At 69.9% G+C, this 56,919-nt stretch carries 48 protein-coding genes, 1 tRNA gene and 1 pseudogene (2 of these 50 running past the window's edge); 17 read left to right on the top strand and 33 right to left on the bottom strand.

Annotated elements, in window-relative coordinates:
* On the bottom strand, positions 1 to 74 hold the beginning of the coding sequence (locus OG758_RS24955; RefSeq protein ID WP_326712013.1) for a ParB/RepB/Spo0J family partition protein. It extends 745 nt beyond the left edge of the window; 74 of the gene's 819 nt are visible here — the first part of the coding sequence; the start codon lies at positions 72 to 74; its stop codon lies off the left edge, out of view.
* Complete coding sequence (locus tag OG758_RS24950) at positions 74 to 919, bottom strand: ParA family protein (protein ID WP_326712012.1); 846 nt, start codon at positions 917 to 919, stop codon at positions 74 to 76. Before OG758_RS24950 ends, OG758_RS24955 begins: the two co-directional genes overlap by 1 nt.
* Before the next feature lie 421 nt (positions 920 to 1,340).
* On the opposite strand from OG758_RS24950, the gene OG758_RS24945 reads away from it, so the two are divergent.
* Complete coding sequence (locus OG758_RS24945; RefSeq protein ID WP_326712011.1) at positions 1,341 to 2,120, top strand: mechanosensitive ion channel family protein; 780 nt, start codon at positions 1,341 to 1,343, stop codon at positions 2,118 to 2,120.
* A 20-nt stretch (positions 2,121 to 2,140) separates the two neighbouring features.
* On the opposite strand, the gene OG758_RS24940 is transcribed toward OG758_RS24945, so the two are convergent.
* The 3 genes from OG758_RS24940 to OG758_RS24930 form a co-directional block, all read right to left on the bottom strand.
* Positions 2,141 to 2,437 carry a DUF6401 family natural product biosynthesis protein gene (locus OG758_RS24940; RefSeq protein ID WP_326712010.1) on the bottom strand — a complete coding sequence of 99 codons (297 nt, stop codon included), beginning with the start codon at positions 2,435 to 2,437 and terminating at the stop codon, positions 2,141 to 2,143.
* A gap of 109 nt (positions 2,438 to 2,546) precedes the next feature.
* Positions 2,547 to 3,344, bottom strand: coding sequence for a DUF4389 domain-containing protein (locus OG758_RS24935; protein ID WP_326712009.1), 798 nt, complete (start codon positions 3,342 to 3,344; stop codon positions 2,547 to 2,549).
* A gap of 88 nt (positions 3,345 to 3,432) precedes the next feature.
* On the bottom strand, positions 3,433 to 4,968 hold the full coding sequence (locus OG758_RS24930; protein ID WP_326712008.1) for an AMP-binding protein: 1,536 nt from the start codon (positions 4,966 to 4,968) through the stop codon (positions 3,433 to 3,435).
* A gap of 202 nt (positions 4,969 to 5,170) precedes the next feature.
* Here OG758_RS24930 and OG758_RS24925 point away from each other — a divergent pair, with 202 nt between their 5' ends.
* Positions 5,171 to 5,548 (top strand): nuclear transport factor 2 family protein, encoded by a 378-nt coding sequence (locus tag OG758_RS24925; RefSeq protein WP_326712007.1) that lies wholly within the window; start codon positions 5,171 to 5,173, stop codon positions 5,546 to 5,548.
* A 10-nt stretch (positions 5,549 to 5,558) separates the two neighbouring features.
* Here the strand turns inward: OG758_RS24925 and OG758_RS24920 are convergent, their stop codons facing one another.
* From OG758_RS24920 to OG758_RS24910, 3 genes are all read right to left on the bottom strand, one after another.
* A complete protein-coding gene (locus OG758_RS24920; RefSeq protein WP_326712006.1) occupies positions 5,559 to 8,141 on the bottom strand; it encodes a polysaccharide lyase family 8 super-sandwich domain-containing protein in 2,583 nt (860 codons plus the stop codon).
* Between the two features lie 132 nt (positions 8,142 to 8,273).
* A complete protein-coding gene (locus OG758_RS24915) occupies positions 8,274 to 9,110 on the bottom strand; it encodes an MBL fold metallo-hydrolase (RefSeq protein ID WP_326712005.1) in 837 nt (278 codons plus the stop codon).
* Between the two features lie 319 nt (positions 9,111 to 9,429).
* Positions 9,430 to 10,902: an MFS transporter gene (locus OG758_RS24910; protein ID WP_326712004.1), complete on the bottom strand. Its 1,473-nt coding sequence runs from the start codon at positions 10,900 to 10,902 to the stop codon at positions 9,430 to 9,432.
* A gap of 152 nt (positions 10,903 to 11,054) precedes the next feature.
* Between OG758_RS24910 and OG758_RS24905 the strand changes: the two genes are divergently transcribed.
* A complete protein-coding gene (locus OG758_RS24905; RefSeq protein ID WP_326712003.1) occupies positions 11,055 to 11,996 on the top strand; it encodes a LysR family transcriptional regulator in 942 nt (313 codons plus the stop codon).
* 39 nt (positions 11,997 to 12,035) lie between these two features.
* Here OG758_RS24905 and OG758_RS24900 read toward each other — a convergent pair whose 3' ends face one another.
* The gene (locus OG758_RS24900; protein WP_326712002.1) at positions 12,036 to 12,356 is read right to left on the bottom strand and encodes an AfsR/SARP family transcriptional regulator; all 321 of its coding nucleotides are present in this window, start codon (positions 12,354 to 12,356) and stop codon (positions 12,036 to 12,038) included.
* 29 nt (positions 12,357 to 12,385) lie between these two features.
* Positions 12,386 to 12,586: pseudogene (locus OG758_RS24895) on the bottom strand (hypothetical protein); the annotation flags it as partial.
* 166 nt (positions 12,587 to 12,752) lie between these two features.
* Between OG758_RS24895 and OG758_RS24890 the strand changes: the two are divergent.
* On the top strand, positions 12,753 to 13,709 hold the full coding sequence (locus OG758_RS24890) for an ACP S-malonyltransferase (protein ID WP_326712001.1): 957 nt from the start codon (positions 12,753 to 12,755) through the stop codon (positions 13,707 to 13,709).
* A gap of 92 nt (positions 13,710 to 13,801) precedes the next feature.
* Here the strand turns inward: OG758_RS24890 and OG758_RS24885 are convergent, their stop codons facing one another.
* From OG758_RS24885 to OG758_RS24870, 4 genes are all read right to left on the bottom strand, one after another.
* Positions 13,802 to 14,776, bottom strand: coding sequence for an SCO2400 family protein (locus tag OG758_RS24885; RefSeq protein ID WP_326712000.1), 975 nt, complete (start codon positions 14,774 to 14,776; stop codon positions 13,802 to 13,804).
* A gap of 219 nt (positions 14,777 to 14,995) precedes the next feature.
* A complete protein-coding gene (locus tag OG758_RS24880) occupies positions 14,996 to 15,970 on the bottom strand; it encodes a phage baseplate protein (protein WP_326711999.1) in 975 nt (324 codons plus the stop codon).
* 185 nt (positions 15,971 to 16,155) lie between these two features.
* Positions 16,156 to 16,440 carry an SHOCT domain-containing protein gene (locus OG758_RS24875; protein ID WP_326711998.1) on the bottom strand — a complete coding sequence of 95 codons (285 nt, stop codon included), beginning with the start codon at positions 16,438 to 16,440 and terminating at the stop codon, positions 16,156 to 16,158.
* 42 nt (positions 16,441 to 16,482) lie between these two features.
* A complete protein-coding gene (locus tag OG758_RS24870; protein WP_326711997.1) occupies positions 16,483 to 16,926 on the bottom strand; it encodes a DUF6325 family protein in 444 nt (147 codons plus the stop codon).
* Between the two features lie 467 nt (positions 16,927 to 17,393).
* Between OG758_RS24870 and OG758_RS24865 the strand changes: the two genes are divergently transcribed.
* The 3 genes from OG758_RS24865 (at position 17,394) to OG758_RS24855 (ending at position 19,792) form a co-directional block, all read left to right on the top strand.
* Positions 17,394 to 17,768 (top strand): hypothetical protein, encoded by a 375-nt coding sequence (locus tag OG758_RS24865; RefSeq protein WP_326711996.1) that lies wholly within the window; start codon positions 17,394 to 17,396, stop codon positions 17,766 to 17,768.
* A 240-nt stretch (positions 17,769 to 18,008) separates the two neighbouring features.
* Positions 18,009 to 18,446, top strand: coding sequence for a cupin domain-containing protein (locus OG758_RS24860; protein ID WP_326711995.1), 438 nt, complete (start codon positions 18,009 to 18,011; stop codon positions 18,444 to 18,446).
* Between the two features lie 479 nt (positions 18,447 to 18,925).
* Positions 18,926 to 19,792 carry a hypothetical protein gene (locus OG758_RS24855; protein ID WP_326711994.1) on the top strand — a complete coding sequence of 289 codons (867 nt, stop codon included), beginning with the start codon at positions 18,926 to 18,928 and terminating at the stop codon, positions 19,790 to 19,792.
* A gap of 139 nt (positions 19,793 to 19,931) precedes the next feature.
* Here the strand turns inward: OG758_RS24855 and OG758_RS24850 are convergent.
* Positions 19,932 to 20,005, bottom strand: a tRNA-Gly gene (locus tag OG758_RS24850).
* A gap of 525 nt (positions 20,006 to 20,530) precedes the next feature.
* Between OG758_RS24850 and dcd the strand changes: the two genes are divergently transcribed.
* Together dcd and OG758_RS24840 are read left to right on the top strand one after the other, a co-directional pair.
* Complete coding sequence (dcd, locus tag OG758_RS24845) at positions 20,531 to 21,106, top strand: dCTP deaminase (RefSeq protein WP_127827666.1); 576 nt, start codon at positions 20,531 to 20,533, stop codon at positions 21,104 to 21,106.
* Positions 21,107 to 21,114: 8 nt separating this feature from the next.
* Entirely contained in the window at positions 21,115 to 21,624 is a 510-nt protein-coding gene (locus tag OG758_RS24840) for a phosphoribosyltransferase (RefSeq protein ID WP_326711993.1), read from the top strand.
* 351 nt (positions 21,625 to 21,975) lie between these two features.
* Here the strand turns inward: OG758_RS24840 and OG758_RS24835 are convergent, their stop codons facing one another.
* The 13 genes from OG758_RS24835 to OG758_RS24775 form a co-directional block, all read right to left on the bottom strand.
* On the bottom strand, positions 21,976 to 23,424 hold the full coding sequence (locus tag OG758_RS24835; RefSeq protein ID WP_326711992.1) for an FG-GAP-like repeat-containing protein: 1,449 nt from the start codon (positions 23,422 to 23,424) through the stop codon (positions 21,976 to 21,978).
* 526 nt (positions 23,425 to 23,950) lie between these two features.
* On the bottom strand, positions 23,951 to 24,499 hold the full coding sequence (locus OG758_RS24830; protein WP_326711991.1) for a YcxB family protein: 549 nt from the start codon (positions 24,497 to 24,499) through the stop codon (positions 23,951 to 23,953).
* A 277-nt stretch (positions 24,500 to 24,776) separates the two neighbouring features.
* Positions 24,777 to 26,393 (bottom strand): MFS transporter, encoded by a 1,617-nt coding sequence (locus tag OG758_RS24825; protein ID WP_326711990.1) that lies wholly within the window; start codon positions 26,391 to 26,393, stop codon positions 24,777 to 24,779.
* 161 nt (positions 26,394 to 26,554) lie between these two features.
* A complete protein-coding gene (locus OG758_RS24820) occupies positions 26,555 to 27,556 on the bottom strand; it encodes a Yip1 family protein (RefSeq protein ID WP_326711989.1) in 1,002 nt (333 codons plus the stop codon).
* Positions 27,557 to 27,580: 24 nt separating this feature from the next.
* On the bottom strand, positions 27,581 to 27,787 hold the full coding sequence (locus tag OG758_RS24815) for a hypothetical protein (protein WP_326711988.1): 207 nt from the start codon (positions 27,785 to 27,787) through the stop codon (positions 27,581 to 27,583).
* A gap of 30 nt (positions 27,788 to 27,817) precedes the next feature.
* Complete coding sequence (locus OG758_RS24810; protein ID WP_326711987.1) at positions 27,818 to 29,254, bottom strand: FG-GAP and VCBS repeat-containing protein; 1,437 nt, start codon at positions 29,252 to 29,254, stop codon at positions 27,818 to 27,820.
* Positions 29,255 to 29,326: 72 nt separating this feature from the next.
* Positions 29,327 to 30,817, bottom strand: a complete 1,491-nt coding sequence (locus OG758_RS24805; RefSeq protein ID WP_326711986.1) for an FG-GAP repeat protein — start codon at positions 30,815 to 30,817, stop codon at positions 29,327 to 29,329.
* Between the two features lie 196 nt (positions 30,818 to 31,013).
* On the bottom strand, positions 31,014 to 32,354 hold the full coding sequence (locus tag OG758_RS24800; protein WP_326711985.1) for an FG-GAP and VCBS repeat-containing protein: 1,341 nt from the start codon (positions 32,352 to 32,354) through the stop codon (positions 31,014 to 31,016).
* A gap of 37 nt (positions 32,355 to 32,391) precedes the next feature.
* Positions 32,392 to 33,780: an FG-GAP-like repeat-containing protein gene (locus tag OG758_RS24795; RefSeq protein ID WP_326711984.1), complete on the bottom strand. Its 1,389-nt coding sequence runs from the start codon at positions 33,778 to 33,780 to the stop codon at positions 32,392 to 32,394.
* A gap of 125 nt (positions 33,781 to 33,905) precedes the next feature.
* On the bottom strand, positions 33,906 to 35,378 hold the full coding sequence (locus OG758_RS24790; protein WP_326711983.1) for an FG-GAP repeat protein: 1,473 nt from the start codon (positions 35,376 to 35,378) through the stop codon (positions 33,906 to 33,908).
* A gap of 199 nt (positions 35,379 to 35,577) precedes the next feature.
* On the bottom strand, positions 35,578 to 36,954 hold the full coding sequence (locus OG758_RS24785) for an FG-GAP repeat protein (protein ID WP_326716023.1): 1,377 nt from the start codon (positions 36,952 to 36,954) through the stop codon (positions 35,578 to 35,580).
* 131 nt (positions 36,955 to 37,085) lie between these two features.
* The gene (locus tag OG758_RS24780) at positions 37,086 to 38,375 is read right to left on the bottom strand and encodes an FG-GAP repeat domain-containing protein (protein WP_326711982.1); all 1,290 of its coding nucleotides are present in this window, start codon (positions 38,373 to 38,375) and stop codon (positions 37,086 to 37,088) included.
* A gap of 225 nt (positions 38,376 to 38,600) precedes the next feature.
* On the bottom strand, positions 38,601 to 40,883 hold the full coding sequence (locus OG758_RS24775; RefSeq protein WP_326711981.1) for a (Fe-S)-binding protein: 2,283 nt from the start codon (positions 40,881 to 40,883) through the stop codon (positions 38,601 to 38,603).
* A gap of 275 nt (positions 40,884 to 41,158) precedes the next feature.
* Between OG758_RS24775 and OG758_RS24770 the strand changes: the two genes are divergently transcribed.
* From OG758_RS24770 to OG758_RS24750, 5 genes are all read left to right on the top strand, one after another.
* Positions 41,159 to 42,187 carry an MraY family glycosyltransferase gene (locus tag OG758_RS24770; protein WP_326711980.1) on the top strand — a complete coding sequence of 343 codons (1,029 nt, stop codon included), beginning with the start codon at positions 41,159 to 41,161 and terminating at the stop codon, positions 42,185 to 42,187.
* A 163-nt stretch (positions 42,188 to 42,350) separates the two neighbouring features.
* Positions 42,351 to 44,204 (top strand): molecular chaperone DnaK, encoded by a 1,854-nt coding sequence (gene dnaK, locus OG758_RS24765; protein ID WP_116511850.1) that lies wholly within the window; start codon positions 42,351 to 42,353, stop codon positions 44,202 to 44,204.
* Positions 44,201 to 44,899: a nucleotide exchange factor GrpE gene (gene grpE, locus OG758_RS24760; protein ID WP_326711979.1), complete on the top strand. Its 699-nt coding sequence runs from the start codon at positions 44,201 to 44,203 to the stop codon at positions 44,897 to 44,899. Before dnaK ends, grpE begins: the two co-directional genes overlap by 4 nt.
* 33 nt (positions 44,900 to 44,932) lie before the next feature.
* Positions 44,933 to 46,123: a molecular chaperone DnaJ gene (dnaJ, locus tag OG758_RS24755; RefSeq protein ID WP_326711978.1), complete on the top strand. Its 1,191-nt coding sequence runs from the start codon at positions 44,933 to 44,935 to the stop codon at positions 46,121 to 46,123.
* A gap of 4 nt (positions 46,124 to 46,127) precedes the next feature.
* Positions 46,128 to 46,592 (top strand): heat shock protein transcriptional repressor HspR, encoded by a 465-nt coding sequence (locus OG758_RS24750; protein ID WP_326711977.1) that lies wholly within the window; start codon positions 46,128 to 46,130, stop codon positions 46,590 to 46,592.
* 372 nt (positions 46,593 to 46,964) lie between these two features.
* On the opposite strand, the gene OG758_RS24745 is transcribed toward OG758_RS24750, so the two are convergent.
* Entirely contained in the window at positions 46,965 to 48,923 is a 1,959-nt protein-coding gene (locus OG758_RS24745) for a PA14 domain-containing protein (RefSeq protein ID WP_326711976.1), read from the bottom strand.
* 651 nt (positions 48,924 to 49,574) lie between these two features.
* Here OG758_RS24745 and OG758_RS24740 point away from each other — a divergent pair.
* Positions 49,575 to 50,702: a sugar ABC transporter substrate-binding protein gene (locus OG758_RS24740; RefSeq protein WP_326711975.1), complete on the top strand. Its 1,128-nt coding sequence runs from the start codon at positions 49,575 to 49,577 to the stop codon at positions 50,700 to 50,702.
* A gap of 46 nt (positions 50,703 to 50,748) precedes the next feature.
* Here the strand turns inward: OG758_RS24740 and OG758_RS24735 are convergent, their stop codons facing one another.
* The 3 genes from OG758_RS24735 to OG758_RS24725 all read right to left on the bottom strand — a co-directional run bounded on the left by OG758_RS24735 (position 50,749) and on the right by OG758_RS24725 (position 54,309).
* On the bottom strand, positions 50,749 to 52,203 hold the full coding sequence (locus OG758_RS24735; RefSeq protein ID WP_326711974.1) for a hypothetical protein: 1,455 nt from the start codon (positions 52,201 to 52,203) through the stop codon (positions 50,749 to 50,751).
* A gap of 121 nt (positions 52,204 to 52,324) precedes the next feature.
* Positions 52,325 to 53,302 carry a helix-turn-helix transcriptional regulator gene (locus OG758_RS24730; protein WP_326711973.1) on the bottom strand — a complete coding sequence of 326 codons (978 nt, stop codon included), beginning with the start codon at positions 53,300 to 53,302 and terminating at the stop codon, positions 52,325 to 52,327.
* Between the two features lie 23 nt (positions 53,303 to 53,325).
* The gene (locus OG758_RS24725) at positions 53,326 to 54,309 is read right to left on the bottom strand and encodes a helix-turn-helix transcriptional regulator (protein WP_266672633.1); all 984 of its coding nucleotides are present in this window, start codon (positions 54,307 to 54,309) and stop codon (positions 53,326 to 53,328) included.
* 309 nt (positions 54,310 to 54,618) lie between these two features.
* Here OG758_RS24725 and OG758_RS24720 point away from each other — a divergent pair, with 309 nt between their 5' ends.
* Entirely contained in the window at positions 54,619 to 54,963 is a 345-nt protein-coding gene (locus OG758_RS24720) for a hypothetical protein (protein WP_326711972.1), read from the top strand.
* A gap of 101 nt (positions 54,964 to 55,064) precedes the next feature.
* Here OG758_RS24720 and OG758_RS24715 read toward each other — a convergent pair whose 3' ends face one another.
* Positions 55,065 to 55,493, bottom strand: coding sequence for a pyridoxamine 5'-phosphate oxidase family protein (locus OG758_RS24715; RefSeq protein ID WP_326711971.1), 429 nt, complete (start codon positions 55,491 to 55,493; stop codon positions 55,065 to 55,067).
* Between the two features lie 141 nt (positions 55,494 to 55,634).
* On the opposite strand from OG758_RS24715, the gene clpB reads away from it, so the two are divergent.
* On the top strand, positions 55,635 to 56,919 hold the start of the coding sequence (gene clpB, locus OG758_RS24710; RefSeq protein ID WP_326711970.1) for an ATP-dependent chaperone ClpB. It continues 1,331 nt past the right edge of the window; only the first 1,285 of its 2,616 coding nucleotides appear in the window; the start codon lies at positions 55,635 to 55,637; the stop codon falls past the right edge of the window.

Below are 56,919 nucleotides of genomic sequence, written 5' to 3'. Positions count from 1 at the left end.
TCGCCCGCTGTTTCCGTGGCCGTGGCCGGGGCGCCGGAGGACAGCAGGGAGGACAGATCGGTACGGCGCCCCATCAGACGTTCACCTTCTTGGCGTTCCCGGCGCTCCTGGCCTTGGTGCTCTTGGCCGTCGCGGCCTGCGCATCCTGCTTCTGCGCGTTCTTCCTCGCAGGTGTACGGGTGCTGCTCGCGGAGCGTTTGGCGGGGGCCGGGATCGCGGCGAGGCCCACCTCCAGGGCGAGGCGGAAGAAGTCCTCGCGGGCCTGGAGCGCGACCCGGTTCGCGCCGTACTGGGTGACGACGAGGCCGTCCGCGGAGGCGCGCGTGTGCAGCTTGTAGTGCCGTACGACCGTGCGGGCCAGCGGCCAGTCCTGGGCCTCGACGAAGGCGCGCGTCTGCTCCAGGTCGGCCTTGCCGTCGCGCGGGTCCCAGTTGTTGATGACCACGCGGTAGGGCAGGCCGCGCGGCTTCACGACGCGCTCGATGGTGCGCTGCGTGGGCTGGAAGCCGAGCGGCTCGGGCTCGATCGGCACGATCACGTCGTGGGCGTTGGACAGGACGGCGCGCAGCGCGTCCGCGGCGGCGCCCTTGCCGAGCGGGTCCTCGCCGGCGGACTCGGCGAGGTCGAGCCAGCCCGGGGTGTCGACGAAGACGTGCTGGGCGGAGGGGATGCGGGAGAGCGCGGCGAGCCCGGCCAGGTCGTCGTGGGCCTGCACGAAGTCGAAGGGGAGCCCGTCGCCGACGCGCTCCGACCACCACACGGCGGAGCCCTGCGGGTCGATGGAGACGGCGACGACGGGCGGCTGGCCGCCCTCGGCCCCCGCGCCGAGCACGTCCGCCGTCACGGCGGCGAGGTTGACGGCGAGCGTGGACTTACCCACGCCGCCCTTCTGATTGAGGATCACGTGCACGTGGGCCATGCTCACCACACTCCCTGGGAGACCGGCGTAACGCACTAAAATTATGAAACGCGCGAAACGGGTGATTCTGTACCTGGTCACTGTGGCAGTGCGGGCGGGGACGAGCGGAGCGAACACGCCGTGGACGGCGGGTGGTTACGCCCGGACATCCACGTGCCCGTACCCCACGGCCCGCCCTTCGGCGTCCAGGAGCCCCCATCAGCTTCACCGCGCGCGGTGCGACGGCGCGGTGCCGATCGGCGCGGTCCTCGCGGGGACGTCCGAGGCGGCGGAGCTGCACCTGTCACACGAATGGACGCGGCCCACGGGCCGCGTCCATTCGTGTGCTGATATCCACGAAGGAGCACATCGCTGCACCTGTGGGGGGCTTGACCGCCCGGCGCGGCGGCGCGAACGGGCCCCTGCGAGTGGAGGACCACTCATGCCCAAGCTCACCGACACCCACCCACTCGCCGTGGACTTCACGGGGGGCCTCAACGACGCCTGGTCGAAGGTCGCCCAGTTCGTGCCGAAGCTCGTGGGCTTCGTGGTCGTTCTGGCCATCGGCTGGTTCATCTCGAAGATGATCGCCCGCGTGCTCGACCGGGTCCTGCGCAAGGTCGGCTCGGAGAAACTCGCCGAGCGCGCCGGCGCGGCCCGCATGCTCGAGGGCTCCAAGTACGACATGACGACGATCGTCTGCAAGGTCGTGTACTACGCGCTGCTGCTGATCACCCTGCAGATCGCACTCGGCGTCTTCGGCCCGAACCCCGTCAGCAACATGATCAACGGCATCGTGGCCTGGCTGCCGCGCGCCATCGTCGCGATCGTCCTGGTCGTCATCGCCATGGCCATCGCCAACGTCGTGCGCGACATCGTCACCAACTCCCTGTCGGCGGTCTCGTACGGCAGGACCATCGGCACGGTCGTCTGGGCCTGCATCGTCGCGCTCGGTGTGATCGCGGCGCTCAGCCAGGCGGGCATCGCCACGTCGGTCACCCAGCCGGTCCTGATCGCGGCGCTCGCCGCCGCCGTCGGCATCGTCGTCGTCGGGGTGGGCGGCGGTCTGATCGTCCCGATGCGGCAGCGCTGGGAGCGCATGCTGAACAGCGCCGAGCAGGAGACGGCCAAGGCCCGCGGCATCTCCCCCTACCAGGCGGGCCGCGAGGACGCGCTGACGAACCAGCCCGTTCAGGAGCGCGAGCGCACCGACGATATGTGACGTGCTCCCGTCAAGCTCCCCTACGCGAGATCGTGCCGTCTCACCAGCCAGCTGATGGCGGTGAGGCGGCACACCGCGTAGTCGTGCCCGACGGGCTCGCGCCAGCCGTTCTCCGCGAGGGCGTCGAGGAAGCCGAGCGCGTAGTCCGAGAGGACCTCCCGGTCGGGGGTCTGCGGCTGAAGCGCGCCCCCGCCCGCCTCCAGCTTGTCCCGCAGCTCCGCCACATGCTGGTCGACGGCGGCCGTGAAGCCGGGCTCGAACGCGAACTCCGCGAAGCGCGGGGTGTACGAGGTACTGATGCGGGCCAGGGGAGACATGCGCTCCACCGTAAACGGGGCATAGTGCACCGGAACAGGCCTTTTGTCATGCCGTAGGTCACAGGCGCGGACACCGGCGGTCAGGCGTCCGGCGACGGTCCGCGAGTGATCAGAAGCCGGGCAGCGAGGCCTGCACGGCGGCGGAGCCGTCCGCGCCGTAGCGGGAGCTGTTCGCGGCCCCTCCGACGAGACCGAGCACCAGGAACGCTCCGACCAGCACCTTCGCCCCCGTCCCCAGGAACAGCGGCCGCGTCGCGGACGGGCCCGAGACGGTGCCGACGACGGCGTCCGGCGCCGACTGGTCGCCGAAGAGCCGCTTCGGGTACGCGGGGCTCAGCAGCAGCACGTACGCGCCGAGCCGCATCCGGTAGCGCAGGACCGCAGCCGTCGCCTCGAACAGCGGCAGCGGCATCCGGCCGAGGAGCAGCACGACGAGCCACGACAGCGCGGAGACGGCCCACCAGCCGACGGTGGCGACCAACTCGACGAGCGCCGCGGGGATCACCAGAAGCAGCCGGAGCAGCACGGCCAGCCGGTTGAGGTGCACGGACTGCTGCACGCGCACCCGCACCGGGTAACCCATCGGTTCGCCGAGCTCGAAGGGCGGATAGCGGCCGGTCAGGAGCATCGCGGAGGCGTTCACGCGGGTGTCGTAGCCGAGGAACCCCGCCAGATACCGCTCGACCGGAGCGGGCAGCCGCCCGAGCAGCAGCGCCGCGAACCAGCCGGCGACCACCGCGAAGAACGTCACCACCGACAGCACGGTCAGCATGACGAAGTGCGGCAGGAGCAGCAGGAGCCGCACCAGCACGGAGAGCCGGTTCTGCCGCCCCGGCTGCGGGATGTCCAACTCGGGCAGGGCCTCGGCGCCCGGAATCAGCGGGACCGTGCCGTAGTGGGGTTCCATGCCGGTAACTCTGCCGACGGGAGGGGGTACAGGCACCCCGGGTCGTCCGCCCGGGTGCATGCCCGTCCACCGGCCCCTCCGCGAGGTGTCAGTTCACCCCCCGGCCCCGGCCCTCCCAGTACGGCGCCCGCAGCTTGTACTTCTGGAGTTTGCCCGTTGCCGTGCGGGCCAGTTCGTCGCGGAACTCGACCGACGTGGGCGCCTTGAAGCCGGCCAGGCGTTCCTTGCAGTGGCGGATCAGTTCGTCCTCCGTGACCGTCGAGCCGGGGGACAGGACCACGAGCGCCTTGATCGTCTCGCCCCACCTCTCGTCCGGGACACCGATGACGGCGACCTCGGCGACGCCGTCGTGACTGAAGAGGGCGTCCTCCACCTCGATGGACGACACGTTCTCGCCGCCGGTGATGATCACGTCCTTCTTGCGGTCGCTGATCGTCAGATAGCCGTCCTCGTCGACCGTGCCGCCGTCGCCCGTGTGGAACCAGCCGCCCGCGAGGGCCTTCGCGCTCTCCTCGGGCTGCTCCCAGTAGCCCTCAAGGATCACGTTCGACCGGGCGAGCACCTCGCCCTCCTCGTCGGTACGCAGCGTCACGCCGAGCGCGGGCGCCCCGGCCCGTACCAGCTTCTCCGCGCGTGCCGACGTGTCCAGCTCGTCCCACTCGGCGCGGCCGCGGTTCACCGTGAGCAGCGGCGACGTCTCCGTGAGGCCGTAGATCTGGATGAACTCCCAGCCGAGTTCGGACTCGACGCGGGCCACCGTGCGGGTGGGCGGCGGCGCCCCGGCGACGATGATGCGGACCCGGTCGCGCCCCGGGATCGCGCCCTTCCAGGAACGGGCGGCGTCCAGAACGGCGTTGACGACGGCGGGCGCGGCGCACATCACGGTCACGCCGTGTTCGTCGACGCGGCGCAGGATCTCGGCGCCGTCGACCTTGCGCAGCGCGATCTGGCGCACCCCGAGCGCGGACATGGCGAACGGCATGCCCCAGCCGTTGGCGTGGAACATCGGCAGCGTGTGCAGGTAGACGTCCCGGTCGGTGACGCCCGCGTGCAGGGCGAAGGTGACGGCGTTGACCCAGATGTTGCGGTGGGTGATCTGGACGCCCTTCGGCCGGGCGGTCGTGCCGCTCGTGTAGTTGATCGTGGCGGTGGCGTTCTCGTCGGGCGTCCAGGGGCTGGGGTCCGTGCCGAAGCGGTAGAGCTCGGAGTCGGCGGCCGCCCCGATGGTGAAACGGTGCTTGGCGGGGACGTCGGCGAGACGGTCCGTCAGTTCGGGGTCCACGAGGAGGACATCGGCGCCCGAGTGGGAGACGACGTAGCTCACCTCCTCCGCGCTGAGGCGGAAGTTGACCGGTACGAGGACGCGGCCGTATCCGCTCACCCCGAAGAACGAGGTCAGCAGCCGCGCGCTGTTCGGCGACACGACCGCGACGCGCGCGCCGAGCGGCACGCCGAGCGCGTCGAGCCCGGCGGCCTGTGCGCGCGCCAGCTCGGCCACCCGGCGGTAGGTGAGGTCCTCCCAGGGTTCGGCCGGCTGGACCGGTTCGTCGACGACGCCGATCCGGTCCCCGTAGACGGTGGCGGCACGTTCCAGAAAATCAAGGGCCCCGAACGGGACGAACATCCTGGCCTCCCGAGCACAGACGATGAACAACGGATCAGGTTCTGTCCGACCACAGCATGGGTGAACCGGGCCTGCGAGGCATTACCTCCGGCGTAATCGACCTCCGTCCGCCCGCCCGGCAGGCTGAGGACATCCGGAACCCGGGCGGCGCACTCCTCCCGGGCTCCGGACCCTCGTCCGACCTGGCTGGAGGCCGATTCGTATGTCCGTCATCCCCGTTCACGAAACCGCCGTCGCCCGTTACTTCGAGGCCTGGAACGCCGAGGGCGACGACGCCCGCGCCGAGGCCGTCGCCGCCGCGTGGAGCGAGGACGGCAGCTACACCGACCCCTTGGCCGACGTGGCGGGTCACGAGGGCATCGCCGCGGTGATCGCCGCGGCCCGCGAGCAGTTCCCGGGCTTCGCGTTCCGGCAGACCGGCACCGCCGACGCGCACCACGACATCGCCCGGTTCACCTGGGAGCTGGTGTCCACCGCGGACGGCTCCGCGCCCGTCGCGGGGTCCGACGTGATCTCGCTGGCCGAGGACGGCCGGATCCGTACGGTGCACGGGTTCCTGGACCGGATCCCGGCAGCGTGACGAACTCCCGCTAGCGCAGCGTCACCGTGAGGCTCCGCCCGTACGTGTGGCGGGTGTCCACGTCCAGGCGGGTGCCGCCGTGGACGCGGGTCACCCGCACCTGCGGGTCCGCGGTGACTTCGCTCAGGGGGCGCCCGTGGAGCAGGACGGTCACGGTGTCGCGCTGCGTCGTGGGGTCCGCGACCGCGACGGTGACCGGGTCTCCGTGGCGCCGCCCGCGCCGCACGAGCACCGACGCGGGGCCCTCGACGCGCAGGCCCGCGGTCTCGTGGCGGCCGGGCGTGAAGGTGTTCGCGGCGGTCAGGCCGAGGCCCTTGTGGGTGACGGCCTGGAGGCGCGGTGTGTTCGCGTGGACCGTCAGCGGGCTGTCGTGGCGGGTGTAGGAGCGCAGGGCGGCCTCCGCCGCGTTCGGCACCAACGCGTAGGCCAGGCAGGCCGGTTGGGCACCCGCCGCGTGGTCGACCGTCACACCGAGGACCGTGCGGGTCACCGCGGTGTCCGGGTTCGCGGTGCGCACCACGCGGCGGCTGCGGCTGACCTTGTCGAGGGCGACCCGCACGCGCGGGGTGTCGAGGAAGACGTATCCGAGCGACGTGCCGCGGGTCGGGTTGGCGTAGCGCAGCCAGTGCAGGTCGCCGGTGCCCGGGCCGCTCCACGGACGGCCGTCGCGGAGCGCTCCGGTGACCGTGGCCAGGTCGTCAGGCGCTGCCGTGCGGGAGTCGACGGTCGTCGTCACGGCCCGCCCGGCCGGGTCGCCGACATCCGCCGCGAGGACCACGATCTCGTCGTCGAACAGGAACCACGACTTCGTCGATGTCGCGTTGCGGTAGACCACGAAGTCGCCGGGCAGGATGCCCTTCTGTTTGTCCCGGTAGGGGACGTCGTCCGACTGCACCATGGCGGCCGCGCCGTACGCGCCGAGCACGGCGCCGCCCGAGTGCGGGCCGGTGCCGCACGGGAAGTAGACGTACGTGTTCTGCGACTCGGACGACGACGTGAAGTTCAGCGGGTGGCCGGGGTTGTCGTAGTACGGCTTCCCGTAGAGCTCGGGGACGGTGCGGCGCTCCTCGACCGGCGCGGTGACCCCGGCCAGCGCGTACGGCGAGACCGTCGTGAAGTAGTCGACGCCGTAGGCCTGCGTCTGGTCCTGGCCGGACAGGTACAGGTAGTACGCGCCGTCGCCCTGGAACCACGGCATGAGGTTCTCGCCGCTCATGTACTCGTACTTGCTGATGCGGCTCGAACTCCGGGCGAGCGCGAAGGCGTAACCCGGCCTGCGGTGCACGGTCCGGTCCATGGCGTTGAACGCGACCGTGCGCGACGCGGGGTTGAGGTCCTCGGCGGGGACGGACGCGTCGCCGGTGATGTCGGCGTAGCGCGTGATGCTCACGGGGGAGACGAACGAGGACGGGTCGAGGGCGGCGCGCGAGGTGGCCCGGATGTGTTTGACGTAGCTCTTGAGGGCGGTGGCGTCGGCGCCGGTGGTGTCCTCGGCGAGTGACGCCAGATCCACGACCGCCTCGACGACGATCGCGACGTCGGTGTAGCCGGTGTCCGGGCGGGACACCGCCCGGCCCTTGACGATCTCCATCATCCAGCCCTCGAAGATGAGCGGCGCGAAGCCGTTCCGCACCCAGCCCACCACGGTCGGCACCAGCTCCCCGCCGTGCGCGAAGCCCGTGCCGTCGAGGATCTTGAGGGTCTGCACGACCCGCGTGAGCAGGCCCTTCCCGTACGAGCCGGTGTAGGCGACGGACGCGTGCTGGATGAAGGAGCCGTCGGCGTAGTAGCCGTCCGTGACCCCGTGGTCGAGTGCGTACGGGTCGATCGTCGCGAAGACGGTGAGCTGGTCGGTGAGGGCCTTGCGGATGCGGGCCTCGCCGTCGGGGGCGCCGCCGCCGTCCCCGATGAGGAGCGCGCCCTGGAGGATGCGGTTCGTGGTGATGTCGGCGAGGTTCGCGCCCGTGTGGAAGCGGGAGTCGAGGTTCACGTCGCCGTCGGTGCCGTTGCGCAGGTACGCGTCCATGGAGGCGACGTAGGTGCGCAGGAGGTCCGGGCGGTAGGCCTTCACCTCGTCGGCGAGGAGGACGAGGGTCTTGCTGATGAACTGGGAGAGGCCGATCTCCCAGTAGAACCAGTTGCCGTAGTAGCCCTTGGACTGGTCGCCGTAGTAGCGCTCGTGCAGCCACGCGAGGCCGTCGATGACGCGGCGTTGCACCGCCTCGTCGCCGTACAGGTCGGGGGCCGCGCCCGGCGCGCGCGTCGCGAGGGCGATCTCGTACAACTGCTTGTACGCCGTGTTGAGTCTGCCCTCGTCGGTGCCGAGGACGAGCCCGGCGAAGAGTTCGCCGGGGCCGGCCGCGTCCATCGACTTCAGGTTCGCGCGGGCGGCCTTGTCGATCGCGGCGCGCTTGGCGGCCGTCTCCGTACGGGAGTTGGAGGCCTCGGTCCCCGCGAGGACACCCACGGTGTTGGCGAGGAGCCGAGTGCTGTCCGCGGCCGCGTCGGCGGCGTTCGCCCGTCCGGTGGGGATCACCGTCAGGAGACCGGCGGCTGACAGGGCGGACAGCAGGCGTCTGCGGGTGATCTCCATGGCTTCCTCCGCCGGTGAGTTGGCGTGCTGGCGCGCGGAGTCAAGCAGATGGGCCCGAGGGCGACAAGAGGTCCACGGGCCCGGAGGGGAAAGCGCGTACTGGCCTGTCTTGCACGGGTCCCGGCGCGGCGGTCAGACGGGAAGCCAGTCGGCGCCCTCGCCCGCCCCGTCCGGGACGACCTGTCCGAAGACGACGTCCGCGAAGTGGATGCCGAAGCCGAGGGTGCCTGGCTGCTGGAGTTCGCTGATCAGCCTGCGCCGGTGGCGCTCCGACTGGGCCGGGTCGCCCTCCGGCACCGTGAACCACTCGGGGTGGCGCACCTGGAGCGGCGAGTGCAGCGCGTCCCCGAACGCGAGCAGGCGACGGCCCCGCGAGGTGATCGTGAAGCCGGTGTGGCCCGCGGTGTGGCCGGGCAGCGCCAGCGTCTGCACGCCCGGGAAGATCTCCTCGCCGGGGACGACGAGCCGCAGCCGGCGCTCCAGCGCGGCGAGCGCCTCGGCGGTCAGCCCCGGCACCTGATGGCGGTTCTCCCACTCGCTCTTCGGCACGGCGAACGCGGCCGCCGTGAACACCGGTGGATCCGTGCACGCCCAGCCGATGTGGTCCCGGTGCAGATGAGTGAAGGCCACGACCTCTATCTCGTCGGGCCGCGCCCCGAGCCGCGCCAGATTGTCGAGCAGCGAACCGCCGTGCACCGCGCCGACGTACGGGTGGTCGGGGTCCTCCGGTACGGAGTGCGGTCCGAACCCCGCGTCGATGAGCAGCGCCCGCCCGTCGGACTGGACGAGCAGGCCGCCGGTGTTGGCGACGAGATGGGCGGTGTCGTTGAGATAGGCGGCGCCGAGGCCCGCACGCGGCGGCTCCGGCGGCTTGAACAGCATGGCGCCGTCCGGTACGTAACTGACCTTCAGATCGCCCACCTGCACGGAACACACGGCAGAGGGCCTGCGCAGTCGCCTGTCGTTCACGGGTCGGTCTCCTTGGTGATGTTCCGAAGGGGCGCGGGTCCGGCCCGCGGCCCGTGGCCCGCAGAACAACAGCGCCGGCACCCCGGACGAGGGGCGCGGGGAAGTGCGCGACCGGCACGCACGTTCCCCGCGACCAAATTCCCGCACCCCGCGTGCGGCTAGGGCCTCTCGTCTGGATCATGCTGGGCTCGCGGGGTCTGGCACGCACATCTGCGGCGTTGTCGTCACTCGTCGACGCTCCGCGTCGACTCCCGCCTCCGCCTTGCAGCTGCACGCACCAGACCCCGCTCCCTGATCCGGCCTGATCCGACGAAAGGCCCTAGGCGCGCTTGCGCAGCACGGTCGCCGCAAGCCCCGCACCCACCAGGGCGACCACGCCCGCGGTGACCATGCCGGCGTGCAGCCCGCCGAGCGTGGCGGCCGCATCGGGACCCGAACCGCCCGCGAGGGCGTTCGTGCGGGCAGCGGCGATCGCGCTGAGACCGGCGACGCCGATCGCGGCGACGTACTGCGGGAGCTGCGACAGGCCGCCGACGACGCCCTGGTCCTCCTCGCTGACGCCCGTCGTCATCACGGTGATGAAGGAGACGACGCTGAAGACGTGGCCGAGGCCCATGACCGAGGACGTGATGATGAGCGGCGCGATGTTGCCGCTCTGCGGCAGGGTGAACATGGCGACGGTGCCGGCGCCCTGGATCAGCAGACCGGCCGCGAGGACGCGCTTGCCGCCGAACCGGCCGAGCAGCTTGGAGACGTACATGCCGCCGAGCGTCGCGGCCGCGCCCTCACCGAGGTAGCTCAGACCGGCCTGGAGCGGGGTGAAGCCGAGGACGTCCTGCATGTAGAGGCTGAGCAGCACGGTCGTGCCGGCGCACATGCCGAAGGTGACGACACCGAACAGGCCGGACCACTTGACGGTGGGGCGGCCCAGGACACTGAGCGGGATCAGCGGCTCGGGGTGGCGCCGCTCGACCAGGAGGAAGGCGCCGAGCAGGACGAGGCCGCCGACGACGGAGCCGAGCGAGTCCGCGCGGACCCAGCCCTTGTCGCCGCCGGTGGAGATGCCGAAGACGAGACCGAACAGGCCGAGCGTGGCGAGGACCGCGCCGGGGATGTCCATGCGCTTGGCGGCCGTGGACTCCCGCATCACGGGCAGCGCGAGCGCGCCGGCCAGGGCGACGGCGCCCATGACGCACAGCACGACCATCGTCCAGCGCCAGCTGAAGCCGCTGGTGATGACGCCGCCGCCGAGCGCGCCGAGTACGAAGCCGAGCGACATGACGGCGCCGTTGAGGCCCAGGGCGCGGGCGCGCTGCGGGCCCTCGGGGAAGTAGCCCGTCATCAGGGCGATGGCGGCGGGGGCGATCATCGCGGCGGCCGTGCCCTGGCCGACGCGGGTGGCGATCAGGAGGCCGGGGCTGCCCGCGAGGGCGGCGCCCAGCGAGAACAGGGTGAACAGGGCCACGCCGAAGGTGAAGAGCTTCTTGCGGCCCACCAGGTCGGCGACGCGCGCGAACAGCGGCAGCAGGCTCGCGGAGGGCAGCAGGCTCGCGGTGGCGACCCACTGGAGCGTGCCGGGCGAGGAGAAGCCGAGGCTGCTGCCGATGTCGGGCAGGGCGACGGTGACGATGGAGAAGTCCAGGCCGCACATGAACGTCGCGCAGCACAGGGTGATCAGGACGAGCCGGCCCCGCGTGCTGAACGAGCTGTCGGCGGGGCCCACGTCGGCGACCGGCGGTGGCGGGGCGAGGACGTCGGTCTCGGTGGGGGGAGAGGACTCGGTGACGGCCATCAGGGGTGTCCTTTCGTATGTGATCGGGCCTGACCAGCATCGAATCGGGGCACCTGCGCAACAAGAACGATCTGTGCAACGATCGATTCGCCGGGCTCATCGTTCGAGGTGAGCGGGTTGGTGGGGGGCACGAGGCCGAGGACGGGGAGGACATGGAACGCCAGGAGATCGAGATCTTTCTGACGCTGGCGGAGGAACTGCACTTCGGCCGGACCGCCGAACGCGTGGGTGTCTCGCAGAGCCGTGTCAGCCAGACCATCGCGCGCGTCGAGCGCCGCATCGGCGCGAAGCTGTTCGAGCGCAGCAGCCGCCGCGTGACGATGACGGCCATCGGGGAGCAGCTGAGGGACGGGATCGGCCCTGCGCAGCGCCGTATCGAGGAGGAGATCGCCAAAGCCGCGGCGGCCGGCCGGGGGATCACCGGCACGCTGCGGATCGGCTTCTCGGGGGCGTTCACCGGCCATCTGCTGCACACCGTCGCCGCGGTGTTCGCGCGCCGTCACCCGGGCGTGGACGTGCAGATCCGCCAGGTGCAGATATCCGACCCGTACGGGCCGCTGCGCGCCGGGGACATCGACCTTCAGGTCACCGAACTCCCGGTGGCGGAGGCCGACTTGACGACGGGGCCGGTGCTGCTGTCGCAGCCGCGGGTGCTCCTGATGCCGTCCGCGCACCCGTTCGCGCGGCGCGAGACGCTGAGCGTGGAGGATCTGGCGGAGGCGACGCTGCTGACGGTGACGAGGCCGGTGCCGGCCCACTGGCTGGACCATCACTTCCCGCGGCAGACGCCGTCGGGGCGGCCCATTCCGCACGGCCAGGCGATCACGCACTGGGAGGACGCGCTGTCGCTGGTCCTCGCGGGCAAGGGGGTGACGCCGGTCGCGGCCGCGGGTGTGCGGTACTACGCGCGCCCCGGCCTGGTGTTCCGGCCGTTCAGTGATGCCCCCCGCATCGAGTACGCGTTCATCTGGCCCACCGACCACGAGACGGGCCGGCTGCGGGCGTTCGTGGGTGCCGCGCTGGAGCAGGTGCGCTCGCTGGGCGGGCCCACCAGGGCACTGGAGACCCTGTGGGAGTCCGAGGGCGGCGCCTGAGGGACGTCAGGGGGCCGCGGACGGTGGTGCGGGGCAGGGTCAGCGGACGGCTCCCGCGGCGGACAGATAGCGCTGGTCGGGGCGGTCCTGGAGCATCGCGTGGTGCAGGGACCTGGTGGTGGGCGACGGCGTGATGCCGAGGTCGTCGCTCATGCGGCGGCGCAGCGACTGGTAGACCTCGAGCGCGGCGGCCCGGCGGCCGGACGCGTACAGGGCGCGCATCAGCTGGGCGTGCACGTTCTGGTGGTACGGGTGCTCCTCGACGAGGGCGACGGCGTCGCCCACGGCCTCCTGGAACCGCCCGGCCGACAGCAGCGCGTCGACCCGCACCTCACAGGCCGCGAGATGGGCCTCGTTCAACACCGGTGACTGGGCGGTGAGTTGGCTGCCAGTTCGATGCGTTCGCGAGCCGTCAGCTTGCCCCGGTCGTGCTGTGCCTGGGTCGCCCGCACCCCGGGTCCCGCGTGGACCTCGGTGCGCAGCCGGCGCAGCTCCTCGACGCGCACATGCACGCTGTCGGGCCGCTCCGGCTGACTCTCCCCGGAGATGTCCGGGCTTTGTGCGACGGGTTTCTCGACCACAGTGGTCATGCCATGTCCTCCCATCCGACCGGCACCCGAATGGCGCCACCCGGGGAAAAGGATTCGGGGCGGGCGGCAATGCGCGACTCAAGGCCGGGAAAAACAGCATTCCTTTTCCACGCCTTGAGCGGGCAGGCCGCACGATTCATACCGACCGCCACCGGAAGGGAAGATCATGACCACGCACCTCCACGAGTCGTCCGACTCCTCGCCGCGCTACGCCGTCCTCTTTCCCGGACAGGGAGTTCAGCGGCCCGGGACGGGTGAACCCTGGCGCGCCACCGAGTCCTGGGAACTCGTCGAGTCCGTCTCGCGCGCCTCCGGCTTCGACGTCGCCGAGCTGCTGCTCACGGCCGACCAGGAGACGCTGTCGCGCACCGACCACGCGCAGATATCGGTGTTCACGGCCTCTCTGCTCGCGTGGTCGGAGCTGCGCAGGCGCGAGTCGGACGCCCGCGTCGTGGCGGTCGCGGGCCGCAGCCTCGGCGAGTACACGGCGATGGTCGCGGCCGGTGTCCTCTCCGTCGCCGACGGCGCCTGGCTGGTGGGCGAGCGTGGCCGTGCCATGGCCGAGGTCGCCCGGCGCCGGCCGGGAGCGATGGCCGCCGTCATGGGCGCCGACGTCGACGAGGTCGCCGCCCTCGTCGACACCTTCCGGCAGGAGGGCGCGGACCTGTGGGTGGCCAACCACAACAGCCCCCAGCAGACGGTGATCGCGGGCAGCCGTACGGCGATCGACGCGGCGGCGTCACGAGCGGCGGATGCCGGCCTGCGCTACAGCGTCCTGCCGGTGACGGCCGCCTGCCACAGCCCCTACATGGAGCCCGCGAGCGCGGCCCTGCGCCGGGCCCTCGAGCTGACCCACTTCGCGGCGGGCGTGCTGCCGGTCGTCGCGAACGTGGACGCCCGCGCGCACTACGGCGGCAGCCAGTGGCAGGAACTCAGCACCCGCCAACTCGTCAGCAGGGTCCGCTGGGTCGAGTCCCTGAACACGCTCCACGAGGAACTCGACTGCACCGCGTTCCTGGACATCGGTCCCGGCGGCACGCTCGCGGGCCTGGCCCGCAGGGCGCTGCCGGGCGTACCGGCCCACAAGTTCACGGCGCCTGCGCCCCTGGCGGTGGCGGCGTAGCAGTCACGCGCGTCGGTACGCGCGTCGGTACGCGCAGAGGCCCGGCCCGGGGGTCAGAACCCCGGGCCGGGCCTCGGTCGTTGCGGCGGAACTCAGCTGATGCAGAGAAGGCCGAGCACGCAGATGGGCTCGGGTGACGCCGTGCTGGGAGCGGGCGCGGGCGTCGTCGCCTGGCCCCCGCCGGACGACCCCGAACCCGTACCCGTACCGGAGCCGGAACCCGTGCCCGTGCTTCCGCCGGACTGGCCGGCCGATGCGGGCGAAGAGGTCTGCGGGGCAGGGGCGGCGGGCTCGGCGGTGTGCGCGGCGGCGGCCGGCGCGGCGGCGGCGTGCGGCGCGGCGCTCCGGGCCGGGGCGGCGTGGCGCGGGGCGCCGGTCGGCACGGTGGACGCCGCCGGCGCAGGCGTGTTGGCCGGACGGGCGTGGCGCGGACCGGTGGACTTGTGCGAACGGTCGCTGCTGCTCCGCGAGGCCCGGTCGTCCGGCGTGTCCGTCGCGACGTCCGTGTTGGCCAGAGCCGGCGAGGTGGCCACCGGGTCCGGGGCCGCGGAGGCGTGCGTGCGGTCGGGAGAGGCGTCGTTCGGCAGCGCGGCGATGGTGAGCCCGCCACCGACGATCGCGACGGCGGTCGCGGCGACGGCCCGGCGCTTGTTCTTCTTCCACTGCGCCAGCTTCCGCCGCCGTGCGGCGCGGCCGCCCTGTGAAGCGGCCACGGGCGCCGGGACGTCCACGGAACCGCCGGCGGCCTCACCGCCGGCGCCGGCCGCGTCGAAGGCCTTGGCCGCGGAGAAGGGGTCGAAGTCGTCGAACGGGTCGGCGGAGCCGGAGGCGGCGTACGCCCCGGAGGCACCCGCGGAGCCGCCACCGTGGCCACGGTCGGCGGCGGGGGATCCCCCGAAGAACGTCGAGGAGGCCGGGGCCGACGCATGCGCCGAGGGGCCCGAGGACGAGGGGAACGACGAGAGCGACGTCGTCGCCGGCGGGGCTATGTCCGGGGCGTACGCGCCGCAACCCGGGCACACCAGCGCCCCGTTGAGGGTCCGACGGCAGGAGGAGCAGTAGTCCATTTCGATCTTTCTGTGGCTGACTGCGCCGCCGGGACGCCGGGCATTTGGTCACGTTCGCACGCGAGATCGAGCGGCCAGCAACGCTATCGACGCTTTCCGGAGGCGATGCGCACACGGTGTGATGCTCCTGCGAAGATGTGTGACCGCTGTGACGGGAGGGGCCCGGACCGCAGCAGCGATCCGGGCCCCGCACCTCACAAGCTCCTCACTTCTCCCCCCTCAGACCAGCGCGTTCTTGTAAAAGATGCTGGAACGCCGGTCGCCCTCGTCACCGGAGGCGAAGCCGAGGAAGAGACGGGACTCACCCGCGTCGGTGCGGTAGATCGCGAGCCCCTCGGGCTCCCGGTAGACGAGAGTGGAGCCCGCCTTGGTCAGGGTGGGGCCCTGGGCGATGGCACCGGTGTTGATGTTGATGCTGGTGATGTACGTGTTGCCCGGGTCGGGGTTGGACGCCGAGTAGCCGTCACCGGTGATGAAGTACATGTACGAGCCGTAGAGCGTGTATCCCTGCGGCGTGCCGGCGATGGCCGGCGGGGTGAACATGGCGACGGGCGAGCTGAAGTCGCCCTTGTCGGTGTCCGCGAGGTCGTAGACGGCGATGTGCTTGGCGCCGTCCTTGTGGTAGCGGACGATCATGCGGTTGTAGACCGGGTCGATGGAACAGGTGTACTCGGTCGCGCCGGAGATCGGCTGGAACTTCCCGAACCCCTGCGACGCGGCGTCGACGGTGGTCCCGGGGTTGTACCCGATGAAGGCGAGCTTGGTGCCGTAACCGTTGCCGTTCGCGTCGGTCTCGATCCACAGGTTGCTGGTGCTGCCGACGGGCCGCACACCGAAGGCGACGCCGTGTCCGAAGCCGTTGAGGTGCATGTACGACACGTAGTTGCCGGCGAAGTCGAGCTGGCTGATGCACAGGTCACCGGCCGACTCCGGGCTGTCCAGCCGCTTGGCGGCGACGAACAGGCGCTTGTTGACCGAGTCGAACGCGAAGCTCTGCTGGACGCGGTTGCTGTGCAGGTTCTTGTCGCGGAACAGGTCGTACGACGGCTGCGACAGATCGAACCGCGAGGTCGCGCCCACCGAGGCGGCGGCGCTCGCGGCCCCGTACCCGACCCCGAACGCGGCGAGACCCACCCCGGTGGCGGTGCGCAGCAACCCTCGACGGGTCAGTGACGTACGGGAGTTGTGCTCCATGAGGGAACTCCTGAGGAAGAGCGGAATCCGAGTCCCCAGACTTTACGCAAGGGGGATCCCGTGCTCTTCGGCCGTACGCCTACCGGTTGCCGCTTGCGCTGAGTCACTGTCACGCGGTTCGGCGGTTCAGGGTCCAGCGGTTCAGGGTCCAGCGGTTCAGCGGTTCAGTGGTCCAGCGCATCCGGTCAGGACTGGAGAAGCCTGCGCTTCTGCTCCTCGAACTCGCTCTCGGTGAGCACGCCCTGGGCCTTGAGATCGCCGAGCTGCTTGAGCTGTTCGATCTTGCTCGTCATATCGGTGGTCAGGGGAGCGGTCGAGGGCGCGGCGGGGGGCGGCGGGGGTGCCGGAGCCTCGTACTCCTGCTGGGCGGCCCAGCGCCCCTGCTGGCGGCGGCTCACACGGTTCGACACGGCGGTCGCCGTTCCGGCGACCACAGCCGTGCGTGCGACCCCACGGAGTAGACCTGGCATGGCGGATTTCCCTTCTGCTCGTCGGCGGCTGTCGGAAGCCGCTCAGTGAGCGGCTTCCGTGCTGTCGAGCGCGGCCAGGATGGCAGGCACCGGGATCCGCCCGGAGGCGACCATCCTGGCGCCGCCGCGGCTGAGAGCTGCGGCGAAGGGCGCGGCCCAGCGGTTCTCGTAGATCAGGACGCCGGCGGAACTGCCGGGCTCCAGGGCACTTGCCGCCTCCTCGATGTCGTCCTGGCCCAGGAGGCCGGACGACGCGCCTTCGAAGACGGCCAGGTCGAGCTCGCCGTCGCCGGTGAGGTCGGCGATCTCCAGGCCGCTCACGGAGCCGTCCTCCTCCTTCCTGACGAACGTCAGGTCGAGGATGCGAATGAGGCCGCGGTCCACGAGATCGACCAGGAGGGGCAAGCCCTCTCCCGTCATGCGGTTGCCGGGGAACTCCACGACCAGATAGTCGATCGGCCCCAGTTCTTCGACTTCGTCGTTCACGGCGCAACCCCTGTGTTCGTCAGCCTTGGTGTGCGTAAGCCCCTGGTGTTCGTAGACGCGGTTCGTAACCCCCGGTGTTCGTGGCTCTCCCCGCAGACCCATTGCATCACCGGACCAGAGCCCCCGCACGTCGGTGCGCGTTCACCCGGCCGCTCTCGACCGGTGGGTCAGGACCGGTGGGTCAGGACCGGCCACCCGGTTCATCGGCCGGCTGTCCGACGTGGGCGGCGACAGTACGGACTCCGTCTCACTGCGGCATGCGTAACTCCACGGCGAATTGGCTATTCGGTCCGAACTCGCCGGGCGTGACGGATGGTCATGGTGCTTTACGGGCCGGGGATTCGTGGAAATCCCCGGCGGGTCCGGCCTTCTCGCATGCCGTTGGATCTCCAGCGCAGTTGCGTCGCCCATATGGGTGACTAAAGTGGATTTGGCTCTATGTGAGAAACTGGCCCAAGGGGATAGTTATGCTCGCAATGAAAAGATGGCGGGTCGTCCTGAGCTCGGTCTTCGTCGCCGCGACCATTGGTCTTGCGCCCCTCGGCTGGACGCAGGCTTCCGCGGCCACACCGGGCGAGACCCACGTCAACACAAGTACGACTGCCAAGGTTCCCAAGTCGCACCAGGACTACCGGCGCGGCTTCAAGGACGGCTTCAGATCCGGCTTCCGCCAGGGATCGCACAGCTGCAACCGGCACGGTCACGGGTACGGCAACGTGGACGGGAAGGGCCAACAAGCCGCCACCGTCGTGCACAAGGACGCACAGCGGGACTATCGGCGCGGCTTCAAGGACGGCTTCAAATCCGGACTCCGCCAGGCACAGAGGTCGTGCCACCACTGAACCTGTCGTAGTTCCTCGAACCCGAGCGCGAACCAACTGAATGCCAGTGGGCTGCTCTTCAGGCTGCCCCGGGAGTCCATCCGGGGCGGTCGCTGGTTTGGAAGATCGCGTTTGTGCGCGGGCGCCGGAAACCGGCGAACTTGGTCACCGCCGAATGAGTTGGGCGGGTACACAGGTCGGTAATGCGGGGTGGCCGCCGCGGGGTCGTCCATTCCGGGCAGCCTTACGGAGGTGTGGTAGATGCCAGAGCAGAATCCAGAGCACCGGAGCGCCCACGAGGGCTCCTTGCCGTCCGAGGTCAAGGTGCTGCAAGAGGTCACTCCGCCCTTCTTTCCCGAAGGTGGTTCCGGAATGACCATCCTCGTCGAATGGCCTCCCGGTCACCCCGGGCTCCCTCCGCATCGCCACTCGGGCCCCTCGTTCGGCTACGTGATGGAGGGTGCGCTCCGGTTCGAGCTCGAGGGTGAGCCGGAGCGTGTGGTCAAGGCGGGTGGGACGTTCTGGGAGCCGGGCGGTGACGTGATCCATTACCAGGACGGCAACGCCTTGTCGGACGCACCGACCAAGTTCGTGGTGACCATGGTGTGCGCGCCGGGTCAGCCGATGCTCAGGTTGGTCGATGAGGAGGAGCTGAAGGAACGGGCGCACCTGCGCGCCCCGCGTCCCTCCGAAGGCTGACCCGCGAGATCGACAAGGGTGCGGAGCCCGGAACACCGACCGCTAGGGGGTTCGGACGTCAACGTGTGGGCCGCGCCCGTGGGCGTTCACCCGCGTTCATGGCGGCCGGCACGGGCGGCGACACCTGCTGACTGTCCCGTCCGAACGGCTGCGAACGGAGCTGAATACGACGGGAACTGGGACGGACGGGGTCAGGGGTCTTGGGTGACCTGGCAGGCTCGCGGCTCCGGGTCAGAGCAACCCGCGACGACATGAGCATGACGGTGGCCGGGACTGCGCTGTGCGGCTGAAGCGCGGATTCTCCCCTGTCGGCCATCGGACGGAAACGGCTGCACCGTCCGGTGGACATCCATCTCGAGCCCGTAACTGCTGTGCGTCGACGTGGGCAACATCAACACCGCTCCCCGAGATGCGGCGCCGCTGCCTTCAGTGCCGGGAGCACCCGGTGAACCCGGGACTTCCGAAGGAGCTACCCATTCATGTTCAGCCGTAAGTCGTCAGCACTCGTTGCGCAGGCAATGTGTGCCGGAGCCCTGGCGTCGGTCGTCGCCACCGCCACCCCCGCATCGGCGCAGACAGTCGTTCCGTGCAGCGAGGGTGCCCTGTCTAACGCCATCGGCAACGCCTCAGCCGGCGCAAGCCTGGTGCTGGCACGAGGCTGTACCTACTCGCTCAACACGCCGCTGCCGCCCATCCAGACGACGATCACCATCGTCGGCCGGAACACCACCATCACTCGCAACGCCATGGCAGGCCCGTTCGGCATTCTCTCCGTCGCGTCCACTGGAAACCTCACGCTCACGAACACCACCATCACCGGTGGCAACGCGCCCGACTTCGGCGGCGGCATCGCGAACCACGGCAGGCTGACCGTGACCGGCAGCAGCATCCACGACAACGGGGCCAACTTCTCCGGTGGAATCGGCGGCGGTTCGGGGACCGTCACCCGGATCGTGAACACCTCCATCTTCCACAACACCGCCAACGTGAACGGCGGCGGCGTCGCCAACGACGGAGACATGACCATCGTCAACAGCCGCATCACCGACAACACCGCCACCAGCGGTGTCGGAGGTGGCCTGGCGAACGACGGCACGCTGCGCATCGTCAGCAGTGACGTGAATATGAACCACGCTCTTGGGAACCGGGCCGGAGGCATCGCCAACGTCGGCGGTGGCACCACGAACATCACGTCCAGCAACGTCAACAAGAACGATGCCGCCGTCGCCCCCGGCGGCATCCTCAACAGCGGCGGCGTCGTCACTCTGGTCGCCTCCCGAGTCAGGGAGAACACGCCCACCAACTGCGCCAACGGCGACATTCCCATCCCGAACTGCGCCAGCTGACACGCCAGAGACCTGGCCCAGTGACGGGAAGTCGACGGCCCCGGATCTCTCCGGGGCCGTTGGGCAGTCGGTGGTGTGCGACAGCTGAACAGCTCCGGACAACAAACAAGGCCCAGGTCGCTGACCTGGGCCTCACATATGGAGCGGGTGACGAGAATCGAACTCGCACTCTCAGCTTGGGAAGCTGATGTTCTACCACTAAACTACACCCGCGTAAGACGCCGGTTGATCCGGAGTCGTAACGTCGCACACTGTACCTCATGCCAGGCCCCCGGTGTTTTCACCGCGGGGCCCGGCTGCGTTGTGCGTGCCGGATGTGACTGCGGGTGAAGGGAGTTGAGGCGTACGGTGGGGCCGGCTTCGAGGGTCCTTCCGTGTCCGGAGTGCCGCCTGGAGCGGCGTCCCTTTCATCCCGTAATGTGACCCCTCGTTGTCGGCCAGAAATGGTTGAGTGGCTCGTGGGGAAGGGACTCTGGGACTCGATGGAGCGCACATTCGTCCGTTGTGCCGAGGGGCACGTGTTCAGCACCGCTTCGTTCCCGATGCAGCGGGCCGACCGGCTCGGACCCGGCCGGCTGATCCGATGTCCGCGGTGTGCGCGGCTGAGGAACGCGGTTCCTGTGGAGTTCGAGAAGCGGTAACCGGCGCATAGCCGAAGGACAGGCGCGCGAGTGCGCCACAGTCGCGGTGCAATGGCCGGATTGTGGCGGGCCCGCGCGCTCTGCGTATCCTCGCTACGTGCTTCTCTCAGACAAGGACATCCGGGCCGAGATCGACGCCGGGCGGGTCCGCATCGATCCGTACGACGAATCCATGGTGCAGCCCTCGAGCATCGACGTGCGGCTCGACCGCTACTTCCGGGTGTTCGAGAACCACCGCTACCCGCACATCGACCCCGCGGTGGAGCAGGCCGACCTGACGCGCCTCGTGGAGCCGGAGGGCGACGAGCCCTTCATCCTTCACCCCGGCGAGTTCGTGCTCGCCTCCACGTACGAGGTCATCTCGCTGCCGGACGATCTCGCCTCGCGCCTCGAGGGCAAGAGCTCCCTCGGGCGGCTCGGGCTCGTCACGCACTCCACCGCCGGCTTCATCGACCCCGGGTTCTCCGGGCACGTCACGCTGGAGCTGTCGAACCTCGCGACGCTTCCGATCAAGCTGTGGCCGGGCATGAAGATCGGGCAGCTGTGCATGTTCCGTCTGAGCTCGCCCGCCGAGCACCCGTACGGCAGCGAGCGCTACGGGTCCCGCTACCAGGGCCAGCGCGGGCCCACGGCCTCCCGTTCCTTCCTCAATTTCCATCGAACACAGGTGTGAGCAGCAGCATGAGTGACGTACGCGAGAACCTTACGTACGAGAAGTTCGGCACCGCCGTGCGCGAGCTGGCGCAGGCGATCGCCGACGACGGGTACGAGCCGGACATAGTGCTGTCCATCGCACGCGGCGGCGTCTTCGTGGCCGGCGGTCTCGCGTACGCCCTCGACTGCAAGAACATCCACCTCGTGAACGTCGAGTTCTACACGGGTGTGGGGACGACACTCGAGATGCCCGTCATGCTGGCGCCCGTGCCCAACGCGATCGACTTCTCGGACAAGAAGGTGCTCATCACCGATGACGTCGCCGACACCGGGAAGACCCTGAAGCTGGTCCACGACTTCTGCCTCGACACCGTGGCCGAGGTGCGCTCCGCCGTGATCTACGAGAAGTCGCACTCGCTCGTGAAGTGCGAGTACGTGTGGAAGCGCACGGACGACTGGATCAACTTCCCGTGGAGTGTCTTGCCTCCAGTACACAAGTCGGGCGAGGCGCCGAAGGAGAACCGGGAAGCGCTCTGACCTGTGATGCTTCGCACGTCTAGAACGTGGCGGACATCCACAAGGCCCCTCGGCTGATCACCGAGGGGCCTTGGCGCTGTTCCGGACGGTGACCTTCTGGTTCGTAGCTGGATAGAGATCGGCCATTGAAGGTCATACAGGTTGCCTGGAGGCCCATGGGAAGTCATCGATGGGCGCTGCGATCGCTGGGGGTTGCTGTAATCCGCTGCCCTACGGCAATCAGTGCTACAAGCCGACGGCTACGGGGCCCGTTCAGTCCAAGAAGGAAGTAGGACCGTCACGGGATGGAGGCGTACTGGTGGTTTCAGGGAGTCGGCACGGGACGACCAAACTCGTGGTGTTTCGGAGCCGTCACCCCGCGATCCAGACTCCGAACTCCGGCCACTCGCTCGTCGGCAGACCGGTTGTCCCCGCGCCGAAGCTCACCGCGCCGGTCGTGGTCAACCCAGAAGTACGACCCTTGAGAGACCACACAGCGCCATCCATGTTGTTCTCTCCAGAGGCTCCGACGGCGAGGTCTGCCATGCCGTCACCGTTGGTGTCCGTCAGCGCCACGGCATCCCCGAAGTAGTCACCACCCTCTGCCGCGCCCGGGACCCCGGTAGATCCTTGGTTGTACGCGTATGCCGCGGTTGTGGCGAGACCACTGGCGGAGCCAGGAATCACTGTGACGGAGCCCGTGGCCTCTGCCGCGCCGATTGACTCGTACGGAGCGCCGACAACGAGGTCAGCCCTGCCGTCACCATTGATGTCGTTGAGCGCCACCGCGTGCCCGAAGTTGTCGTTCGTTTCCGACGCGCCGGGAATTCCGTCGGTGTTCTGGGTGATGGTCACGATGGGACGCGAGGTGTCACGGCCGCTAGCCGAACCGTAGGTGAGTGAGACGTTGCCTCCCAGGCTCGTGCCCACCATCGACGACCGCTGATCCCATGGGTGGCCGGTCACGATGTCGGCGTACCCGTCGCCGTCCACATCTCCGACTGCTGCTGTCTGGCCGTGTGCCACATCGCCCGCGTACTGCGGCCGGGAGGAGTCGAGTCCGAGATACAGGGACTGCTTGTAGAGCTCCCGGCTGTCGCTGTCGTGGCCGCCCACCACGATGTCGTCTATGCCGTCAGCGTTGACGTCACCTGCGGCCAGAGAGATGACTTCGGTCAGAGATGTCGCGGGGAAGCCCGTCCGTCCCCCGAGAGTGTTGCTTTTGGTGGTTCCGCCTTTGTAGAAGAAGACGGAGTTGTCCGAGTTCGAGCTGACCGCAACGTCGTCGTCGAAGCCGTCTCCATCGAAGTCGCCGCTGGTGAGGACCTGACCGTAGCCTGTTACGTAGCCAAGCGGAGGGATCTCCAAAGCGGTGCCGCCTACTAGTCCGGCGCTGCTGCCCCAAAGCACGGTAACCGCTCCGCTGTCTGAGCCCGCGGTGGTGTCTTCGAGGGGGGCTCCTACAGCGAGGTCTGCGTAACCGTCGTTGTTGAAATCACCGGACGCGGTGGCTTCGCCGAAACGGTCTCCTTCTTCGGATGCGCCGGGCACCCCGCTGGAGCTCTGCGAGACGACCTGGGTTCTGCTGCTCTGCAGGCCACTGGACGAGCCGTAGGTGATGACCACTGCTCCAGCCTGATCATGACCTCCGACGACTGTGCCCGGTGCGGAGACCGCGAGATCGCGATAGCCATCACCGTTGAAGTCATCCGCGTATTTGGCGGACGCCGCGATGGACGGCGCGGCTGTGGCCACCAGCAGGCCGCCAGTCAGCGCGGCGACCGATGCCGCGGCTAGGGCGGTGCGGAGGTTCTTATGCATCGACACTCTCCTGCAACATGCGGGGATGCCAGGACAGCATCCCTCGTACCGGGGGGACCGGATCTCCCGTATTCGCCCGGAGTTGCCCATGGGGCCACGGGATGATCGGCGCCCCCAAGACCAACAAGCTGGCACGAGGGTTGTATGGGACTTCCAAAAACTTGGGTGAGTGACCTAAGAGGATGCCTTGATTGGAGGTGGCTCGTTATCTCGGCCTGGAGTGTCTTGCCTCCAGTACATAGGTCTGGAGAGGCGCCCAAGGAGAACTTGGAAGCGCTCTGACCTGTGTTGCTTCGCACGTCATGGGCGTTGCGCACGTGCTAGGCCCCCTCGGGTGATCACCGAGGGGGCCTAGGCTGTTTGGAGTGGCGGCGACCTTCTGATCCGTCGCAGGTCCTAAGGTGCCGAGCGCCCTCTCACGGCGCAGACGGCCAGGTACGGCTAGTTGAGTCGCTTCGCTGCTGTACGCCACGCCCCAGTGGCAGGGTCGACATCGACCGCCGGCGCGGGGCACCCTTCGCGTCCGTCACACGCGGGTGGTGTGCTGGTCCAGGATGGCCCGAAGCCGGTCGAGGTCCTCGGCCTCATGCACACCCCGCTTGGGCAGGACTTCGAGCCACATGATGTTGGGGTCTCGGCTGAGCAGAACGAAGTGGTGGGCCGTCTCCCGGTAGCCCTGGTAAACGGACCACTTCTGGACCAGCGTGCTGTAGTCGCTGTGGCAGGTTATCCCGGCCGCAGACACGGTGGCGCGGTACTCACCTTGCCATCCGATGATGCGCTGTATGTAGGCGACGTGCAGCCGTGGGTACCCCCATATCCACAGGACAACGAACAAGAGCAGCCCGGTCGAGACCACGTCGATAGTGATCAGCCAGAACCCCACCCCCAGCACGAGGAGGAGGCCCCGCAGCACCAGCTTGGTCCGCTTGACCCGGTCGCGGACCCGCAGGCCGACCCGTGTGTCGGCAGGCTGCGGCCGGTACACCAGTTGGACCGCGGACGGTTCGTCCACGAGATCGCCAGAGGTTTCGGCGCTGTTGTCGGTACCTTCGGTCCAGCCGTCCTTGGCCATGATCCCTCCCCGGTTACAAAGACCGCAGGCTATCGATCGGCGGCCCTCGCACTCCCTGGTGGGGGTGACAGGCCTTGAACCTGCGGCCTCATCCTTATCAGGTCGACCACGCTTGCCACGATGTGCCCGCGGCCGGGAACGCGCCCCCAAGTCAGCCTGGTCCGTCGAACCGCCCGTGGTGAGCAGGGCCGGGCAGGTTCTGGACGCCTGAGCAGTCGTATACGTGAGTGGGGCCCGGCACATACAGTGCCGGGCCCCACTCACGTAACCGGGCGGGCTACGGCGTTGCGGAGCGTGGCTGGGTCGTCGGGATCCGTGAGGTGAAGAACATGGCGAGCAGCGCCGTGAGGGCGAGGACGGCGAGTGCGGCGCGCAGGCCGTCGAGTCGTGCTTCCCTGTTCGCGTCGAGCGCCGCCTGTGAGACCTCCGTGCTCGTGCCGGATGCGTCGAGCGCGGTCTTGAGCTGAGCGTCCGAGAGGAAGGGCGCGCCGCTCTGGAGCTTGACGGAGGCCTGGCTCTTGACGTCGGCCGGGACCGCCGGATTCTGCTCGATGCTGGTCACGAACGAGGTCGTGAGCGCGGCGATGAGGATCGACCCGGCGAGTGCGGTGCCGACCGAGGCGCCCAGGTTGGTGACGGCGTTCTGGACCCCGCCGACTTCCGCGCTCTGCGCCTCCGGCACCGCGGACACGGTCACCGACCCGAGCTGGGACGCCAGCGCGCCCATGCCGAGCCCGATCAGCAGGAGGGGGACGGTGACGATCTCCGCGCCGGCTCCCGCGTCGAGTGCGGCCATCAGGACCACCGCGCCCGCGAGCAGCGCGAGGATCCCGAGCCGCACCACCCGGCGCGGCGAGACGTCCGGGAAGAAGCGCGGGATCAGGATCGCGGCCGCCAGCAGCGTCAGAGAGAGCGGCAGGAGGCGGGCGCCGGTCTTGAGCGCGGACAGGCCCAGGGCGATCGACAGATACAGCGGGACGACGAAGAACACGCCCATCTGCACGAGGTACTGGAAGAAGAACATGGTCAGGCCACCGGTGAGCTGCTTGTTCTGCAGCAGGGCCGGGTCGATGAGCGGCTCCCTGCGCTGCTTCACCAGGCGGGCCTCCCAGTGGAGGAAGAGCCAGATCAGCAGCAGACCGGCCAGCGCCAGCCACACGACCAGCGAGATCCCGAGCCACGCAGGCGCGCCGGGTTTGGGCTGGAACCAGCCCCATTCGCCCGAGCGGAGGACTCCGTAGACGGAGATCCCGAGACCGAGGGCGGAGAGCACGCAGCCGACGAGATCGATGCGGGCGCGTTCGCCGACCGGCGCGTCGGCGATGGGGCGGGCGGACACCAGGATGCCCAGCACGACCACCACCTCACCGGCGAACACCCAGCGCCAGGAGAAGTACGTCGTCGCGAGCCCTCCGACGAGCGGCCCCACCGCGATCGCCACGGCCGCCGCGGCCGCGACGAGTCCGTACGCGGCGGGACGGCGTTCGGTGGTGAAGTTGCCCGCCACGAGCGCCACGATCGCGGGCAGGATGAGGGCGGCTCCGAGCCCCTCGAGCAACGCCCAGCCGACAAGCAGTACGGGGAGGTTCGGTGCGAGCGACGTGGTCAGGGAGCCGCAGCCGTAGACGCAGCAGCCGATCATGAACGCGCGTTTGCGTCCGATCAGCGCGCCGACCTTGCCGCCCGGGATCATGAACATCGCCATCACGAGGGTGTACGCCGTGATGGCGCCCTGGATCCCCGTCACGGTCGTGCCCACGTCCTCGGCCACAGTGGCGATCGAGACGTTCATGACCGAGCTGTCGAGAGCCATCAGGAACTGACCTGCCGCCAGGGTCAGCAGGACCAGTCGCGCTCTCGCCGGACTCTCAGCGGTGCCTGCCGCAGGTGCCATGGGCGAATCGTGGCAGTTTGTCGGGGGAAGCCGGTGCTTCGACCCGCGACCGGCGGCAATCTGTCGGCGGCGACGGGGTGGCGGCGACGGGGTGACGACGAGCGAACGCGAGTGGGGCCCGGCACTGTGTGTGCCGGGCCCCACTCGCGTTCACCAGGTGTCTAGAACGTGCCCAGCTTGATGATCGACAGGAGCGCGATCAGCTGGATCGCGGAGGCGGCCAGCGCCTTCGGCCACGGCAGGTCGTGCGACCTGCCGACCATGAGCGTCAGCAGGAAACCGGCCAGGGCCCACGTCGCCCAGCCGAGGATCTGTACGAAGGGGGCGTCGCCGCCGAGGAACATGGCGAAGAGCAGGCGCGGGGCGTCCGTGATCGCGGTGATCAGCATCGCGAGGCCGACCGTGGGCTGCCACGCTCCGTCACCGCCGAGCTGGCGGGCCAGCGTGTGCGTGACCACGCCCAGGACGAAGAGGCTGATCGTGATCGCGACGCCGGTCGTGAGGACGTACGGGATCGCCGACGAGATCGTGGCATTGATCACGTCCTCGCGGGCCGAGTCGAAGCCGAAGATCGCGAGCAGCCCGTAGAGGAACGTCACGACGAGGGCGGGGCCCCACATCGCGTAGTCCCGCATCTGGAGGTATGTCTGGCCGGGCCGCAGGACGACTCCGGACAGGAGCTGCTTCCAGTGCAGCCGCGGCCCGACGGGCGTCGCCGGGGCCGAACCCGCCCGGTACGTGTCGCCCTGGCTGTACGGGTCCTCGCCCACGGAGAACGCCTGGGTGTGCCCCGGGTTGTTCGCCGCGTACGGGTCGTAGCCCTGGCCCTGCTGACCGTGCCCCTGTGGGCCGTTCGGGTCACCGAAGTACTCCGGCTCCCCGTGACCTCCGGACTGGGGCCACTGCTGCTGACCGTACGGCTGCTGCGGTTGCTGCCCGCCGTACTGGTGCTGCTGCGGTTGCCCGTTCGGGGGCGCGGGAGGGTAGCCGTACGGGGCCTGCCCCTGGGGGGCCCGCTGTCCGTACGGTCGCGATTGCGGGGCGCGGTTGTCCCGGCCGCGTCCGATCCTGAATCCAGCCACGTCATCGAACGTACCTGGTCCCGGAGAGGGAGGTGCCGGGCCCAGTGCATCGGGCCCGGCTTTGCTGCCGAGCTGTGACATCCCCTAAGGGGGCCGGGAGGGTGTCTACGGGGTGGTCGGGAGCACGGATCCGTACCGCAGGGGATTGACGGACGACGGCAGTCGGAGTGCGCTCGGGGAGAACGGGTTGGGCTGGGCGTCTTCGGCGCCGCGCAACTGCCGCACCGGGGCGCCGCCCTCCTGAGGGAGAGCGACGCCCCGGACGACGTACTCAGGGCCCGGCCGCAGGTGCCGGCGGGGCTGATACGTCATGCCGGATCACTGGGACCGTGAGGGCGTCCACTAGTCAGCCATCACCGCGCCGAAGGCCGGGGATCCGGTCATGGAGATGCCGACGGACGACGCGCCGAAGCTGACGGCGCCCGTGGCGGTCGGGCCCGTTGACGAGCCACGCAGGCTCCAGAGGGCGCCGTCACCGCTGTTCTCGTCCTGCGCGCCGATGGAGAGGTCCGCGCGGCCGTCCGCGTTGAGGTCGGCGAGCCGCACGGCCGAACCGAAGTGGTCGTTGTCCTCATTGGCGCCCGGGATGCCGGTGGTGCCCTGGTGGAACACCTTGACCCCGTCCGTGGACAGGCCGGGCGAGCTCCCGCGGAACACGGTGACGCTGCCGGTCAGCGAGGCGTCGCCGACGCTCTCGTAGTAGCCGCCGACCGCGGCGTCGTCGTGTCCGTCACCGTCGATGTCACCGATGGAGATCGCGTTGCCGAAGTAGTCGCTCGACTCGTCCTCGCCGGGCACGCCCGGGGTGTCCTGGTCGATGACTCTCTTCGTGTCGGTACGCACTCCGGCGTCACCCCCGAGGTAGGAGGTGATGGCGCCGCCCACGTTGCCCTGGCCGTCGCCGTCGGGCGCGCCGACGATCACGTCGTCGTAACCGTCGCCATTGAGGTCACCCGTGGCCACGGTGTCGCCCTCGGCGAGGATGTCCTGGTAGGTCATGCCTGTCGCGGAGCCCAGATAGACCAGACTGCCGAAGGCGGCGCTGTAGCTGTTCGGGTTGTAGAAGCCCGTGATCAGCAGGTCGCTGTAGCCGTCGCGGTTGAAGTCTCCGGAGGTGAGGGTCCGCGCCCCGTTGGAGGTGCCGGGCTCGAGGTCGGTGCCGAGCTTGAACTTGGAGGCGGCACCGGAGGACTTGGTGAACCCTCCCCGGTAGATCCAGACTGCGCTGCCGGTGCTGCCCACCGCGAGATCGGCTTTGCCGTCGCCGGTGAAGTCGCCCACGGCCAGGGACTTGCCGAAGAGATCGTGGCCGGACGGGTCCGGATCGTTGATGGTCGTCCCGCCGGAGAGGCCTTTGGCACTGCCCCAGAGCACGACGACCGTACCGCCGTTGGTGTCGGTGCCGACGTCCTCGCCATCGGTGCCGACGACGAGGTCGGCGTATCCGTCGCTGTTCAGGTCACCGGTTGCGAGCACGGAACCGAAGGCGTCGTTCTTCTCGGCCGTTCCGGGGACACCGCTGGTGTTCTGGCTGAGGACCGTGTGCCGGGCGGCGCTGATGCCGGAGGCCGAACCGTAGGTGACCACGACGGCGCCGGCGCCGCTCGCGCCGCCCACGGTGGTACGGACCGCGGAGGTGGCGAGGTCGTGGTATCCGTCCCCGTTGAAGTCGTCCGTGTATTTCGCGGGTGCGGCCGTCGCAGGGGTCGGGAGGGTCAGGGGGGCGAGCAGGCCGGAGGCCACGGCTGCCGCAAGTGCGAGGGCGCGTCGCTTGTGCATGATGTCGGGCTTTCTGGAGTGGGGAGGCCAGGTCCGCGACGGGGGGCGCGGACCCGGCCGGTTCGGGGAGGGTCAGTCCGTGAAGTTGGCGCCCAGGCTCGGGGTGCCCGACGCGGAGATACCGAGCGTGGAGGTGTAGATGCCGGAGGACGCCGCGAGGGTGCCGTCGGCCTTCACCTTCACTGGGTACACGGCGCCGTTGTAGCCGTTCTCGCCTTCGGCGCCGATGAGGATCTCGTCGCGGCCGTCGTGGTTGAGGTCGTCCAGGTGCACGTCCGAGCCGAACTCGTCGTTCTTCTCGTTGGAGTTGGGGACGAACGCGTTGTTCTGCTCCAGGAAAAGGGCGCCGGTGCCGGTGATGCCCGAGCCGTCGGCGGAGCCGTACAGGACGGTGGCCGCGCCGGCGTTGGCGCCGCCGGTCAGGTCCTCGCCAGGTGCGCCGACGACCAGGTCGAGGTGGCCGTCGCCGTTGACGTCGCCGAGGTCGATCTCGCCGCCGAAGGTGTCGCCCTTCTCGCTGGAGCCGGGGACGCCCGCGGTGTTCTGCGTGAATTTCTCGGTGTCGCCGGCGGACGGGCCGCTCGCCGTGCCGTGCACGACGAACACCGAACCGCCCGTGGTCGCGCCTGCGATGCCGGAGTCCCAGGCATTGCCGATGACGATGTCGTCGTAGCCGTCCTCGTCGGTGTCGCCGAGGTCGGTGATGATGCCGGCGGGCAGCTTCTGCGCGGCGGAGTTGGTGAGACCGGTGGTGCTGCCGGGGATCCAGTAGTTGGCGTTCAGATTGTCCGACGGGTCGTAGCCGTTGACGATCAGGTCGTCCTTGCCGTCGCCGTTCGCGTCGCCGGAATGCAGGCTGTTGATCCCGTCCCCGGTCTGGACACCGGTGCTCAGCGTCTTGTGGACCGCGGCGCCCGAGGTGCGGCTGAAGCCGCCGGAGAAGACGTCGACGGTCGTCGCGCCGAGCGAGCCGACGGCTATGTCGTCCTTGCCGTCGCCGTCGAAGTCGCCTGCCTCGACCACGCCGCCGAACAAGTCGTGCTTGGTGGGCCGAGGGTCGGCGACGGTGGTGCCGCTCTTCAGCCCGGCGGCCGAGCCCCACAGGATGGCGGCGGTGCCGCCGTCCTTGTCCGAGCCGACGTCTTCGCCGAGCGCGCCGACGAGGACGTCGTCGTAACCGTCGTCGTCGAAGTCGCCGTACGCGGAGTCGCCGCCGAACAGGTCGCCGGCCTCGGCGGTGCCGGGGACGCCGGGGGAGTTCTGGCTGATGGTGGCGTAGTGGTTCCCGGTTGCTCCGCCGTAGACGACGGCGAGCTGGCCCGCGCTCGCCTTGCCGTTCACGTAGGCGCCGTACGCGGAGGCAATGGCGTCCGCGTAGCCGTCGCCGTTGAAGTCGGCGTCATTCTGGGAGACGCCTGCCGCGGCCGTGTCGGCGGACGCCACGCCGGCCGAGGTGGCCAGCAGGCCCCCGGTCAGCGCGGCGGCGGCCGCGGTGGCGGTGGCGAGCCGGATCCGGGCGGGGGAGGGTTCGGGCGTGCGCTTGTGCTTGGCGTGCCTGGTCATGCGTGTAACTCCTGCGTCAACCGGGGGATGTGGGGGCATCCGCACGGGGGATGTGGGGGCATCCGCAGTCAGTAAGGGTGCGTTCCGCGGGCGTTTGCCGAGAGTTGTACGGGGTGGGTGGGAATCTGCGGGCCCCGTCGGCCGGGTCGGGCCGACGGGGCCCGTTCATACGGGACGCGTTTCACGCGGGCGTGCGCTACTGAAGGAAGCCCTCGATCAGGTCCGACGGGATCGGTGTGGCGCCCGTCGTGGTGATTCCGGAGGGTGAGCCGGGCAGGCGGAGCGAGCCGACCGCTCCCGCCACGTACAGGTCGGCGTAGCCGTCGCGGTCGGTGTCGCGCAGCCGCACCGTGGAGCCGAACATGTCGTCCGTGTCGAGCGTCCCGGTGACCCCCGGACTGTTGCGGGCGAACCACTGCGAGCCGGTGCCGCTGACGCCGCTCGCGCGGCCCTTGAAGACGTGGACGCCGCCCGCGTACTCCTTGTCGTCGATCTTCTCGCCGTAGGCGCCGACCGCCAGGTCCTGGTAGCCGTCGCCGTTGACGTCGCCCGCGGAGACGGACCAGCCGAAACTGTCGTCCGCCTCCGGCGTGCCCGCGACGCCGCTGGTGGACTGGGAGATGCGGGCGCTGGTGCCGGGGCCCGTCGAGGAGCCGTACCAGAGGGAGACGCGGCCCTTGTAGCCCGAGTAGGCGGGGGTGCCGATGGCGACGTCGCCGTAACCGTCCTTGTTGAAGTCGGCGATGACGCCGTCGCCGCCGTAGCTCTTCGTGTTGACCTGGAGGGACGGGCCGGACGTCAGCGTGGAGCCGCCCTTGATGAACCAGGCGTCCGCGGCCGTGGCCCCGCCGGAGAACGTGTCGCCGACGATGACGAGGTCGGTCTTGGAGTCGCCGTTCACCTTGCCGGCGATCAGTGCGGTGGAGTCGAAGCCCGTCTTGTCCAGGGTCGAGACCGAACCGGCCACTCCGGAGCGGGTGATGGGGCCGCGGTACACGTATGTCTTGCCGGCGTTGACGGCCGCGAGATCCGGTTTGCCGTCACCGTTGAAGTCGCCGGTCGCGAGGTCGTTCGCGAAGTAGCCGAACTCCTGCTTGGCCTTGTTGGTGACGGATGTCCCGCCGGACAGGCCCGTGGGTGAGCCCCAGAGGATCATGACGGCTCCCTGGTCCTCGTTGCTGCCGACGTCCTCGCCCCGGGCGGCCACCGCGAGGTCGCCGTAGCCGTCCTGGTCGAAGTCGGCGGCCGTCCTGACTTCGCCCCACATGTCGTCGGCCTCGTCCTCACCGGGCACGCCGGCGCTGTCCTGGTCGATCACCTGGGTCTTCGTGCCCGGACCCGTCGCGGTGCCGAAGGTGATGAGGAGGGCGCCGCCGGGGCTGTTCCAGGACATGGACGCGTAGTCGCGGTACCCGTCGCCGTTGAAGTCGTCGGCGTACTTGGCGCCGGCGGCGGAGGCGGGTGCTGTGGGGAGGGTGAGGGGCGTCAGGGCGGCCGCTACGAGGGCGGTCAGGGCTGTGGTGGTGCGCAGACGCACGTCGGGCTCCTCTGGGTGAGGCCGGGAGGGGGTGGGGTCAGTCGGTGAGTTCGGCCCAGTAGAAGCCGGTGAGTTCCGGGGCCTGGACGAGGAAGGAGCCCGTGCCGGTCGGGCCCGATGCCGCGCCGGGCAGAAGGTAGAGGCGGTTCACCTCGGGGGCGGAGGCGACCAGTTCGGCGCGGCCGTCGCGGTTGAAGTCGCGCAGCTGGACGGAGGCGCCGAGCCAGCCCTCCTCGGTGGTCTCGCCCTCGACGCCCGGCGTGGCGTAGTCGTACCAGCGGGAGTTCGTGCCGGTGACGCCGGAGGAAGTGCCGCGCAGGACGGTGATGCCGCCCGCGCGGAACGGGCCGTCGCCGATCATCTCGCCCTTCACGCCGACGGCCAGGTCCGGATAGCCGTCGCCGTTGGTGTCCGCGGCCGAGACGTCGCTGCCGAAGGAGTCCGTGGATTCCGGGGAGCCCGCGATGCCGGAGGTGGACTGGGTGATCTTCTTGGCGGAGGCGCTGGGGCCGGTGGACGTGCCGGGCAGGATGTAGACCGCGCCGCCGGTGCCGGTGCGCGGGGCGCCGACGGTCAGGTCGCCGTAGCCGTTCTTGTCGTAGTCGGCGATGGTGACCGAGGCCTCCATGAGGGAGGCGGCGGCGGGCAGGCTGACCTTCTTGGTCTTGGTGGGGCCGCTCGACGAACCCTTGTAGAACCAGACGCGGTTGCTGTCGGTGTCCCAGTCGTCGCCGAGGACCGCGAAGTCGGCGGTGCCGTCCTTCGTGACGGTGCCCGCGACGACGCGGTCGGGGGAGATGTTCTCACCGTCGGTCGGGTCGAGGTTGGTGGCGCTGCCGCGCGAGCCCGACTTGGTGAATGGGCCGCGCAGGTACCAGATGTTGTCGTCGTCGACGGCCACGACGTCCTGCTTGCCGTCGGCGTTGAAGTCACCGACGGCGAGGTCCTTGGCGAACCCCTTGTCCGGGTATTTGGGGTTCTTGTACGCGCTGCCGCTGGTCAGGCCGGACGCGGAGCCCCACAGGACGGTGAACGTGCCGTGGTAGCTGCCGTCGTTCTCGCCGGGCGCCGTGGCCATCACGTCGGCGTAGCCGTCGCTGTTGAGGTCGCGTGTGGTGATGTCGGTGCCGAACCCGTCGCCGGCCTCCGCCGAGCCGGGGATGCCGGCGCTGTTCTGGGAGACGGTGGTGCTCCGCGACGCCGGGCCGAGGCCGGTGGCGGAGCCGTACACGACGACGACGGCACCCGCCTTCGAGGCCCCGCCGACCGTGGCACCGCGGTCGCCGACGGCGAGGTCGCGGTACCCGTCGCCGTTGAAGTCGTCCGCGGACGCCGCGGTGGCGGCCGTCGCCGGGGCCGTGAGGGCCGCGGGGGCGAGCAGGCCGGAGGTCACGGCCGCCGCCAGGGCAAGGGCGCGCTTGCGCATGATGTCGGGCTTTCTTGGGGTCAGGGGAGGCCGGGCCCCGCGACGGGGGCGTGGGCTCGGCCGGCTGGGGGTGGTGCATGGGCCCGCACCGAAGAGGTGCGGGCCCAACTGGAGCTAAGGCGACGTCAGTTCGCCGCGTTTCCGCCCAGCTCCGGGTACGCGTCCGTGGAGACGCCCACCGACGTTGCCGAGAGGGAGCGAGATCCCGTCGTGGTGATCTTCGTGCCGTTCGACGGGAGGTAGGTCAGCGCGCCGTTGCCGCTGTTCTCGCCGTACGCGCCGATCGTCAGGTCGGCCTTGCCGTCGCCGGTGACGTCGGTGAGCTTGACCTCGTTGCCGAAGTAGTCCTTCGTCTCGTCCGAGCCGGGGACGCCGGCCGTGGACTGGGCGAAGAACTGGCCGCCGGACTGCGTGTTGATGCCGTTCGCCGAGCCGTAGAGGACCGTCACGGAACCGGTGTCGGTGACGCCGCCCAGGTTCTCGCCGGGGGCGCCGACGACCAGGTCCTGGTAGTTGTCGCCGTTGATGTCGCCGAGGGACAGCTCGCCGCCGAAGTCGTCGCCGCGCTCGGAGCCGCCGGGCACGTTGCCGGTGTCCTGGCTGATGGCGGTGGTGGTGGCGGGGCCGCTCGCCGAGCCGTACGTGATGTTGACCTTGCCGCCGTCGGTCGACTCGGTCGGGTCCGGGGACCCGTCCGTGGGCTCGTCCCACTCCTGGCCGGTCACGATGTCGCCGAAGCCGTCGCCGTTCACGTCGCCGATGTCGGTGATGACGCCGGGCTTCAGCGTCTGCGCCGACGAGGCGACGAGGCCGGACGCGCTGCCGGGGATGTAGTAGTTGGTGTTCCAGCCGTCGCTGGTGTTCGTCTCGAAGCCGTCGACCACGAGGTCGGTGGCGCCGTCGCCGTTCACGTCACCCGCGGTGAGGGTGAGCGGGCCGGTGCCGCTGCCGGACTGGATCGGGGGCTTGAGCGTGTAACGGCCGCCCGCGGTACCGGTCTTGGCGATGCCGCCCTTGTAGACGTAGACCGTGGCGGCCGTGGAGCCGACCGCGAGGTCGTCCTTGCCGTCGCCGTCGAAGTCGCCGGCGGCGAGCGTCTTGCCCCACTGGTCGTGGGAGGAGACGGCGGGGTCCGCGATCGTCGTGCCGCCGGTGAGGCCCGACGGGGAGCCCCACATGATCATGACGGTGCCGCCGTCGGTGTCGCCGTCCACGTCCTCGTAGCGCGCGGACGCGGCCAGGTCGTCGTAGCCGTCGTCGTTGAAGTCGCCGTACGCGCTGACCCAGCCGAAGCCGTCGTTGGTCTCGGCGGTGCCGGGGACGCCCGTCGTGTTCTGGCTGACGGTCTTGCGGGTGGCGGCGTTCAGGCCGTTCGCGGAGCCGTACAGGGCGACGAACTGGCCGGCGCCCTTCTTGCCGCCGACCGTCGCCCAGCCGGCGGAGAACGCGACGTCCCCGATGTGGTCGCCGTTGAAGTCGGCCTCGTGGTGGTGGACGGAGTCGGCCGCGAGGGCCGAGCCCGTGGAGAGTGAGAGCAGTCCGCCCGTCAGCGCGACCGCGGCGGCTGAGGCGAGGGCGATACGTATGTGCTTGTGCATGCGGGATTCTCCTGCAGCATGCGGGGATGCCTGGCGGGCATCCGCAGTCAATGGGGTGCGTTCCGCGGGCGTTTGCCGGGAGTTGTCCCGGGCGTGGCCCTGCGGTTGGCGAACAGGAGACTCGTAGTGGGGCCGGAGGGTTGTATGTGGTTCACAGTTATTTCCGGCCGCCCGGGTTTTCGGTGTTCCCGGGGGCGGTTCAGCGCAGGACCGTCCCGAAGGCGCGCCCCGCTCCGCTCGTCGCCGTCCCGAAGTCCGCGCCGTTGAAGGACGTGGCGTACGACGTGGTGACATACGGGACCGCGCCGCGCAGGACCCAGACGGCGCCCGCGTCGGCCGAGGTGCCGATGTCCTCGCCGTTCGCGCCGATCGCCAGGTCGGCCCGGCTGTTCTTGTTGATGTCCTTGAAGCGCAGGGACGAGCCGAAGTGGTCGCCCGCCTCCGGGACGCCGGGCACCCCGGCCGTGTCCTGGTGGTAGGCACGGCCCGCGCCGAGCCCGCCGGTGCCGCCCTTGAGGACGGTGACGCTGCCCGTCCCTGTGACCGTGCCGACGCTCTCACCGGGCGCGCCCACGGCGACGTCCGCGTACCCGTCGTGGTCGAGGTCGCCGGCGCTCACGGCGGCGCCGAAGCGGTCCTCCGGCTCGTCGGCGCCGGGCACGCCCGCGGAGTCCTGCGTGTACGTCTTCGTGGCCCCGAAGGAGCCCTGCCCGCCGTAGCGCACGGTGACCGAGTTCGCGGCGGCGTTGCCGGTGACGAGGTCCGTGTAGCCGTCGCCGTTCACGTCGGCGGCCGCGACCGCTTCCCGGGTGGCGCGCGGGTCGGCGCCCTCGGCGAGTACGCCCGAGTAGTAGCCGATGTCGCCGACGCCGCCCTTCATGTACACGGTGTAGGGCTTGCCGTCGGCGCGCTCCCCGTAGAGGACGTACGTGTAGCCGTCCTTGGAGAGGAACGTGGCCGCCTCCATGCCCTCCAGGCGGACGCCCTCGGGCAGGAAGTCGACCTCGGGCGCGATGGCGCGGGTCGGGTCCGCGCTCTCCGCGTAGTACCACCAGCTGTCGGAGCTGATCACGGCGAGGTTGGCGGATCCGTCGTCGTCGATGTCGACGAAGGAGGCGGCCTCACCGAAGCGTTCGGTGTCGGTCGTGGGGGAGTTGAGGACCTTGGCGCCCCGGTCGAAGGCCCTGGGGCCGCCCCAGACGATGGTGACGGAGCCCGTGGTGTTGCCGGTGACCCGCTCGCCGGGCGCGCCGACGATCAGGTCGGCGTAGCCGTCGTCGTCCACGTCGCCCGAGGTGACGTTCTCGCCGAACTCGTCCTCCGGCTCGGTGACTCCGGGCACTTTGGCCGTGCTCTGGCTGACGGTCACGGAGCGGGACGGGCTCACGCCGCTCGCGGAGCCGAACGTGACCGTGACGGTGTTCGCGCCCGGGGTGCCGACGGCCAGGTCGCGGTAGCCGTCGCCGTTGAAGTCGTCGTTGAGCGTGGTGGCCGCGGAGGCGGTTCCGGCGAGCGGCAGGGTGAGTCCGGCCGCCGCGACGACGGCGGCACCTGCGGCGATGACGAGCTTGCGCATGCGCACGAGAAGCACTCCCGGGAAATGGGGGGAAGGGTTCCGGGGGTGTGACTCGTGAGGTGAGGGGATGGTTGTGTCCGGGTGGCCGTGCGGTGAACGGCGGATGCGGGTGCCGGGGTGGACGCCGGCTCTCAGAACTCAGCTGTGGAGAAGGTGACTTGGGGCTTCCTGGTCAGGAGCGAACCGCCCTTGACCCCGGGGTACACGGCGATCGTGTCCGTGCTCTCGCCGCGGTACGTGCGGACCACGAGGTCGGCGCGTCCGTCGCCGTCGAGGTCGGTCGCCTGAAGGACCTGGGTGGTGCCGGCGGCCTCGGGAGTGACGGTCACGGCCGCTCTGCCGTTCGCGGGCAGGATCTTCGGGGCCTTCGACGCGCCGCCGGACACGACGAGTTCGGCCACGCCGTCCCCGTCGAAGTCACCCGTGGTGATGGCCGTTCCGGTGGCCTTGAGGGCGGGGGCGCCCGGCCGGGAGAGGGTGACCCCGGAGGCCGTGAGCAGTGCGGTGTCCGCGCCGGCGCCCTTGGTGAAACGGCCGACGGCGAGGCCGAGGCCGGACGGCAGCGCGGCACCGGAACGGGCCGGTCCCTGCGGGCCGCCCAGCACGATCCGGGACGGTGACGAGCCGCCGGAGGTACGGCGCACGAGCAGGTCGTCGTACCCGTCGCGGTCGACGTCGAAGGCGGGGCCCACGGGTACGTTGCCGGGCGCGGTCAGTGGTTTCCCGGCCGCGCGCGGGGCGCCCTTGCGGGTGAAGGGGCCGCGCAGGAAGCTCAGCCGCCCGCCGCTCGCGTGAACCGTGAGGTCGACCGAGCCGTCCCCGTCGAAGTCGCCGCACACCGGCTGGTCCGGCCAGTCGTTGCCGAACCGGGCCTGCGCGGGCACGACGAGTTTCACGCCCCGGTGGGTGAGCCCGCCCGGGCCGCCGAAGAGGATCTGCAGCGGCACCGGCGGCTGCCCCTGCCCGTCGAAGGGCGGATCCGTCGACACGACCAGATCGGTGAAGCCGTCCTTGTCCAGGTCGCAGCTCGCCTCGGAGTCGAACGCGGCGGGAGTCTCGCCCTTGGTGGGTGCCGCGTACTTCGTCGGTCGCAGCAACTGCCGTGCCCCGGGCACGAGTCCGTGCCCCTTCTTCCCGTACACGATCCCGATCCCGGCGTCGTCCCCGAGCCCGTCGTGCACGAGGTCGTCGAGTACGAGGTCGGGGGCGCCGTCGCCATTGAAGTCGTCCGGCACCTTGCTGCCGCGGCCGCGCGGGACGGGGAGTGCGGCGCCGGACTTCCCGGCCATCGCCGCGGGGCGGTGCTTGGCGGCGGGCTTGTCGTCGCCACCGCAGCCGGTGACAGCGGCGGCCATGAGCAGGGTGCACCCCGCCGCCGCCCCGCGTATCGCGGCGCTGCGGCCGCCCCGTATGCCCACCATCGCTTCTGACCCCGCCCGCCTCATGTGCCACTTGACCCGTTCATGATGCCGTTGGGGTGAGGGAGGGGGTAGGGCCGGGGCCTGCCGGTTCGGTCAGGGAGCGCGGCCCTTGTCCCGTAAACGCCCCTCCTGTGTCCTGTGGACGCCCCCCGCGAACGCCGAAGGGGCCGACCGGGTCTCCCCGGTCAGCCCCTCCGCGTACGTCGCTAAGGAACTACGGAACCGCTACTTCACCGGTTCCGGTTCCGGCGCGTCCTCGGTCTCCTCCGAACCCGCCGGGTCGACCGGCGTCTTCACGGAGTCGAGGAGCAGCTGGGCCACGTCGACGACCGTGACGGACTCCTTGGCCTGGCCGTCGTTCTTCTTGCCGTTGACGGAGTCGGTCAGCATGACGAGGCAGAACGGGCAGGCGGTGGAGACGATGTCGGGGTTCAGCGACAGTGCCTCGTCGACACGTTCGTTGTTGATGCGCTTGCCGATCCGCTCCTCCATCCACATCCGCGCGCCGCCGGCGCCGCAGCAGAAGCCGCGTTCCTTGTGGCGGTGCATCTCCTGCTGGCGCAGGCCCGGGACGGCGTCCATGATCTGACGCGGGGGCGTGTAGATCTTGTTGTGACGGCCCAGGTAGCACGGGTCGTGGTAGGTGATCAGACCCTCGACCGGGGTGACGGGGATGAGCTTGCCCTCGTCGATGAGGTGCTGCAGCAGCTGGGTGTGGTGGATTACTTCGTAATCGCCGCCGAGCTGCGGGTACTCGTTGCCGATGGTGTTGAGGCAGTGCGGGCAGGTCGCGACGATCTTCTTCGCGGACTTCGGCTTCGCCGACTCGGCGACGACCTTGCCGTCGTCGTCGAGTTCCTCGCCGAACGCCATGTTCAGCGCCATGACGTTCTCCTGGCCGAGCTGCTGGAACAGCGGCTCGTTGCCGAGGCGGCGCGCGGAGTCACCGGTGCACTTCTCGTCGCCGCCCATGATCGCGAACTTGACGCCCGCCATGTGGAGCAGCTCCGCGAAGGCCTTGGTGGTCTTCTTCGCGCGGTCCTCCAGCGAGCCGGCGCAGCCGACCCAGTAGAGGTACTCGACCTCGGTGAGGTCCTCGATGTCCTTGCCGACGACCGGGACCTCGAAGTCGAGCTCCTTGAGCCACTCCAGGCGCTGCTTCTTCGCCAGGCCCCAGGGGTTGCCCTTCTTCTCCAGGTTCTTGAGCATCGTGCCCGCCTCGGACGGGAACGCGGACTCGATCATCACCTGGTAGCGGCGCATGTCGACGATGTGGTCGATGTGCTCGATGTCCACCGGGCACTGCTCGACGCAGGCGCCGCAGGTGGTGCAGGACCACAGGACGTCCGGGTCGATGACGCCGTTCTCTTCGAGGGTGCCGATCAGCGGCCGCTCGGCCTCCGCGAGAGCCGCGGCCGGAACATCCGCCAGCTGCTCGGCACTCGCCTTCTCCTCGCCCTCCATCGACTTGCCGCCACCGGCGAGCAGGTAGGGGGCCTTGGCGTGCGCGTGGTCGCGCAGCGACATGATCAGGAGCTTCGGCGAGAGCGGCTTGCCGGTGTTCCACGCGGGGCACTGCGACTGGCAACGCCCGCACTCGGTGCAGGTGGAGAAGTCCAGCAGACCCTTCCAGGAGAACTGCTCGACCTGGCTGACACCGAAGACGTCGTCCTCGCCCGGGTCCTCGAAGTCGATCTCCTTGCCACCGCTGGTCATCGGCTGCAGCGCGCCGAGCGCCGTACCGCCGTCCGCCTCACGCTTGAACCAGATGTTCGGGAACGCGAGGAAGCGGTGCCAGGCGACACCCATGTCGGTCTTCAGGGCGACCGTGATCATCCAGATGAAGGAGGTCGCGATCTTCAGCCCGGCGAAGAAGTACGTGAGGTTCTGCAGCGTGGAGACGTCCATGCCGCGGAACCAGGAGACGACCGGGTACGAGACGAAGAACGAGGCCTCGTAAGCGTCCACATGGTGCTGGGCGCCCTCCAGGGCGTGCAGCGTGAAGATGCAGATGCCGACGATGAGGATGACGGCCTCGACGAAGTACGCCTGGCCGGTGTTCGAGCCGGCGAAGCGGGACTTGCGCCCCGGCCGGTCCGGCCGGTTCAGCTGCCGGATGACGATCAGCGTCAGGATCCCGAGGGCCGTCATCGTGCCGAGGAACTCGACGAAGACGTTGTACGGGGCCCATTCACCGATGATCGGGAGCAGCCAGTCGGCCTGGAAGAGCTGGCCGATGGCGTTCACGATCGTCAGCAGCAGCGAGAAGAAGCCCACCGCCACGAACCAGTGCGCCACACCTACGATGCCCCAGCGGTTCATCCGGGTGTGGCCGAGGAACTCCTTGGCCACCGTCACGGTGCGCTGTACGGGTTCGTCGGTGCGGGTGCCGGCGGGGACGTTCTGGCCGAGCCGCATGAAGCGGTAGATCTGCGCGATGGCTCGGACGAACAGTGCGACGCCGACCACGATCAGGACCAGCGACACGATGATCGCGGCGAGTTGCATTCGGGGGCTCCTCGGGCCTGCGAGGGTGGATATTCAGCGATTACTAAGCGGTAACTTATTTCAGTCCATGCTGAGACTACCCACTTGTGTGGCCGCACTGTAGCCAGCCGGGCGGTGATCTGCGTCGCTGAGGCCACCCTGGGTCGACAGCGAAAGCGGATCGTGTTATTCACCCCATATTGCGACATAAGCGACTAGCTTATGAAGGTCTCCGGCCGGGCGTGCCCCTCCGGTGTCACCCCGATACCGCAAACCGAGCTGACGGGACGTCCGCCGTGTCCTACGGGATCGCCGCCGCCGCGACCGCCCTGCTGGTGGCCTCCGCCCTCACCGCCCTGCTGCGAATCGTCGCCCTGCGCACCGGATTCACCGTCCGGCGGATCGGCCGCACGGGGCGGCGGACGCCGCGCCTGGGGGGCGCCGCCGTCGCCACAGTGACGGCCGCCGTCACCACCGTCGGAGCCTCGACCGGGCTGGCCCCGCTCGACTCCGGCACGCTCACGCTGCTGATCGCGGCCGGGGCCGTCGCCGCGCTCGGGTTCCTCGACGACGTGCGCCCGGTGGGGGCGCGGGCCCGCGTCGTCGTCGAGGCGGGGGCGGCGACCTTCGTCGTGCACGCCGCTCAACTGGGCTTTCTCGTCGGCGCGTTGGCCGTCCTGTGGATGGTCTTCGTCACCAACGCCTGTCGGCTCATCGACACCTCGGACGGCGTGCTCGGCACCGTCGCCGTCGTGACCGCGCTCGGCCTGAGCGCCTGCGCCGCCGCCGGAGGGCTCGGCCCGCTCGCCGCGGTCCTCGGGGTGCTCGCGGCGGCGCTCACCGGGTTCCTCATGCACAACTGGTACCCCGCTCGGATGCACCTGGGGGGCTGCGGGGCCCTGTTCACGGGCTTCCTCCTGGCGTCCGCGGCGGTCCTGGTGAACGCGGGCGCCGAGGCGCTCCCCGGCGCGGGCTCGCTGTTCGCCGTGACGGTCGTGGTGACCGCGGACGCGGCCCTGGTGGCGGTGTCGCGGCGGCGCGCGGGGCGGCCTCTGCTCCAGGGCGGCGCGGACCACATCGCCCACCGGCTCCGCCGGCTCGGCCTCACCCCGACGGGCGTGGCGGTGGTGCTCGGTGTCGCGTCGCTGGCCGGTGCGGTGACCGCGCTCCTGCTGCACGACGGGACGCTGGGCCCGCTGGGCGCGCTGTGGCCGGTCTGCGCGGCGGCCGGGTCGGTCGCCGGGCTGCTGCGGGTGCCGGTCTACGGGGTGCGGCGGCGCGGTCAGCGGCCCGTACGGACCGCTGTGGTGGACGTCGCACGATAGTGACGAAGGCTCCGGCATAGCGGCTGACCAGCGCAGATGCCCTGGCTGCCCATAAGGGCCACATAAAAGTTGAGTCTGCTCGACTCAGCTCTGTTGACCGAACAGCGGTCGTCATGCATCCTTGAGCCAGATCCACTCAAGTAGTCATGCTGGAGGAATTGAAATGGCACGTGCGGTCGGCATCGACCTGGGCACGACTAACTCCGTCGTCAGCGTTCTCGAAGGCGGCGAGCCCACCGTCATCACCAACGCCGAAGGCGCCAGGACCACGCCGTCCGTCGTCGCCTTCGCCAAGAACGGTGAGGTGCTCGTCGGAGAGGTCGCGAAGCGCCAGGCGGTCACCAACGTCGACAGGACGATCCGTTCGGTCAAGCGCCACATGGGCACTGACTGGAAGATCGAGATCGACGGCAAGAGCTTCAACCCGCAGCAGATGAGCGCCTTCATCCTGCAGAAGCTGAAGCGCGACGCCGAGGCGTACCTGGGCGAGAAGGTCGCGGACGCGGTCATCACCGTCCCGGCGTACTTCAACGACTCCGAGCGCCAGGCGACGAAGGAGGCCGGCGAGATCGCCGGTCTGAACGTCCTGCGCATCGTCAACGAGCCGACGGCCGCCGCCCTGGCCTACGGTCTCGACAAGGACGACCAGACCATCCTCGTCTTCGACCTCGGTGGCGGCACCTTCGACGTGTCGCTCCTCGAGATCGGCGACGGCGTCGTCGAGGTGAAGGCCACGAACGGCGACAACCACCTCGGTGGTGACGACTGGGACCAGCGCGTCGTCGACTACCTGGTCAAGCAGTTCAACAACGGCCACGGCGTGGACCTGTCCAAGGACAAGATGGCGCTCCAGCGCCTGCGCGAGGCCGCCGAGAAGGCGAAGATCGAGCTCTCGTCCTCGACCGAGACCACGATCAACCTGCCCTACATCACGGCGTCCGCCGAGGGCCCGCTGCACCTGGACGAGAAGCTCACGCGCGCCCAGTTCCAGCAGCTCACGTCCGACCTTCTGGAGCGCTGCAAGACGCCGTTCCACAACGTCATCAAGGACGCGGGCATCCAGCTCTCCGAGATCGACCACGTCGTTCTCGTCGGTGGCTCGACCCGTATGCCCGCCGTCGCGGAGCTCGTCAAGGAGCTGACCGGCGGCCAGGACGCCAACAAGGGCGTGAACCCGGACGAGGTCGTCGCCATCGGCGCCGCCCTGCAGGCCGGTGTCCTCAAGGGTGAGGTCAAGGACGTCCTGCTCCTCGACGTGACCCCGCTGTCCCTCGGCATCGAGACCAAGGGAGGGATCATGACGAAGCTCATCGAGCGCAACACCACGATCCCGACCAAGCGTTCCGAGATCTTCACGACGGCCGAGGACAACCAGCCGTCCGTGCAGATCCAGGTCTACCAGGGCGAGCGCGAGATCGCGGCGTACAACAAGAAGCTCGGGATGTTCGAGCTCACCGGTCTGCCGCCGGCCCCGCGTGGTGTCCCGCAGATCGAGGTCGCCTTCGACATCGACGCCAACGGCATCATGCACGTGACCGCGAAGGACCTGGGCACGGGCAAGGAGCAGAAGATGACCGTCACCGGCGGCTCCTCGCTGCCGAAGGACGAGGTCGACCGGATGCGCCAGGAGGCCGAGCAGTACGCGGACGAGGACCACCGTCGCCGCGAGGCCGCCGAGACGCGCAACCAGGGCGAGCAGCTCGTCTACCAGACGGAGAAGTTCCTCAAGGACAACGAGGACAAGGTCCCGGGCGAGGTCAAGACCGAGGTCGAGGAGTCGCTCACCGAGCTGAAGGAGAAGCTCAAGGGCGAGGACACGGCCGAGATCCGCACCGCCACCGAGAAGGTCGCCGCCGTCTCGCAGAAGCTGGGCCAGGCCATGTACGCCGACGCCCAGGGCGCGCAGGCCGCGGGCGGTCCCGAGGCCGGTGCCCCGGGTGACGGGCAGAAGGCCGCTGACGACGACGTCGTCGACGCCGAGATCGTCGACGAGGACCGTAAGGACGGTGCCGCGTGACGGAGGAGACCCCGGGCTTCAGCGAGAGCGACGAGCCTGACGTCCCCTCCGGCGCCACCCCCGACGACGCCGAGCCGAAGGCCGCTCCCTCGCCCGACAAGGGCGAGGGGGCGGCCCCGGCCGGGGACGCAGCAGCAGGAGCCGCTTCGGCGGTTCAGAACGTAGGCCTGACGGCCCAGCTGGACCAGGTACGCATGGCGCTCGGTGAGCGCACCGCGGACCTCCAGCGGCTCCAGGCCGAGTACCAGAACTACCGTCGCCGCGTGGAGCGGGACCGGGTCACGGTCAAGGAGGTCGCGGTCGCGGGCCTCCTGACCGAACTGCTCCCCGTACTCGACGACATCGGCCGTGCCCGTGAGCACGGAGAGCTGGTCGGCGGCTTCAAGTCGGTCGCCGAGTCGCTCGAGGTGGTCGCCGCCAAGATGGGGCTCCAGCAGTTCGGCAAGGAGGGCGAGCCCTTCGACCCGACGATCCACGAGGCCCTGATGCACTCGTACGCGCCGGACGTCACCGAGACGACCTGCGTCGCGATCCTGCAGCCGGGCTACCGGATCGGCGAGCGCACCATCCGCCCCGCGCGGGTGGCGGTGGCCGAGCCGCAGCCCGGGGCCCAGCCGGCCAAGGGCGAGTCCTCCAAGGGCGGGGAATCGGCTGCCGCCGACGACAAGGAGAGCGGTGGCCCGGACGAGGGCTGACGTCAGTAAGCAGCGAGAGGAGGGACGTCGAGGATGAGCACGAAGGACTTCATCGAGAAGGACTACTACAAGGTCCTCGGCGTCCCCAAGGACGCCACCGACGCCGAGATCAAGAAGGCGTACCGCAAGCTCGCCCGTGAGAACCACCCCGACGCCAACAAGGGCAACCTCAAGGCGGAGGAGCGCTTCAAGGAGATCTCCGAGGCGAACGACGTCCTCGGCGACCCCAAGAAGCGCAAGGAGTACGACGAGGCGCGCGCCCTGTTCGGCAACGGCGGATTCCGTCCGGGGCCGGGCGGGGCGGGCGGCGGCACCTTCAACTTCGACCTGGGCGACCTCTTCGGAGGCGGCCCCCAGGGCGGTACGGCAGGGGGTGCCGGCGGGTTCGGCGGCGGACTCGGGGACGTCTTCGGCGGCCTGTTCAACCGGGGCGGCGCGGGCACCGGCACGCGCACGCAGCCGCGCCGCGGCCAGGACATCGAGTCCGAGGTCACACTCAGTTTCACCGAGGCGGTCGACGGGGCGACGGTGCCGCTGCGCATGTCGTCGCAGGCGCCCTGCAAGGCCTGTTCCGGCACCGGCGACAAGAACGGCACACCGCGCGTGTGCCCGACCTGCGTCGGCACGGGCCAGGTCTCGCGCGGTGGCGGCGGCGGTTTCTCGCTGACCGACCCGTGCGTGGACTGCAAGGGCCGCGGCCTGATCGCGGAGACACCCTGTGAGGTCTGCAAGGGCTCGGGCCGTGCGAAGTCCTCCCGGACGATGCAGGTCCGCATCCCGGCCGGCGTCTCGGACAACCAGCGCATCCGGCTGCGCGGCAAGGGCGCGCCGGGCGAGCGCGGCGGCCCCGCGGGCGACCTGTACGTGGTCGTGCACGTGGACTCCCACCCGGTCTTCGGCCGCAAGGGCGACAACCTCACGGTCACCGTGCCGGTCAGCTATCCGGAGGCCGTGCTCGGGGGCGAGGTCAAGGTCCCCACGCTCGGCGGGCCCCCGGTCACGCTCAAGCTGCCCCCGGGCACGCCGAACGGGCGGACGATGCGGGCCCGCGGCAAGGGCGCTGTCCGCAAGGACGGCACCCGTGGCGATCTGCTCGTCACGGTGGAAGTCTCGGTCCCCACGGATCTGACCGACACCGCGAAGGACGCCCTCGAGGCGTACCGGAAGGCGACTGCGGACAGCGATCCGCGGGCAGAACTGTTCCAGGCCGCGAAGGGAGCATGAGCGTATGGACGGCCGTCGACGACAGAGTTCCTTTGTTGGCAGGGCCTATGAGCTGACCGACGAGACTCCGGTCTATGTCATCTCGGTGGCCGCCCAGCTCAGCGGGCTGCATCCGCAGACCCTGCGCCAGTACGACCGTCTCGGCCTGGTCTCCCCGGACCGTACGGCCGGGCGCGGCAGGCGCTACTCGGCCCGCGACATCGAACTGCTCCGCCAGGTGCAGCAGCTGTCGCAGGACGAGGGCATCAACCTCGCGGGCATCAAGCGCATCATCGAACTGGAGAACCAGGTCGCTGCGCTGCAGGCCCGGGTGGCCGAGCTGTCCTCCGCGGTGGAGGGCGCGGCCGCCGCGATGCAGCAGCGCGAGGCGGCCGTCCACGCCTCCTACCGGCGGGACCTGGTCCCGTACCAGGAGGTCCAGCAGACGAGCGCGCTGGTCGTGTGGCGGCCGAAGCGGCCGCAGGACTGACCTATGTGCGACTGACCTGTGTACATACGTGAAGGGGCCCGGAGGCTGTCACCTCCGGGCCCCTTCGTGTGCGCCTACCGTCCTGCCGTCCGCCACAGTGCCACCACGAGTGCGGCGCAGGGCGTCAGCGCCGCCAGCGGCCGGCGCGAGCACCTGTTCGGCCACGCCGGGAGAGCGGGGCCTGAGCATGATCTGCCGGAAGGGGACGCCCACCCAATCCCTCGCCGGCCGCCCAGGTCCCAGGCGCTCTGAGCGTGGTGGAGGCGATGGTTCGGCGTTGGCCGAGGGCCTGAGCGCGGCCCGGGTCCTGGCCCTGGCGTCGCGAGGGGCCCCGGAGGTGTCGACTTCCGGGGCCCCGTCGTGCCTTGGCTCTCAGCCGACCTTGAAGGTGATGGTCGCGGGCCGTCCGTAGCGCCCGTACGCGTCACTCGTCTCGGCCTGCACCGTGTAGGGGCCGATGGCGGTCGCGCGCCACGTCAGTGCGGGGCCGGTGGTGTTCTTCACGAACCCGTCCGGACCGCTGACCACCCATCGGTAGCCGACCGCCACATGGCCCGGCTGCGCCGCGGGTGTCGCCGTGACAGTGACGTCCTGTCCGTAGCCGTGCCCAGCGCAGTCGTTCACGGTGCACTCCGTGAACGGCGCGGACAGGGTCAAGGCCGGGGCCGCGGGCGCGTCCGGGGTGGCCGGGGTCCGGCGCTGCAGCGCGGCGGTGTCCGACGGAGCTGAGTCGACGCCGTCTCGGTCGACGGTGGTCACGTAGTACCAGGAGTCGCCCGCCGGGGCCGTCGTGTCGTCGAAGACCAGGGCGGTGACCGGCCGCGGGGTCAGCAGGGTCCAGGCCCCGTTCGGGTCCGTGCGGCGGTACACGCGGTAGTCGATGCTGTCGGCCGACGGCCAGGACAGTCGGGTCGCGCTGTCCAGCGGGAGTGCGGTCGGGGTGCCGGGCGCGGCCAGTGCGGAGGCCGCCGGGCGCACGGCCGTCGTCGGCTCCGAGGCCGGGGAGATGTTCCCATCGGTGTCGACCGCGTACACCCGGTACTCGGTGTGGACGCCGACTGCCGCCGTGGCGTCCAGGTATGAGGTGCCGAGAACGATTCGAGGCCCGGCGGGGTCGGTGCCCTCCGGCGTCGTCACCCATACCTCGTAGTGCGCGGTGTCGTCCGTGCCCGCCTGCCAGCTGACGCTGTTGCCCGCCGTGGTGGCGTCCGCGGTGACGCCCTGCACCTGATCGGGCGGGGTGCTGTCGGGAGCGCCCGTGTCGGCGGTGGCGGACGGGGCGGAGACATTGCCTGCGGCGTCGCGCGCGACGACCCGGTAGTACCAGCGGTGTGTGGTGGCGAAGGAGGGCGTGTCGCGGAAGGACGGGTCGGTCAGCCAATCGGACACGGCGGTGTACGTCCCGCCCGCCGTGGCCGAGCGGAGCACCTGGTAGGCGGCGGCGCCGGTGGCCGTCTGCCAGTCCACCCTGACGGCGCCGCCCTCGATCCGCGTGGCCTTCAGGCCGCCGGGAGCGCCCGGTGCGAGCTTGTCGACGGTGGTGATGCCCTGCTCGGTGGTGGCGGCGGAGCGGTTGGCTGCCTTGTCGATGGCCCGGACGCGGTAGAAGTACTTCGTGCCGTCGGCGGGTGGGGTGTCGCTGTAGGCGGTGCTGGTGGCGGTGAGGTCTCCGCTGATGTTCGTCCAGGTGGTGGAGGCGGCAGGACGTCGGTACACGCGGTACCCGCCCAGGTCCATCTCCACGTTCTTGCCCCAACTCACCGCGGTTTTCCTGGTGTCGGTGCTGTAGGCGACTTTCGTCCCGGACGGCGTGCGCGGGGCCGTACCGTCGACCGATGCAGAGGTGCGGGGCGTGTAGGCGAACGTGACGTTCGCGGCGCCGGTCCAGTTGACGAAGTCGACGCGGAGCGTGTGTCTGCCGGAGGGGACGGTGACATTCACGGTCTTGCTCTGGGTCGTGGAGACGTTCTTCCACACGTCGACCTTGCGGACGCCGTCGACATACACGCGGATGCCGTCCCGCGTGGCGGCGGCGAAGGAGAAGGGCCCGCCCGAGCCGAAGTCGCGTGTCACGCTCCAGCGCACGCCGAAGCTGTTCGTGGGCAGGCCGGAAGCGGGAGCGCCGGTGCCCCAGTCCTGGTCGATCTTCGAGTCGCAGTCCGTCCTCTTCGGCGTACCGGAGAAGCTGGTGTTGGCGAAGAACTCCCGCTTGAAGACGGGCGAGGCGCAGGTGACCGCTGCGGCGTCGGCAGCCGGGGCGACGGCGCAGAGCAGCCCGCCCGCGGTGGCTGCTATCACGGTCGCGGCTGCGATGGGTCTGGCGGATGTCATGACGATCAAGACATGCGAGGGGGTCTCGGGGTTGTACGCCTCGGGAGGGCGGGATGACGGGGTGAGGGAGGACGCGGGCCGCGCGCCGTCGACCCGCCGTTCCCGGCCGGCATCACCCGCGACGCGATCACGGCCGGCGAACCGCGGCGCGCACGCCGTGAAGGCCGCGGCTGCCGGGGCGATCACCGTGGCGAGCACTCCGGGCCGCGGTTTCCCGGGAGCACGCTCCAGAACTGCGCTACCTGTGACCACGCCCACCGGGGTCCGGAACCAGGCTGCTGTCCGGGCTGCCGGCTCACGTCGGCCGAAGGCGACCTGGTCGTCCTGAAGAGCTCCTGACCGGCGCGGACGAGCCGCCGGAGACAGGGCGCGGGAGTCGTGAAGGTCCTGGGGAGGGGGCCGGGACGAGACGCGGAGGGTATGTGTTCAACCCGTGAGTTTGCTCACGGTGACGGCGGACCTGGCGCGGTAGAAGCCCTGTGGCCTGTGCGGCGTCTGGGGTTACCCGGAGTACGTCTGAATTCACCACTGGAACGCATCGACCTGTTTCCGTCTCGTTAGGGATTCACCTCTTGACGCTGCGTGTTGGGCGGAGTTGGCTTCCAGCCACCTCGGCCGCAACGACGCGGTCACTTCAGGGAGGTAGAGAAAGTGAATCCGCGTACGAAGCGCGCCGCTCTTGTCGGTGTGGCGTCCGCCATGGCCGTGGCCCTCAGCGGGTGCGGCAGCAGCTGGCTCGAGCCGGAGAGCGACTCCGCGGGCAAGGCGTCCGCCCGGCAGAACATGGACCTGAAGATAGGCGTGCTCCTGCCGGAGAAGGAGACCGCGCGCTACGAGAAGTTCGACTATCCGCACATCAAGAAGGAAGTCGAGGACCTCACCAGCGGCAAGGGCCGGGTCCTCTACGCCAACGCGGAACAGAACGCGAAGCGCCAGGAGAGACAGGTCGACCAGATGATCGCCGACCGGGTCGACGTACTGATCCTCGACGCGGTCGACTCCCGGTCCATCGCGGGATCGGTCAAGAAGGCCAAGGACGCGGGCATCCCCGTCATCGCCTACGACCGCCTGGCCGAGGGCCCCGTCGACGGCTATGTGTCGTTCGACAGCGACCAGGTCGGCCATGTGCAGGGCATGGCGCTCCTCAAGGCCCTGGGTAGCAAGGCGTCCAAGAACAGCCGGATCGTCATGATGAACGGCTCGGTCACCGACCCGAACGCCGCGCTCTACAAGGACGGCGCCCTCGCCGAGCTCAAGGACCAGGTGACGATCTCGAAGTCGTACGACACCAAGGACTGGAAGCCGGAGAACGCGCGGGCCAACATGGCGCTCGCGATCGAGGCCATCGGCGCGCAGAACATCGCCGGTGTCTACTCCGCGAACGACGGCATGGCGGGCGGCATCATCACCGCGCTCAAGGCCGCCGGTGTCACCCACCTCCCGCCGGTGACCGGCCAGGACGCCGAACTCGCCGCCGTGCAGCGCATCGTGACGGGCGACCAGTACATGACGGTCTACAAGCCGTATCCCGAAGAGGCCTCCACCGCCGCGCAGATGGCGGTCCTCATCGCGCAGCAGCGTGGCATCGAGTTCGACGCGCTCGCGAAGGACCGCGTCGACAGCCCCACCACCCCCAACGTCCCCTCGCTCCTGGTCCAGGTCGTCCCGATGACCCAGAGCAACATCAAGTCGACGGTGGTCAAGGACGGGATCTACAAGGTCGGGGACATCTGCTCGGCGAAGTACGCGGCGGACTGTGCGCGGATCGGGCTGAAGTAGGCCGGCGGACGGCACGGCGCCCCTCGGTCCGGGGCGCCGTGTCGGATCAGCTGCCGGAGATCGTGAACTCGGCCGTGTTGTTGGCCAGGCGAGGGTCGAAGGCCGAGATGCGCAGATCCGGGTTGTCGTTGCGCGTAGCGACCGAACCCTTCGCGCCGCCGTCCACGACGCGGTCGACGCGCAGGGTGAAGTCGAATGTCGAACGGGCCTTCTCCCAGAGCAGGATCGGCGTCCGGCACGTGTACAGGCCGGGGCCCGTCTCGTCACAGCCGGCGGGCTTGCGGGTGACGGTCGTGCCCTCCGGGAGGCGCACGTCGATCGTGGCGACGGGTTCGCCGGCACCGAGCGAGGCCACCCACGCCGGGCCGCGGTTCTTCACCCCGACTCGGGCCTTGACCGTGTCACCGGGCGTGACGGAAGTGATGTCGCGCGCGACGGCGACGAGGTCGGCCTTGTTGTCGGCGGTGATCTGCGTGGAGCGGTAGTTGTCGCCGGTGTTCAGGTCGGGCTCGGCCGCGGCGCTCAGCGCGCGGGCCGCGGGAACGGCGGCAGGGACGAGGTCGTCCCCCGTCCCCTGCACGAACGGCCGCCCGGCGAGGGCCTGCTGGTACGCCTCGTCCGAGTACGGGTCGACCGAGTAGTCGAACCGTTCGTACAGCGCTGCGCTCGTCGCACGGACCGCGCCGGCCGCCGACAGGTCGTACTCCTGGCCCGGCTCGACGGGCTGGTCGAGCACGCAGACGGCGGTGGTGCCGGACTGGTTGGCCGTCGCGTCGTCGTCGAGATAGGTGCAGTTGCCGAAGCGCTGCGAGAGGTCCAGGCCGTGCGAGGCGAAGAGGGTGAGGAGGGTGCGGTCGGCGGCGCGGTTGCCGTGGTTGGTCAGCCGGATCGGCTGCGCGAGGTCGGTGCCGGGCCGCACGCCGGTGCGGTACGGGAGCTGGCTGACGCCGAGGTCGGGGCCGTCTCCGAGGCTGATCGCGGTGTCGGCGGGGTAGCCGGTGAGCGGGCCGAACGAGCTGTCCGCGGTGGCGGTGAAGTGCAGGGTGCCGGTGGCGTCGGCGGGTGCGCCCGCGGCGGCCCGCAGGCCGATCCCGGCGACGCCCACGTACTGGCCGCCGCTGTCCAGGGAGCCGAAGTCGCAGGTCGCGGTGGCCTGGTCGGCGGCCGGGGTGCAGGTGGCGGGCCAGGTCACGTCGGCCACGCCCGCCAGCTCGGACGCGTCGACGGTGAGCCGGCCGCCCGTCACGGAGTTGTGCGTGTTGTCGTGCCCGATTTTGACGTCGATCGTGTTCGCCGTCGCGCTGCCGTCGGCCGCGGCGGCGGGCAGCACGAGGTCGTACGGCGCCGCGATCCAGAGCGCGTCCGTCTCCGGCTCGTCGGCGCTCGCGGGCGCGATGGATCCGAGGGCGAGGACGGCGCCGGTGACCAGGGCGAGCGGTATGCGGCGGCGCGTCAGTGCGAGTCTGCGACCGGGGGCCCGATGGGCCTGAACTGCCTGCATGTGTCGTTCTTCTCCCTGTGCCGAGGTACGGGCGGACGGGAGTTGGACCTGCGGGGGCGGGGGTTGGTTGTACGGAGATCCACTTCGCCCGTTCGAGGGCGGCCGGAGCCTTTGACGGAGGTCAGCGGTCCGGCTCCAGCATCCCGGACTGGCCGATGAGATAGCCCAGTTGGGCCCGGCTGTCGCTGCCGAGCGTGCTGGCGAGTTTCGCGATGTGGACGCGGACCGTGCGAATGTTCATGCCGAGGCGTTCGGCGATGACGGCGTCGGTGTGACCCTCGATGAGGAGGGCGGCGATGGTGAGCTGGCGGGAGGTGACGCCGTCCTTCGCCGGGGGCTGCCGCGCGGCGACGGGGAACATGGGTGTGGCCAGCCGCCACAGCCGCTCGAACGTCGTCATGAGGTAGGAGATGAGGGCGGGGTGGCGTATCTCCAGGGCCACGGTGCGGTCCGTGTTGGCCGGGATGAACGCGACGGTCCGGTCGAGCAGGACGAGGCGCTCGGTGACCTCGTCGAGGGTGCGGACCGCCACGTCGCCGCGCAGCTGTTCGTAGTGGGCCAGCACGGCGGGGGAATGCCGCGAGGTGTGCTGGTAGAGGGTGCGCATCCGGCATCCCCGGGCCAGGAGTTCCTGCTCGATCGGGCGGGCCGCGGCAAGGCCGGCGGGAGGGCGCCCGCCACCGGGCTGGATGGTGAGGAGCTCCTGGGTGGCGACCGCGCTGGCTTCGCCGATCGCGTCGTTGATCCGCTGGGACCCCAACAGCACATGGATCATCGGCGAGTTCTGGAAGGACGCCCGCTCGGCGTCGAGCGCCATGAGCGGTGCGAACGCCTTGGCCAGTTTCGCCTCTCGGTGCCGCTGGTGCGCGATCTCGTCCTCGATACCCCCCAGCAGTCCCGGCAGGGCCACGGAGGGCGGCACGGGGCGCTGCCACCGGGAGTCGTCCGGATCCGCGCGCAGCAGCCCGATGTCGAGGAGGCACGGAACGGCCGCGGCGTCCTCGTCCTTCACGCGGCCCTCGCGCAGGGCCCGGGAGTAGAGCGCCGTACCGGCGGCGCACAACTCCTCGGCTCCGTGAGTGTGGGCCTCGGCAGTCACGTGTGGCTCTCCTCGGTCGACATTCAGTGATCCTGGTCGAGGATTCCAGACTGCGCTATGAGAAAGCCGAGTTGTGCACGGCTTCCGCTGCCGAGCGCGGCCGCGAGCTTGGCGATGTGGGCTCTGCAGGTGCGTACGTTCATGCCCAGGCGGCGGGCGATGGCCTCGTCCACGTGGCCTTCGATCAGCAGCTTGGCGATCGACCGCTGGACCCCGGTGATGCCGTCGGTCGGGGGCGCGTAGGGGGTCTCCTCCAGGAGGGGGACCGCGCGGCGCCACAGTTGCTCGAAGACCTTGGCCAGGTATTCGACGAGACCCGGATGGCGAAGTTCCAGGGCGACCGGATGCTCTCCGGGGACCGGTATGAACGCGACGGTCCGGTCGAAGACCATCAGCCGCTCTATGAGTTCCTCGAGGGTGCGTATCTCCACGTTGCCCTTGGCCATGTGCTCGGCGTAGACGAGAGTTCCCTGACTGTGCCGGGCCGTGTGCTGGTAGAGCGTGCGCATGGTGATGCCGCGCGCGATGACCGCCTGGCCCCGCTCGAGTGCCTCCGTCAGGGAGTGTTCGCTGCGCCCGCCGCCGGGCTGGACCGTGAGGATCTCGGACTGGCACTCGGCGATGGCGAGTTCGATGGCCGAATTGATCCTGTTGATTCCTTCGAGCACGGTGACGGCGTGTGTGGTGGGCAGATCCTGCGCACTGATGGCCATGAATGGCTCGAAGTAATCGGTCAGTTCGACCGCCAGGCTTCTTCGCTCCTGGATTTCCCGTTCGATGGGGTGGAGGCGCTGTGCCAGGGCGGCGGCGGGAGGAACCGGGCGGAGCCAGCCGGCGTCATCCGGGTCTGGGTGGAGAAGGGCGAAATCCATCAGGCAGGGAGCGGCCGTCACTTCGCTTCGGGCGATGCGTCCAGAACGCAGAGCACTGGCGTACAGCCGCCTGCCCTCGTCGCACAGTTCAGTCGTGGCATGAGGATGTGTCCGATGTGCGTCATTCGTGGTCATAGATCCACCCCCCAGGGTCCTGAACGTGCAGGAACATGATGCATCGATCCTGTGGTGTTTGGATGGCCGAATGAGCCATCGTCTAGTGAGTCGGGGGAGAGAAGCCATGGAAGTGAGGACGAAGCCCACTATGTGCAAGAGAATGCTTCGCTCGGTGATGGCTGTTGCCTTCTCCGCCGGTTTGGCTTTCGGTGTGCTCAGCACCCAGGACCTCTCCTGGAGTGGCACACCCGCCACTCACGTGTCCGCCGGTCAGAACATCGCGCCTCCGGATCTTTCCTGGAGTGTCGCTCCCGTGGACGCGGCCGCATGACCACTCCGCCCGACGACAGAACATTTCGCCGTGAGATGGCGACCGCCTACCGGTCCGGGTGGCATTTCATCGACCTCGCCACGGCGATTCCCCATCGCGGCGATTCGTTGATGGTCACCCTGTTCGGCGAGCCGATCGTCGTCGTGCGGGACGAGTTCGACGACGAGGAGATCCGGGCCTACCGGTGTCTTCGCCGCCCTCGGGGCGCCCCGCAGCCGGTGCGGTGTGCCATCAGATACGGAATGGTCTTCGTCAACCTCGACCAGCGTGACCACCAGCTGGTCCGGGAGGCGGGACCGGAAGTTCCGCGTACCACCTCAGCCACCCCCCGCAGTGCCTGACGCGATTCCCCCGTCGTTGTAGATCGCGCAGGTGCTTCCCCCCCGCAGCGGCGCCACCGTGGACCTGAACACGGTGGCGCCGCTGCAGCTTTGTGCGGCTGTCAGGACGGGGACCCGTTGCCCGTCGCCCGCGTCAGTGTGATCTCGATGGCGACCCGGTCCGGGTTCGGCGCGGGCATGCGCTCGTAGCGCTCCGCGTACCGGCGTACCGCCTCCGCGACGCGGTCCGGCTCCGTACGGACCACCGCGAGCCCCTCAAGGGTCGCCCAGCGCCGGCCGTCGACCTGGCAGACCGCGACCCGGGCCCCGCCCTCCTCCGTCCCCGCCCCCGCGAGCACGTGCAACACCTTCGCGCTCGATTTGTTCGCGATCACCCGAGCGAGACCCGCCTCGGGGTCGTACGTGACGCCGACCGGCACCACGTGCGGGGTGCCGTCGGGGCGCAGGGTCGTCAGCGTGCACAGGTGCCGTTCCCGCCAGAAGCCGAGGAAGGTCGGGTCGGGGTTCAGGGGGTCGCTCCGCTTGGCCATGCTCCGGAAGATATCCCCGGTCACGGACATATCCCGCGCCGGGACACCCGGCTCACGCCCTTGAGTGGAATCGACTCAACTTTGTGTATGCTGACAGGGTCAGTGTGCTGGAGAGGCAGACGCAAGGAGGAGAGTGGGCACGTGGACGCCGAGCTGACGAACCGGAGCCGGGACGCGATCAACGCGGCCACCAGTCGGGCTGTGTCCGCGGGGCACGCGGATCTGACTCCCGCGCATCTGCTCCTGGCGCTTCTCGAGGGCCAGGAGAACGAGAACATCACGGACCTGCTGACGGCCGTCGAGGCCGATCAGGCCGCCGTGCGGTCCGGGGCCGAGCGGGTCCTCGGCGCACTGCCCAGCGTGACCGGCTCGACCGTCGCGCCGCCCGGACCGAACCGGGACCTGCTGGCGGTCATCGCCGACGCGGCGCAGCGCGCCAAGGAGCTCGGGGACGAGTACCTCTCCACCGAGCATCTGCTCATCGGCATCGCCGCGAAGGGCGGCACTGTCGCCGACGTACTGACGGAACAGGGGGCGAGCGCCAAGAAGCTGCTCGCCGCCTTCGAGAAGAGCAGGGGAGGGCGCCGGGTGACCACACCCGACCCCGAGGGCCAGTACAAGGCCCTGGAGAAGTTCGGCACCGATTTCACCGCCGCCGCGCGCGAGGGCAAGCTCGACCCCGTCATCGGGCGCGATCAGGAGATCCGGCGTGTGGTGCAGGTGCTGTCCCGCCGCACGAAGAACAACCCCGTCCTGATCGGTGAGCCCGGCGTCGGCAAGACCGCCGTCGTCGAAGGGCTCGCCCAGCGCATCGTGAAGGGGGACGTGCCGGAGTCGCTCAAGGACAAGCGGCTCGTCTCGCTGGACCTGGGCGCGATGGTCGCCGGCGCGAAGTACCGCGGCGAGTTCGAGGAGCGCCTCAAGACCGTCCTCTCCGAGATCAAGGAGAGCGAGGGGCAGGTCATCACGTTCATCGACGAGCTGCACACGGTCGTGGGGGCCGGCGCGGGCGGCGACTCGTCCATGGACGCGGGCAACATGCTGAAGCCGATGCTTGCGCGCGGCGAGCTGCGCATGGTCGGCGCGACCACGCTCGACGAGTACCGCGAGCGGATCGAGAAGGACCCGGCCCTGGAGCGCCGCTTCCAGCAGGTGCTGGTCGCCGAGCCGACGGTCGAGGACTCGATCGCGATCCTGCGCGGGCTCAAGGGCCGGTACGAGGCCCACCACAAGGTCCAGATCGCCGACAGCGCGCTCGTCGCCGCCGCGTCGCTCTCCGACCGGTACATCACCTCCCGCTTCCTGCCGGACAAGGCCATCGACCTCGTGGACGAGGCCGCGTCCCGGCTGCGTATGGAGATCGACTCGTCGCCCGTCGAGATCGACGAGCTCCAGCGCGCCGTCGACCGGCTGAAGATGGAGGAGC

It is taken from the genome of Streptomyces sp. NBC_01474 (assembly GCF_035918215.1).
Classification (GTDB): domain Bacteria; phylum Actinomycetota; class Actinomycetes; order Streptomycetales; family Streptomycetaceae; genus Streptomyces; species Streptomyces aureus.
Note: the sequence above shows the minus strand (reverse complement) of the source record. Positions and strands in the feature narration are given on the sequence as shown.

Excerpts from the sequence above, each read along its gene's own strand:
- OG758_RS24810 (WP_326711987.1), bottom strand. The coding sequence starts at position 29,254 with ATGCACAAGCGACGCGCCCTCGCACTTGCGGCAGCCGTGGCCTCCGGC.
- OG758_RS24865 (WP_326711996.1), top strand. The coding sequence starts at position 17,394 with ATGCTCGCAATGAAAAGATGGCGGGTCGTCCTGAGCTCGGTCTTCGTC.
- OG758_RS24930 (WP_326712008.1), bottom strand. The coding sequence starts at position 4,968 with ATGTTCGTCCCGTTCGGGGCCCTTGATTTTCTGGAACGTGCCGCCACC.
- OG758_RS24775 (WP_326711981.1), bottom strand. The coding sequence starts at position 40,883 with ATGCAACTCGCCGCGATCATCGTGTCGCTGGTCCTGATCGTGGTCGGC.
- OG758_RS24745 (WP_326711976.1), bottom strand. The coding sequence starts at position 48,923 with ATGACATCCGCCAGACCCATCGCAGCCGCGACCGTGATAGCAGCCACC.
- OG758_RS24855 (WP_326711994.1), top strand. The coding sequence starts at position 18,926 with ATGTTCAGCCGTAAGTCGTCAGCACTCGTTGCGCAGGCAATGTGTGCC.
- OG758_RS24875 (WP_326711998.1), bottom strand. The coding sequence starts at position 16,440 with ATGCCAGGTCTACTCCGTGGGGTCGCACGCACGGCTGTGGTCGCCGGA.
- OG758_RS24950 (WP_326712012.1), bottom strand. The coding sequence starts at position 919 with ATGGCCCACGTGCACGTGATCCTCAATCAGAAGGGCGGCGTGGGTAAG.
- OG758_RS24815 (WP_326711988.1), bottom strand. The coding sequence starts at position 27,787 with ATGACGTATCAGCCCCGCCGGCACCTGCGGCCGGGCCCTGAGTACGTC.
- OG758_RS24795 (WP_326711984.1), bottom strand. The coding sequence starts at position 33,780 with ATGCGCAAGCGCGCCCTTGCCCTGGCGGCGGCCGTGACCTCCGGCCTG.
- OG758_RS24940 (WP_326712010.1), bottom strand. The coding sequence starts at position 2,437 with ATGTCTCCCCTGGCCCGCATCAGTACCTCGTACACCCCGCGCTTCGCG.
- OG758_RS24820 (WP_326711989.1), bottom strand. The coding sequence starts at position 27,556 with ATGTCACAGCTCGGCAGCAAAGCCGGGCCCGATGCACTGGGCCCGGCA.
- OG758_RS24785 (WP_326716023.1), bottom strand. The coding sequence starts at position 36,954 with ATGCGCAAGCTCGTCATCGCCGCAGGTGCCGCCGTCGTCGCGGCGGCC.
- OG758_RS24860 (WP_326711995.1), top strand. The coding sequence starts at position 18,009 with ATGCCAGAGCAGAATCCAGAGCACCGGAGCGCCCACGAGGGCTCCTTG.
- OG758_RS24945 (WP_326712011.1), top strand. The coding sequence starts at position 1,341 with ATGCCCAAGCTCACCGACACCCACCCACTCGCCGTGGACTTCACGGGG.
- dnaK (WP_116511850.1), top strand. The coding sequence starts at position 42,351 with ATGGCACGTGCGGTCGGCATCGACCTGGGCACGACTAACTCCGTCGTC.
- OG758_RS24925 (WP_326712007.1), top strand. The coding sequence starts at position 5,171 with ATGTCCGTCATCCCCGTTCACGAAACCGCCGTCGCCCGTTACTTCGAG.
- OG758_RS24790 (WP_326711983.1), bottom strand. The coding sequence starts at position 35,378 with ATGCACAAGCACATACGTATCGCCCTCGCCTCAGCCGCCGCGGTCGCG.
- OG758_RS24910 (WP_326712004.1), bottom strand. The coding sequence starts at position 10,902 with ATGGCCGTCACCGAGTCCTCTCCCCCCACCGAGACCGACGTCCTCGCC.
- OG758_RS24805 (WP_326711986.1), bottom strand. The coding sequence starts at position 30,817 with ATGACCAGGCACGCCAAGCACAAGCGCACGCCCGAACCCTCCCCCGCC.
- OG758_RS24890 (WP_326712001.1), top strand. The coding sequence starts at position 12,753 with ATGACCACGCACCTCCACGAGTCGTCCGACTCCTCGCCGCGCTACGCC.
- OG758_RS24735 (WP_326711974.1), bottom strand. The coding sequence starts at position 52,203 with ATGCAGGCAGTTCAGGCCCATCGGGCCCCCGGTCGCAGACTCGCACTG.
- dnaJ (WP_326711978.1), top strand. The coding sequence starts at position 44,933 with ATGAGCACGAAGGACTTCATCGAGAAGGACTACTACAAGGTCCTCGGC.
- OG758_RS24840 (WP_326711993.1), top strand. The coding sequence starts at position 21,115 with ATGAGTGACGTACGCGAGAACCTTACGTACGAGAAGTTCGGCACCGCC.
- OG758_RS24905 (WP_326712003.1), top strand. The coding sequence starts at position 11,055 with ATGGAACGCCAGGAGATCGAGATCTTTCTGACGCTGGCGGAGGAACTG.
- OG758_RS24780 (WP_326711982.1), bottom strand. The coding sequence starts at position 38,375 with ATGGTGGGCATACGGGGCGGCCGCAGCGCCGCGATACGCGGGGCGGCG.
- OG758_RS24825 (WP_326711990.1), bottom strand. The coding sequence starts at position 26,393 with ATGGCACCTGCGGCAGGCACCGCTGAGAGTCCGGCGAGAGCGCGACTG.
- OG758_RS24750 (WP_326711977.1), top strand. The coding sequence starts at position 46,128 with ATGGACGGCCGTCGACGACAGAGTTCCTTTGTTGGCAGGGCCTATGAG.
- OG758_RS24935 (WP_326712009.1), bottom strand. The coding sequence starts at position 3,344 with ATGGAACCCCACTACGGCACGGTCCCGCTGATTCCGGGCGCCGAGGCC.
- OG758_RS24920 (WP_326712006.1), bottom strand. The coding sequence starts at position 8,141 with ATGGAGATCACCCGCAGACGCCTGCTGTCCGCCCTGTCAGCCGCCGGT.
- OG758_RS24835 (WP_326711992.1), bottom strand. The coding sequence starts at position 23,424 with ATGCATAAGAACCTCCGCACCGCCCTAGCCGCGGCATCGGTCGCCGCG.
- OG758_RS24830 (WP_326711991.1), bottom strand. The coding sequence starts at position 24,499 with ATGGCCAAGGACGGCTGGACCGAAGGTACCGACAACAGCGCCGAAACC.
- OG758_RS24885 (WP_326712000.1), bottom strand. The coding sequence starts at position 14,776 with ATGGACTACTGCTCCTCCTGCCGTCGGACCCTCAACGGGGCGCTGGTG.
- OG758_RS24720 (WP_326711972.1), top strand. The coding sequence starts at position 54,619 with ATGACCACTCCGCCCGACGACAGAACATTTCGCCGTGAGATGGCGACC.
- OG758_RS24725 (WP_266672633.1), bottom strand. The coding sequence starts at position 54,309 with ATGACCACGAATGACGCACATCGGACACATCCTCATGCCACGACTGAA.
- OG758_RS24715 (WP_326711971.1), bottom strand. The coding sequence starts at position 55,493 with ATGGCCAAGCGGAGCGACCCCCTGAACCCCGACCCGACCTTCCTCGGC.
- OG758_RS24880 (WP_326711999.1), bottom strand. The coding sequence starts at position 15,970 with ATGGAGCACAACTCCCGTACGTCACTGACCCGTCGAGGGTTGCTGCGC.